The sequence below is a fragment of the Bacillus sp. 196mf genome (genome assembly GCF_003217275.1).
In the GTDB taxonomy this organism is placed as follows: Bacteria; Bacillota; Bacilli; order Bacillales; family Bacillaceae_G; genus Bacillus_A; species Bacillus_A thuringiensis_S.
Genome location: NZ_QJTG01000011.1, coordinates 57,672 through 115,342, shown reverse-complemented (window position 1 = coordinate 115,342; position 57,671 = coordinate 57,672). Strand labels below are relative to the sequence as shown.

Sequence of the window (57,671 nt, the reverse complement as noted above, 5' to 3'; positions counted from 1 at the left end):
ATCCTCAGTTGAAAAAGTTGGTTCATATCCAAGTGTTGTGAAAATACCTGCCATTACTTCCGTATCATGCTCATTCATTTGACAACCATATGTACGAATATAGAACTTTCGGCCTGTACCAAAATTGCGAAACTCTTCAGGTAAGCCAAAATCCCGTTCAATTTTAACTTCTTCTTTCCCGCGCTTTTTCGCATCCTTTAAGGAAGGTGGTTGATATACACTTTCAAAGTATTTACTATAATCTTTCTCTTCTTTTTTCGTAGAGGAATTTGCTTGTTGACTTGCTAATCGTTGTTGCTCGTTCATCGGTAATCTCCTTTCACCCTTAACTATACACACTCTATAGTCCATTTTAATGCGCTTAGACTCACCTCAAAAATGGTTAGATAGCTTGGAGATAACTTGTCCTTTGAAACTTGAGTAATCAATCTAATCATTCATAAGAATGAAGTCTTCCCCACGCAAATAGACATTCCCTTTTTATCATTTCTTGTTGTCCTACCCAAAAGCATATTGCTTTATCCCTATAAACATTACCATAGTATGACGTGTTTCGCCAATTTTAACAATTCAGAGGCCCTTTATTATCTTACATTTCATAAGCAATGAACTAGCCATTTTCATACAACGATTTACATATTATTTTACCATTCTGAATTTTCTAAGTAAATAAAACTACCCTATATTTTTTGCACATAAAAAAGGTTGCCAAATCGGCAACCTCCTCTTCTTACATTACATAAATTCAGCAACAAGCTCATCAAACATTTTCTGATCCATATTTAAATCAGATTTCACTAAAGGCTCTTCACTATAGCCTTTAACAAGTTCTTGATATGATGGTTGCTTAGTATTTTGATAAATTAAACCTGTTACTAAACCGTTATTTTCCATTAACGTTTGCATAGCCATCATGCGATTAGATGGATCATATCCCTCTACTGTGCTTAGTTTCGTTAAATTCTCTTTAAACCAATCGTAAGTATTTACTTTATTGTAAGTAACACATGGGCTAAATACGTTAATTAATGAAAATCCTTTATGGTTAATACCAGCTTCAATAATTTGTGTTAATTCTTTTAAATCACTCGAAAAGCTTTGCGCCACAAATGTCGCACCAGCTGTTAAAGCCATTTCCATTACATTTAGTGATGGTTCAATTGAACCTTGTGGTGTGCTTTTCGTTTTAAATCCAGCTTCACTACGTGGTGAAGTTTGCCCTTTTGTTAATCCGTAAATTTGGTTATCCATTACGATGTACGTAATGTCGATATTACGACGAATAGAATGGATTGTATGTCCCATACCAATCGCAAATCCATCACCGTCACCACCTGAAGCGATCACTGTTAAATCACGATTTGCCATTTTCACACCTTGTGCAATCGGAAGGGCACGACCATGAATACTATGCACACCATATGAATTAATATAACCTGAAATACGGCCTGAACAGCCGATACCAGAAATAACAGCAAGTTCATCTGGATTTAAGCCAACGTTAGCTGCTGCACGTTGAATTGCAGCTTGCACTGAGAAGTCTCCGCAACCTGGGCACCAGTTTGGCTTTACACTGTTACGAAAGTCCTTAAATGTTGCCATTTAATACAACCCCTTTTTTGCATTCGTTGTAAATCTCTTTCGGCAAGAATGGGTTTCCATCATATTTTAAAAGACTAGAAATTTTCTCACCATTACCAAGATTCATTTTCATAATGTTAGCAAGTTGACCTGTTGCATTGTTTTCTACTACTACAACACGCTTCGCCTTTTTCACAAGTGGATCGATTTCAGCTGTTGGGAACGGGTGAATTAAACGCACATGAGCATGGTTTACTTTCATACCCTCTTGTTCTAAACGCGTCATTGCCTCTTCGATCGCACCACGAGTTGAGTTAAATCCAACAAGCAATACATCTGCTTCTTCATGCTTAACATTTTTATAAACAGGGGTATTAAACTTCAAGTTCTCCATTTTACGGAAACGTTTGTCCATTTGATCTTTACGGTTTATTGCTGATTCCGATGGCTTTCCAGTTTCATCATGTTCTACACCTGTAACATGGTGAACACCATTTTTCATACCAGGTAAAACACGCGGCGAAACGCCGTCTTCAGTTACTTCATAACGCTTGAAGTATGCTTTATTTTCACGTTCTGGTAATTCTGCTTCTAAATCAAGCTTACCACGACGGATTTCCACTTTATCTAATTTAAGTGGTTCTACTGTTTGTTTTCCTAACGAAAGCTGTAAATCTGTTAAGAAAATAACAGGAACTTGATATTCTTCAGATAAGTTAAATGCTTCTACAATGTCATAGAAAGCTTCTTCAACTGTACTTGGCGCCATTACGATTTTTGGAATTTCACCATGCGTACCGTAAATCATCGCCATTAAGTCAGACTGTTCTTGTTTCGTTGGTAATCCCGTACTTGGACCACCACGTTGTGTATCAACAATTACTAATGGGGTTTCTGTAATACCTGCTAAACCGATTGCTTCCATCATTAATGACAGACCAGGACCAGCAGATGCAGTTAATGTACGAACACCAGCATAGTTTGCGCCGATTGCCATTGTACAAGCTGCAATTTCATCCTCAGTTTGGATTACTGTTCCGCCGACTTTCGGTAATTTTTTAATTAAGTATTCCATAATTTCTGATGCAGGTGTGATTGGGTATGCTGACATAAAACGAGCACCACCAGCTACCGCACCAAATGCGATTGCATCGTTTCCAATCATAAACATGCGTTTTTTACCATCAGCTTTTTCAAGCTGCATCATGTTTACTTTCTCACCTAGTAATTCTTTCATATATTGAGAGCCACGTTTAATTGCGTCCATATTCTTTTGAACGACTTGCTCTCCTTTACGACCAAAGATTTCTTCAACAACATCTAAATAAGCTGTTTCGTCTAATCCTAATACTGCACTTGATGCTCCAACAGCAACCATGTTTTTCATTAACGATGTGCCTAATTCTGAAGCAATATCTGTAAACGGTATCACATATAGATTTACATCTGTATTGTCGGGTATTGTTGGATTAAATTTCGCATCCGCAACTACAATTCCACCTGGACGTAGTTCGTGGAAGTTAAAATCAATTGTTTCTTGGTCAAAAGCAATTAAAATATCTAAATCATCTGAGATCGCGCGTACTTCTGTTGTACTTACACGAATTTTATTATTTGTATGGCCGCCTTTTATACGTGATGAGAAGTGGCGGTAACCGTATAGGTAATATCCTAATCGGTTTAATGCAATACAGAAGATTTCTCCTGTACTTTCAATTCCTTCACCTTGTTGGCCTCCAACTTTCCATGAAAGTTGACTAATCATCTCCTACACCCCTTTTGGCTGCATTCATTGTAGTGTATTTTTTTACAGTAATAGTTTAGCATTTTTTATGCAAATAAACTACAACGGACGCAAATTATGCCTCTTCTGATTTCCCTGAATCTTTAGTATAAAGCTATTTTGTTTTTCATTCTAGTATTAGGTCTTAAAAAAAGCAATAAAATCAAATGAATTAATTTTAATTTTTCTGAATTTTAAACCACAAACTTAAAAACTCATATGTTCAACAAAATTATCATATAAAAATCTTTCTACAGTAGATGCAGCATAGTATTTATAAAGCTCATTCATGACATTTTCATAATCTCCATAGGCAGATACATTGACAACCGTATCTACAATCCCATCAAAATCTGAACCAAACCCTATATTGTTTTCTCCACCTAGCGAGCAAATATATTCGATATGTTTTATGATATCAGTTATATTTACTTGCCTTTCACTTGTTAGAAACTGCGGTACAAAAGTGACACCGATCATGCCATTTTTCTTTATAAGAGCTTTAAGTTGTTCATCGTTTAAATTACGTGGGTGCTCGCAAAGTTTCATACAATTTGAGTGGGAAGCAATAGGATTTTTTGCAATCTCTATAACATCCCAAAAACTTCTTTCATTTAGATGAGACACATCAGTCCATACATGTAGCGCATTCAGTTCTTGTACAACCTGTTTACCAAAATTCGTTAAACCCGCCCCACGTGTCTCTAGCGCACCATCAGCTAAGAAATTGGCATAATTCCATGTTAGTCCAAAAGAACGTACTCCTAGGCGATACAACAACCGTAATTTCATTGCTTCTTTTCCAATTGCTTCGCATCCTTCTAGTGTTAATATCGCTCCAACCTCGTCCTGTTTTAACATGTTAATATCATCTTTTGTCTGAATAAACTTTACACCTGGTAGGGATAAAATTTCATTATAAAAAATATCTACCATTTGTAATGCTGCTTCAAATCGGTTTTCATATGCCACTGTTTCTGGTACATATATAGCAAAACATTGTATACTTCCTTTTCTTCTCTTTAACTGTTCAAATGTAATATGTAATTGTGAATCATCGTTAAAATTCCTTTTCCCTTGTGCACTCCATAACTGAAGAAGCACGTCACAATGAGCATCAAAAATTTTCATTTTCATTCCTCCATTATAAAAACAACCTGTTTGCATACTGCAAACAGGTTGTTTAAAACTTAACGAGGTTCTACAATTAATTTTATTGCTGTACGCTCTTCGCCATCAATCATAATATCTGTAAACGCTGGGATACAAATCAGGTCCAAACCACTAGGCGCTACAAATCCTCTTGCGATTGCTACTGCCTTTACCGCTTGGTTCAATGCACCTGCACCAATAGCTTGAATTTCTGCTGTTCCGCGTTCGCGAATAACACCTGCAAGTGCACCAGCTACAGAATTAGGGACCGACGTTGCTTTAACTTTTAATATTTCCATTCCGCGTTTCCTCCTCGTTTCTTTAAAAAGTATTAGCAATTATTTCACTTTAACTTATATTCACGAGGAATGGCGCGTATTCCTGCTAAATTTTCGTAATTTTTCTAAAAAATTAAAATATAATAACTTATCTAAAATTTAACGGAAATTTACTCAAAAAATGGTTGATCGTCATTAATTAAAATACGCTCAATTTTCTTTGCTTTTCCTGTATTTGGATCCACATCAATTAACACTGCACTTAATTGCGTTCTACCACTTGTTACTTCAAATCGTACTGGTAAGTTCGTTAAAAACTTCTTCAATACCGCTTCTCGGTCCATACCTAATATTCCATCATATGGCCCTGTCATCCCAACATCTGTAATATATGCCGTTCCGCTTGGTAAAATACGGTTATCCGCTGTAGGGACATGCGTATGCGTACCTACTACTGCTGTAGCACGTCCATCTACATACCAACCTAGCGCTTGTTTTTCACTTGTAGTCTCCGCATGGAAATCAACAAAGATAATATTCGTACGTTTTTTCGCAATATTAATTAATTCATCCACTTTACGGAATGGACAATCAATCGGAGGAAGGAAAGTACGTCCTTGTAAGTTAATAACTGCAACTTCTGTTCCATTACAGTTCACAAAGATAAGTCCTTTTCCTGGAGTTCCTTCTGGGAAGTTAGCTGGTCTTGCAAGATATTTTGCATCATCGATGAATTCAAATACTTCACGATTATCCCAAGCATGGTTTCCAAGTGTAACTGCTTGCGCCCCACACTCTAAAAAGTTTCGATATATTTTTTCTGTAATCCCACGGCCACCTGCTGCGTTTTCTCCATTAATGATTGTTACTGTAGGTGTATATTTTTTCTTTAATGCCGGTACGTATTGTTGAATCATACCTCTACCAGGAGATCCTACTACATCCCCAACAAATAATATTCTCATATGTCTTACCCTTTCTATGTACTGCATTTTTTATTGCTATAGCATTAAGGAAATTCCTTATAATATGTTTATTATAAGTTTGTTTCACTTTTACGCTATATAACTAACTGTCTTTATTTTATCCAATTCCAACACAAAAAAATAAAGTGGTGTTTCACCACTTTATTTTGCGTATTCCACTGCACGTGTTTCACGAATAACAGTTACTTTAATATGTCCTGGGTAATCCAGTTCATTTTCAATACGTTTTCGGATATCACGAGCTAAACGATGAGCTTCTAAATCATCGATTGTATCTGGTTTTACCAAAATACGAACTTCACGTCCTGCTTGAATTGCAAATGATTTTTCAACGCCTTCATAAGACTCTGAAATCTCTTCTAACTTTTCAAGACGACGAATGTAGTTTTCAAGCGTTTCACTACGAGCTCCCGGTCTTGCAGCTGATAAAGCATCTGCTGCTGCAACTAAAACTGCAATGATAGAAGTTGGTTCTGTGTCACCATGGTGAGATGCGATACTGTTTATAACTACAGGATGCTCTTTATATTTCGTTGCGAGTTCAACACCAATTTCAACGTGGCTACCTTCTACTTCATGGTCAATCGCTTTTCCGATATCATGTAATAGACCAGCACGTCTTGCTAGTTTTTCATCCTCGCCAAGCTCTGCTGCCATAAGTCCAGTTAAATATGCAACTTCCATAGAGTGTTTTAAGACGTTTTGTCCATAACTTGTACGGTATTTTAAACGACCTAAAATTTTAATTAAATCTGGGTGTAATCCATGAACACCCACTTCAAACGTTGTTTGCTCTCCGACTTCGCGAATATACTCGTCCACTTCACGTCTTGATTTTTCGACCATCTCTTCAATACGCGCTGGGTGAATACGTCCGTCCTGTACTAGTTTATCAAGAGCGATACGAGCTGTTTCACGACGAATTGGATCGAATCCAGAAAGGATTACCGCCTCTGGTGTATCATCGATAATTAAGTCAATACCCGTTAACGTTTCTAACGTACGAATATTACGACCTTCACGCCCGATAATACGTCCCTTCATTTCGTCATTTGGAAGATTTACAACCGAAACGGTTGTTTCAGCAACATGATCAGCTGCACATCTTTGCATTGCAAGAGATAAAATCTCTTTTGCTTTCTTATCCGCTTCTTCTTTCGCGCGAACTTCACTTTCTTTTACCATAACAGCGATTTCATGAGAAACTTCATTTTCTACTTTACCAAGAATAATTGCTTTCGCTTGTTCGCGTGTCAGATTGGAAATGCGCTCTAATTCTGTTTGTTGCTTTTGAACTAACTCTCCCACTTTGCTTTCCAACTCTTCAATCTGTTGTTGTCTCGCTACAAGAGAATCCTCTTTCTTTTCTAACTGCTGCTCGCGTTTATCGAGCGTTTCGTCTTTACGATCAAGGTTCTCTTCTTTTTGCATTAAACGATTTTCTTGTTTTTGTAATTCGCTTCTACGGTCACGAATTTCTAATTCAGCTTCTGTACGAAGTGTATGAATTTCATCCTTTGCTTCTAAAAGCGCTTCTTTCTTAAGTGCTTCAGCCTCACGATTCGCTTCGTCTAGAATACGTTTCGCTTCATTAGCCGCACCATTAATCTTCGCTTCAGCAATAGACTTTCGAACAAAAAAGCCAACAACTGCACCGACTGTTGTTGCAAGCAAAATGGAGATGAGTATCCAAACTGTACTACTCATGATTTCACCTCCCCTTGCTATGAATGAAAAAAGACTGTCGGCATGTACATTAAATTACAACATACAGCAAAGACCGTCGTCCCGCTTTTTTAAGGGACTTTCTTCATTTCACAATTAAAATGTCATATTATTATTTCGGTAAGTTTTAAACCTTACTCCGAATATTACTTCTCTTCTTGAGAAGAGTATATCGTATATAAGAAAAAATATACATTCTCATTGTATCTATCGTAATTTTCATTGTCAAGCGTTGTCTACTTTTACTTTCTTTACCTTCAGTCCTGAATGTTATCTGAATTTAAAAAATTGATAGCTTATTATCCTGGAAAACCTTAGTAAATACCATTTTATTCCCTTAAAACATATGAATATTCCTCTTTACACATCCCATTTGAGTCAAAAAAATATTTTAACCACTACGATAGATACCCCTTTAATAGAAGGTAAAAAAATAAAAGACACGGGACCCGTGTCTTTTATTTTTTAATCTTGAAGAGTTGAATCTTCCGTGTCTTCCACACCAGAATCTTCACCAATTCCGTGATGATCACGAACAAAGAAGGCAATTTCCTCTCTTAAGTCCGTATTCTCTTTTAAGAATTGCTTCGAATTTTCACGACCTTGTCCTAAACGTTCTTCATTATAAGAATACCAAGCACCGCTCTTTTGAACGATATCAAGCTCAGAAGCCATATCCAAGATTTCACCTTCTCTTGAAATACCTTCTCCGTACATAATATCAACTTCAGCAACACGGAATGGTGGCGCTACTTTATTTTTCACTACTTTTACTTTTGTTTTATTACCAACGATGTCGTTACCTTGCTTTAATTGCTCCGCACGACGCACTTCAAGACGGACAGTTGAATAGAATTTCAACGCACGACCACCTGGAGTTGTTTCTGGGTTTCCGAACATAACCCCAACTTTTTCACGAATTTGGTTAATAAAGATTGCAATTGTTTTTGATTTGTTGATTGCTCCTGAAAGCTTACGAAGTGCTTGTGACATTAAACGTGCTTGTAAACCTACGTGTGAGTCACCCATGTCTCCTTCAATCTCTGCTTTCGGTACAAGAGCTGCTACAGAGTCAATTACGATAATGTCAACCGCACCACTTCGTACAAGTGCTTCTGCGATTTCTAATCCTTGCTCCCCTGTATCAGGCTGTGATAATAGTAATTCATCTATGTTAACGCCTAATTTTTGTGCATATACAGGATCCATTGCGTGCTCCGCATCGATGAATGCTGCTTGTCCACCTTGACGTTGTACTTCTGCAATTGCATGTAATGAAACTGTCGTTTTACCTGAACTTTCAGGTCCGTAAATTTCGATAATACGGCCACGTGGGTATCCGCCTACCCCTAGCGCCACATCAAGTGCTAAAGAACCACTTGAAATTGTAGAAATTCTACGTTCCGCTTGTTCTCCTAATTTCATAATTGAACCTTTACCGAATTGCTTCTCTATTTGTTTTAACGCCATATCTAATGCCGCTTGACGATCACTCATTCAAAATTCCTCCTTAACTGAATTGCTAATCTTATTATACCTATTTTCAATTCAATTTGCCAACAAAAATCGAACATTTATTCGATTTTTTTATTTTCCATCACACAAATACGGAATTTAACTATAAAAAAAGCTAGAAGAAACTTATATCTCTTCTAGCTTTTTATATAAATGATAAAATCCATATTTTGCTGATCGTTCTCTAATTTGTTGACGACTTCCACTTAAATTAAGAGGAAAGACTGCAGTTTGTTCACCTTTAATCGCTAATCCAACAAATACTGTTCCTGGCTCTTTCTGTTCTGAAGCATCTGGCCCTGCTACCCCAGTGAAACTAATTCCGATATCCGCTTTTAATAAATCCTTAACATTTTCAGCAAGATAACGAGCACATTCCTTACTAACTGCACCATCAGTATGCAACACTTCTTCAGGCACACGTAAAACATGTTGCTTCACATCATTATGATAACAAATGACACCGCCCTTAAATACAGAAGAAACACCAGCATTTTCAGTTACTTGATTTCCAAAAAGACCACCTGTTAAACTTTCTGCACATGCTAAAGTTAACCCTTTTCTCTTCAATAACTCGATTGCCTTATAATGCAAAAATTCTTGGTCATATCCGTAGAAAAATTCTCCTACTCTTTCTAAAATCAAATCTTCCACATGTTGAATTAGTTTCTCCGCTTCGCTAACATTTTGATGCTTAGCGGTTAAACGTAATGTCACTTCTCCATCATTTGCTAGCGGGGCAATTGTTGGGTTTGTTTGTCCATCAATTAAATCTTGAACTTTCACCTCTAATTGGGACTCCCCAATACCGAAGAAACGAAGCACACGTGAATAAATGTTTTCTCCTGTTGTAAAATTACGTAAAAAAGGCTCTACGTAACTTACATACATTGGTTTCATTTCTTTTGGCGGCCCTGGTAATAAAATATAAACTTTTCCGTTCTTATTTACCCCCATACCCGGCGCCATACCGTGGTCATTTGCAAATACTGTTGCTCCATTTAAAACGAGCGCTTGCTTTTTATTATTCTCCGTAAATTCACGGCCTGTACGCTTAAAGTAATTACTTATTAAGTCTAATGCCTTTTCATCATACACAAGCTTTTCATCTAAACTAGTCGCTATCGTTTCTTTCGTTAAATCATCTTTTGTCGGTCCTAATCCACCTGTAAAAATAAGGATATCAGCACGTTCTTCCGCAGCTTCAATCGCCTTTTGCAGTCGCTTATTATTATCACCAACAACAGTATGATAGTACACGTTAATTCCAATTGAAGCCAACTTTTCAGATAAAAACTGGGCATTTGTATTTGCAATTTGTCCAAGTAATAATTCAGTTCCAACCGCAATAATCTCAGCATTCATCCCAATTCCCCCATAAACTTCTATTTTGAGTTTACAAAAGCAGCTCTATTTTTCCAGAAATAATCCCATCCTGAAATAACAGTAAAGATTAATGCAATCCATATGAAGATATCCGCAACTGGAATATGGATTAAATTTAAAGGTACATCGTGTAATAAATATGCTGCAATCGCAATAATTTGTGTCCATGTCTTAATTTTCCCTAGCTGATTTGCCGCAACTACTTCCCCTGTTCCAGCAAGTACAAGACGTAAACCTGTTACAGCAAACTCACGACTGATAATTACAATAACAATCCAAGCCGGTACATATCGCATCTCTACCAATGTAATAAGTGCTGCTGAAACCAGTAATTTATCAGCTAACGGATCAAGAAACTTTCCTAAGTTCGTTACAAGATTATACTTCCTTGCGTAATGTCCATCAATCCAATCTGTAGCTGAAGCAACGATAAAGATAAGTGCCCCCACTAAATGTTGAATTGGTAAATCAACATCACCAATTGTGTATGAACCCCAATTAAAGGGCGCTAACATAATTACCATGAAAATTGGAATTAAGAAGATTCTAGATATTGTAATTTTATTTGGTAAATTCACAGCTATTCCTCCATCATATCAAAAACATTTGTTCATTGAAAAAAGTCATCGAAGCGATGACTGTTATTGTGCAGGTTGCCCTATCCCTTGGTTTTTTATCACCAATCTTTGGTGAAGTTCTTTTTCTGGGTCCAATGGGAAAGCAACCACTTGGCCATTCAGTTTAACTTCAACATTCGTTGCATTTCCAATATTAAGTCGTACTTCTTTTAATGTTGATACATCACGTTTTTCTGTTTGACCACCTTGTACTGTAGTGTTTAAAATTTCGTTACCCGCATCATCTTTAACATCTACATAGCTTGTACCCTTCGCTATGATTTCCAATTCTAACGTTTTATTATTATGAATTTCCAAAGTAGATACCTTACCAGTTGTTCCAACTACTTTCACTTCTTGCTGTCCCGTTGGTGGTGCTGGTTGCTCTTCTTTCTTTGGTTCTTCTTTCTTTGGTTCCTCTTTTTTTGGTTCTTCCGCTTTCGCTTCATCTTTCTTCGTATCTAACGGAGAATCTTTTGCTTTTTGAACTTCAATTTTCTCACTTTGAGCACTCGGAACTTTTTCATCATCTTTTCCAGTTAACGCTTGAAACACAAACCAGATTACCACTCCAACTGCGATTACTAACAACGCAACTAAGATTTTCGGCATGTGATCTGCAATTGGCCATGATGAAGATTTTTGCATTGTTTCTTGTGTTTTTTGTCCCGTTGATACTTGTGGAACTTCACGCTTCTCAGATTGTGGTATCGTACTCTGATGTTCTACAAGCAGTTCCTCTCCATTTAATCCAACCGCATCTGCGTATTGTTTAATGAATGCACGCGCATAAAAAGCTCCTGGCAATACATCATAATTGCCTTCTTCAATTGCCACTAAGTGGCGTTTTTGAATTTTTGTAATCTCATGCAGCTGATCAATAGTCAAGCCTTTCGCTTCTCTTGCTTCTTTCAGCTTTTGTCCCAATTCCGTCACTACTAACACCTCAATATTTCTTTAAAAGTCAAACATAGAGAAATTATTTTGCGTACCTTGCTCAATTTCATCTACTAAATTATATTGAATTTCTTCATCATAATCGTTACGCAACTCGATAATATAATCAAAATCATCCAATGTGTATTCTGACTGACTCACAAATACATCAGGATGTTCCACAACTTTCGTTGCAGGCAATCTCATAATTTCACGAACGAGCTGCCAATGTCTTTCGTTAGCACGCTTCGTTGACACAATTCCATCTAGGATGAAAATATTGTCATCGCTATACTCATCTTCAATTAATTGACTGCGAACAGTTTGCTTAATAAGAGTAGATGATACAAATAACCACCTTTTATTTGCACAAACACTTGCAGCAACAATGGATTCTGTTTTTCCGACACGAGGCATTCCGCGTATCCCAATTAGTTTATGGCCTTCTTTTTTCATAATTTCTGCCATAAAGTCTACAAGTAAGCCTAATTCATCACGCACAAATCGAAATGTTTTCTTATCATCTGCATCTCGTTGTATGTACCTACCATGCCTAACCGCTAGCTTATCTCTTAGCTTGGGCGGACGATATTTCGTTACCGTTATGTTATCCATCGTATTTAAAATTGATTCAAGTCTAGAGATTTGCTCTTGATTATCACACATAAGAAGTAACCCACGTCGTGCATTATCTACACCATTAATTGTGACAATATTAATGCCGAGCATACCGATTAACGAAGAAACGTCACCAAGCAAGCCAGGTCGGTTTTTATGTATTTCATATTCAAAATACCATTCAATCATCCAAGATCACTCCCCTTGCTTACTTTACACCTACGTACTATATTATATGATTTCACCTTAATAGGGAAGCTAAATGTATAATCTATCCTGTGTAATTATTATACAAAAAAAGTAGAGAGGAGAATCTCCTCTCTACTTTTACTTATGTTGTACAAACTTAACCATTAAGTTTGCAATGGTATGTTGCTCCTGTTCATCAGCAACTTTCCAAAGCTCAGCTAATAATTTCTCTTGGTCATTGCGTCCTTCTACTTCATTAGCAAGGTAGTCGCCAACACGAAATGCCATATCTGATACCGCACCGCCGTCTAAACCTTTTCCTTGCGCTTGCTCTAAACGATCTCCTAAAAAGCTCTTCCACTGATCAAAATTATCTAATACTGACATAATTAAGCACCTCACTATTGAGTAATAAAATCATGCTTAATTTGTGCAACTATTCATTTTTTATGTAAGAAATTTTTAGCAGTGCCAACCACCATTCACTCCGATGATTTGTCCAGTTATGTAAGATGCTCCTGGTGATACGAGGAATGCAACTGTTTTTGCTACTTCTTCTGGTAACCCTATTCTACCTAATGGTATATCTTCAGCAATTCCCATTTTATCTTCTTCAGAAAAAACACTTAACATTTCCGTTTCAATTGCTCCTGGTGCTACCGCATTCACACGTAATCCACTTAAAGACACTTCTTTCGCCAAAGCTTTCACATATGAATTTTGCGCCCCTTTTACCATTGAATAAAGCACTTCACAAGAAGCCCCTATTTGTCCCCATATAGATGAAACAATTACAATATTACCACTTCTCCTCCCAATCATAGGCGGAAGTGCCATTGAAAGTAATTTATATACGTTCTTCACTTGAAGTTCTACCATATAATCCAATTCATCGTTTGTTACATCTGTTACTAGTCCAAAAATACTCTTCCCAGCTGCATATACAATAACATCAATAGGATGTTCAATTTGTCTCCACAATTGCTCTGCTCCATCACTAGAAGCCAAATTCGCTTGCACAGGGATAACTTCCCCCCATGCTTTCTGCAATTCCAATACCTTTCCTTCACTGTTATTGTAATGAACATAAACTGTATATCCATCTTGAATTAATTGTTTCGAAATAGCAGAGCCAATCCCTCCGCTCCCTCCAGTTACTAACGCATACTTTTTCATAAATTCCCTCTCTTATCTCTACAAGTTCACTTTTCACACAACTAAATAATACCCTCATCTTACAATTTTTCAATGATAAGATGAGGGTATCTTTAAAATGTTATTTTTTCGGTAACACCTGACAAACACTCATTTTTTCTTCTGATAACAATAATTTTGCTACTTCTTGTAAGTCTTGAACGGTTAGCCCTTCTAATACAGTCAATGCATCAAATAGACTAGATTCATTAAACGCATATCGTGTAAATTGATTTGCAATATATTCTGGTGAATTCAACGAGCGTAAAAAACCACCAATTTTCTTTTTCTTCACTCGTTCTAATGCCGCCGCATCTAATTGATCATAATCTGTTTTTAATAAAATATCTTTTAAACGATCTGCCAATTCATCAGGTTGTTTCGTATCACCGCCAACCATTGCAAAACCGAAGTTATTTTCTTCTGTATAGTCATACGAGAATGAATCATCAATAAGCCCTTCATTATATAAAGCTTCGTAATGAACAGAACTTTTTCCAAATAAATAATCTAAAAGTAACGTAAGCGCAATTTCTTGTTTTAAAAGCGCTTGCCCTTTTTCTTTTAAATTAGTCGCTTTAATACCAACTAAACATTTCGGTGTTTGCACAGGCATTGAAATAATTTTTTTCTTTTCATTTACCTCATTTGGTTCCTCTTCAAATGAACGCACAATTTCTGGCTGGTTTTTATAATCTTTTTTTGCTTGATTTTCACGTACTAAATCCATTGTTTTCTCTGGATCAATTGCACCCACAACAAATAATAACATATTGCTCGGATGATAAAATGTTTCATAACATTCATATAATAAATCTTTCGTAATTTTACTAATAGATTCGATTGTCCCTGCAATATCAATTTTAATTGGGTGTTTTACAAACAAGCTATCAATTAACCCAAAGTACAAACGCCAATCTGGGTTATCTTGATACATTTGAATTTCTTGCCCAATAATCCCCTTCTCTTTTTCAACTGTTTTTTCAGAGAAATAAGGCTCTTGCACAAAGTTTAGTAATGTATTTAAATTTTGTTCTACGTTTGAAGTACATGAAAAAAGGTAAGCTGTTCGTGTGAAGGATGTAAAAGCATTTGCCGATGCTCCTTGTTTACTAAACAATTGGAAAGCATCGTGATCTTCTTTTTCAAATAATTTATGCTCAAGAAAATGTGCAATCCCATCAGGTACACGAATCATTTCTTCTTTCCCTAATGGTACAAATGTATTATCTACTGAACCATATTTCGTTGTAAACGTCGCAAATGTTTTATTAAATCCTTGTTTCGGTAAAACATATACATCTAATCCATTAGGAAGTTTTTCATAATAGAGTGTTTCTTTTAATTGCTCATAAATAATTTTCTCCATTTACTCTCCCTCCGTTCCTTGTAAAAAGTAAATTGTATCTAGTTCAATATTTTTAGCAACTTTTACAATTTCTTCTTTTGTAACACTTTCTATACCTGTAAGCCATTCTTTAACTGGACGTGTACGATCTGAAATAATACCATGATATAGCATTTCTACAAATCCACGCGGTGTATCAATCGCCTCTAATATTTGATTTTGGATGACACTTTTTGTTTGATGTATTTCTTCTTCAGAAAACTCTCCGTTTTGCATCGCAAGCATTTGTTCTTTAATAATCTCAACTGCTTTTTCATAATTTTTCGCTTCAATTCCTGACATAACAAATAATAAACCTTTATGACTTTCAAAGCGCGATGCTGCATAGTACGCTAAACTATTTTTTTCACGCACATTTACGAATAACTTCGAATGAGAAAAACCACCAAACAATCCATTGAACAATTGCAATGCAAAATAATCTTCATCTTTATATGTGACAAATGTACGATAACCGATGTGTAATTTACTTTGTTTTAATTCTTGTTTTTCAACAACTTCTTTTTCTTCATTATTTCGTCTATGAAGGAGTACATTTCTTTCTCTCACTGGACGAGCTGAAATAGAAAAATACTTACTTACAAGATCAACGGCGTTTTCTGAAATATCACCAATAATATATAGATCCATCTCATCTTCCGCTAACACCTTTTGATAATATTGATACAGACTTTCATTTGTAATAGAAGCAACACTCTCTTTTTTTCCATTTGCACTTAAACGATACGGTTCTACTTTGCACATTTCTTCAATTAAACGCTCGTTTGCATAACGCATTTTATCGTCATAAGTAGCTTCAATTCTCTGTAACAGTGCTCTTTTTTCACTTTCTACGATAGAAGGTAGGAAACCGTTCCCCTCCGTCGCTGGATGTAACACAATATCCGACAACATAGAAAGCGCTTTTTCAAATAACGGTGGTGCATCATGTAAATATACTTCATTTGCAATGTCTACATAAATGGAGATAATATGGTCTTCCCCTTTTTTACTTACATCTACTGCTAAAGAAGACCCGTATAATTCTTCTAAATATTGACGAAGACGAATTACAGAAGGTAATTTTTCTGTCGCACTTTGCAATACGTATGGCAATAGGGCACGCTCTGTCACCGTCTCCTCATTTAAAGGCGCTTTAAAACGAAATACAAAGGTATTCGTTTTATATTTATCAGTCGGAATAATATGTACGCGCAAACCACCTAACTCATGTAGTTGTTGTTCCATTAGTTTCATTTATAGCCCTCCTTTACGTATATAGGAATATTCCTCTTCAATATACAGTTTTTAGAAATAAAAAATCAACTTTTCTCCCTTATTATGCTTACATATGATTCTTTCTAAAAACTTTAATATGTAAGGAACATAGTAAAATTCCGTATTAAATATATTCTATGTAAAAAAGCCCACACTAATGTGCGAGCTTTTTTATACTTATAAAATACTTATCGTTTTCCTTTTTCATAAGGAGTTCCTAATGCTTTCGGAGCTTCAGAACGACCCACAAAACCAACAAGCGCTAATATTGTGAATACATATGGTAATATCGTTAATAAAACACTTGGAATTTGATCTAATACAGGAATTGTTCCGCCCGTTACACTAAGAGATTGTGCAAAACCAAAGAATAGAGCTGCACCTAGTGCGCCTAGTGGATTCCACTTTCCAAAAATCATAGCAGCTAAAGCTAAGAAACCTTGTCCTGTAATAGTTGCCCCTGAGAAGTTATTAGAAATTGACATTGCAAAAATCGCTCCACCAATTCCAGCAAACACTCCTGAAATACAGACTCCAATATAGCGCATTTTATATACGTTAATCCCCATCGTATCCGCTGCCATTGGGTGTTCACCAACAGCACGTAGACGAAGACCGAACGGTGTTTTATAAATAACATACCAAACAACGAATGCTAAAATAATGGCAATATACGACGTTATTGGTACGTTCGAGAAAAATATTTTCCCTAAAACCGGAATATCCGAAAGGCCTGGAATATCAATCTTTTCAATACGATACTGAATAAAGTCAGTCTGCCCTTTATCAAAAATCTTCTTAATTGCAAATACCGTTAAACCAAGAGATAAGAAGTTAATTGCTACACCACTTACAACTTGATCTGCTCGGAATGTAATAGAAGCTACCGCATGAAGTAATGCAAATAATCCACTACCAATTGCCGCAAATAATAACGCAATCCACGGAGTCATCGTTCCCCAAGTATCACCCATTAATAAGTTTGTAACAACTCCAATAAATGCACCAAATAGCATTAGTCCTTCTAATCCGATATTTACAACACCCGATCGTTCACTAAATACACCACCTAGTGCTGTGAAAATGATAGGTGCCGATGTATATAACGTACCCGTCACAAGAATGGCTAATATATCTAAAAAGCTCATTTATTTCCCCTCCTTGCTCATGCGTGTAAGCGCCCATCTTAACACATAACTACATGCAACAAAGAAGATGATACATGCAATAATTACATTAATAAGCTCTGATGGTACATCTGCCTCAAAGTTCATTTGAGGGGAAGCACTTTTCAAACCACCAAATAATAAAGCTGAAAGGATTATCCCAAACGGATTATTCCCTCCAAGTAATGCTACAGCAATCCCATCAAATCCTACTCCTGTAAACGAAGACATCGCTGTCATACTCTGGAATGTTCCTAATCCTTCCATCGCTCCACCAATCCCCGCAAATGCACCAGCAATTGTCATGGAGAATACTACATTACGAGAAACTTTCATACCTGCATATTGAGAAGCATGCTGATTAAATCCTACCGACTTTAATTCGTAGCCTAAAGTTGTTCGATCTAATAAGAACCACATTAAAATAGCAATTAATATTGCTACAATAATTCCCCAGTGAAGACGCGAACCATCAGTAATAGAAGCAAGCCAGTCTGAAGATAGTGATGCACTCTCTTTAATGTCATACGTTTTATCATTACCTTCATGTAAAAAGCGCTTAATGATGTCATATGTTACATATAATGCGATATAGTTCATCATAATTGTTACAATAACCTCATTAACTTGAAACTTTCCTTTTAAATATCCAGGAATGAAGCCCCAAATTCCTCCTACCAATGCTGCGAATAAAATAGATAATGGAATATGAAGGAAAGCTGGTAGTGAAACTGCATAACCGAACCAAACCGCTGCAAGCCAACCAACTAGCAATTGCCCCTCTACCCCGATATTAAATAAACCTGTACGAAATGCAAACGCCACTGATAAACCAGCAAGAATAAGCGGTATCATTGTACGAAGCGTTTCACCAATCGCACTTGCGCTGCCGAACATCCCTGTCCAAAGTGCACTATAACCCACAATTGGATCATAACCACTAACTAGCATTACAATCGCTCCGACAAGTAAGCCAAAAATAACGGATAGTACTGGGACTAAAATATTTATCGTTCGTTCTGTTAAAAGTTTTTTAGCCATTTGTACCCACCTGCTCCTTCTTTGTTCCTCCAGCCATTAACAATCCAAGCTGTTGTTCATTCGTTTCTTTCGCATCAACTATTGCTACAATTTTCCCTTCATAAATAACAGCAATTCGATCGCTAACATTTAAGATTTCATCTAACTCTAGTGATAAAAGTAATACACCTTTCCCTTTATCCCTTTGCTCTATTAATCTCTTATGAATAAATTCAATTGCTCCTACATCTAAACCACGTGTTGGCTGTGCTGCGATTAATAAATCCGGATCACGGTCTACTTCACGTGCAATAATTGCTTTTTGTTGATTTCCCCCAGATAGAGCGCGTGCTAACGTTTGCTCACTAGGTGTACGTACATCAAACTGTTCAATAAGAGCCTTTGCTTTTTCTGTAATTTTGCTGAAATTTAAAATCCCTTTCTTTGAAAACGGATTCTTATAGTACGTTTGCAGAACTATATTATCTCTAACAGAAAAATCAAGGACGAGTCCGTGTTTATGACGATCTTCTGGAATATGACCAATTCCTTCTTCTGTTATTCTTCTAACAGGCCAATTTGTTATTTCTTTCCCTTTAATTGCAATAGAACCTGACTCAACTTTTCGTAAACCAGTAATTGCTTCTATTAATTCACTTTGTCCGTTTCCATCAATCCCTGCAATCCCAACAATTTCCCCCGCACGAACAGTTAAGTCAAGGCCTTTTACAGCAGGTAGTTGACGTGCATCGTGAACAACAAGGTTTGCAATTGAAAGTACCTCTTCTTTTGGTTTCGCGTCTATTTTTTCTGTTTTAAAATTCACTTGACGTCCGACCATTAATTCTGCAAGTTTATTTTCATCCGTATTTGCAACGTCAACCGTTCCAATTCCTTTTCCTTTACGAATAATCGTACAACGATCGCAAACTTCCATAATTTCTTTCAACTTATGTGTAATAAGAACAATAGATTTTCCTTCTTGCACAAGCTTTTTCATAATTTGAATTAGCTCATGAATTTCTTGCGGTGTTAACACAGCTGTCGGTTCATCAAATATTAAAATTTCTGCACCGCGGTAAAGAGTTTTTAATATCTCAACACGCTGTTGCATACCAACTGAAATATCCTGTATTTTCGCATATGGATCTACAGCTAAACCGTATTGTTCAGACAGTTTTTGAATTTCTTTAGCAGCTTCCTCAACAGCAATTTTCCCTTTTTTCTTCGGTTCATTTCCGAGAATAATATTTTCTGTAACTGTAAAATTATGAACAAGCATAAAGTGCTGATGAACCATTCCAATACCAAGGTCATTTGCCACATTCGGATTGGTAATGTTTACAGACTTTCCTTTAATTTTAATTTCACCTTGTTCTGGTTGGTACAAACCAAATAGTACATTCATCAATGTGGATTTCCCTGCACCATTTTCTCCAAGTAAAGCATGTATCTCACCCTGCTTTACTTGCAGCGTAATATCATCATTCGCTACAATGCCTGGGAATACTTTCGTAATGTTATTCATCTCAATTACGTATTCCATTGTGTTCCTCCTTTTAACAGGGAACATTCCCTATTACACTATTAACTTATTAAGCAATTCGGAAGTTTTATACATACAAAGGTTAGTTCTATGAACTAACCTTTGCTATTTCTCTATTTATTTTTTTAGAGAAGCTTCATATTCTTTATACTCTTTATCTGTAGCTGGTACTTTAATTTCACCGTCTGTAATTTTCTTTTCAAGCTCTTCTACTTTTGTTAAAATTTCAGGGTTAACTTTTTTCACGTTGTCAGTTGTTTTTGCAATACCAACACCGTCATCTTTTAAACCAAACGCTTCTACTTTACCGCCTTTTAACTTACCGTCTTTCGCTTCTTGTGCTACTTTTTCAACAGCGATATCTACACGTTTTACCATTGAAGTTAATGTTACGTTTTCAGGCATACCTTCTTGGTTTTGGTCACGGTCAACACCGATTACCCAAACATTTTCACCTTTTTTCTTACGGTTTTTCGCTTCAGTGAATACACCGTTACCTGTACCACCAGCAGCATGGTAAATTACGTCTACGCCTTGACCGTACATTGCTGATGCAAGAACTGTACCTTTTTCAGGTTTATCGAATGCTTCTGCATATTCAGATACGATTTCAATGTTTGGATTTACTGCTTTTGCACCCGCTTTAAATCCATTTTCGAATTTACTAATTAAATCACTCTTCATCCCACCAACAAATCCTACTTTATTTGATTTTGTTGACATAGCTGCTACCGCACCTACAAGGAATGATCCTTCATGATCTTTAAATGTAATGCTCGTTACGTTTGGTGCATCTACTACAGTATCAACGATTGCAAATTGTTGTTTTGGAGATTCTTTTGCTACTTCTTTAATTGCACCTTCTAATTTATAACCAATTCCGAAAGATAAATCATACTTATCTTTTGAAAATTTCTTTAAGTTTGGAATATAATCCGCTTCTTTTTCAGACTGTAGGTAACGATAATTTGTCTTTTCCTTTAATCCATTATCTTTACCAAACTTTTTTAGTCCTTCCCAAGAAGATTGGTTGAACGATTTGTCATCAACGCCCCCAACATCCGTTACCATACCAACCTTGAAGTCTTTCGTGTCTTTCTTGTCACTGCTTGCCTTATCCGAGTTACCACATGCACCTAAAACTGTACTTGCTACTAATGTTAATGATAATAAAAGACCTGCTTTTTTCTTCATACTAGAAACCCCTCCAAAAATGATATATATTTATTTATTCTTTCGCTGCTGTCCCTTACTTCTTGCTGTCACCTCCCTAAAAAGGAACTTACCTACATACGCTTTCTTAATACGTGGAAGCTAAACTTATCAGCTCTAAAGTAATTGATAGAATATAAGATTGGCTCATCATTTTGATCATAGTGCATTTGTTTTAATACAAGCAGTGCTGTTTCAGGCTCACATTCTAAAATTGGTGAGATTTTAGGGTGATAGCCAATTGGCTCAATGTGAGCAACCGCATATGTTATGCGCTTATGCGTGTTATTATGTATCACCGTTAATAATGATTCCTCATTGTAACCCGATAAATCTGGCAATATTTCTTTTGCAAGTTTATCGATACAATATACAACAGGTTCCCCATCTGCTGTACGCACGCGTTCAATCATCACTGCATTAAAACCATCTTCACTATTAAACTTCTCTTTTTCCTCTTCTGTTAAAGTTGTAGTAGATGATGATAAAAAAATCGTTCCTGGTGTTTTCCCCACACTAGAAATCATATCTGTAATACTAGAAAGTTGTTCTATTCCAGAAGAAAATAATGGCTTTGCATTTACAAATGTCCCTACACCATGTCTACGAATGACAACATTTTCTTCTTCTAAAATACGTAACGCTTCCCTTAAAGTCGCTCTACTTACGCCAAGTTCTTTCGCTAAATCAAACTCTGATGGTAACTTTTGTCGTTCTTTATAAGCCCCATCTTTAATTTTTTCTTTGATGTGATCAATCACCCGTAAATATAGGTGACGACTATCGGATTTTACTGACATAAGACTCCCCCGCATTTCAATTATTCGACCTCTGATGTAAGACTTCTTTTCTCTTTTTTCAACTTACAACATAGTACAAATGACTAACCACTAAAAATAAGCACAATTGTCGAATAAATAATAATAATTTTTTAAAATGAAATTTTCACTCTTTACTGTATAAAAAAAACTTTGCACCATAAACATTCCTCATTTCGAGAAAAAGTTCGGCACAAAGATCCTTTACATCCTTTGTTACACACTTTTCCCCTCATAGTCTAGCAATTCATGGTTGCCAGGTAGAAACTTATGGACCTTATCTCCAAGATTATATGAGGCAGTGATTCTTTTCGAAGTAATCTTACCACTTGCTCTCATACGTGTCAACAAAATCCAACATTTTTCTGTATTAAATATCGAACATTCACATAAAACACACTCAAAGTATTCGTATTCTATAGGGACCTTATAAATGTAAGCCCTTTCTTTATTGCTGAGTATAGTATATAACAAAAACACTATATAAAAAAGCCTAATTGTAAAAACAATTAGGCTTTTTTTAAGAACTTTTTTCTTGTACATCATTAATGAGTACTTCTCTCGGTTTACTACCTTCATATGGACCTACTACACCATTCATTTCCATTGCATCAATTAGACGAGCAGCTCGCGTATAACCTACTCTAAACCTACGTTGTAGCATAGAAACAGATGCTGTTTGCATTTCCACTACAAGTTGAACCGCTTCATCATATAATTCATCTTCTACTTCCTGCTTCGTATCAGGAACATCTTGCGGAATCATATCTTCTTGATATTGTGCTTTTTGCTGTCCAATAACATATTCTACAACTCTCTCAACTTCATCATCTGATAAAAATGCACCTTGTACACGTACAGGTTTCGATGCACCAATTGGTATAAACAGCATGTCGCCACGACCTAGTAGCTTTTCTGCACCACCACCGTCAAGAATTGTACGAGAATCTGTTTGAGAAGATACAGCGAATGCAATACGTGATGGAATATTTGCTTTAATAACACCCGTAATAACGTCAACTGACGGACGTTGCGTTGCAATAATTAAATGAATACCAGCAGCACGAGCCATTTGCGCTAGACGCATAATCGCATCCTCTACATCAGACGAAGCAACCATCATTAAATCTGCTAACTCGTCCACAATTACTACAATATACGGTAATTCGGGTTGTTTCGCTTCTGATTGACTATTATGTTCTTTTATATAATCATTGTATCCTTCAATGTTACGTGTACCACTATGAGCAAATAATTCATAACGACGTTCCATCTCACTCACAACTTTTTTCAATGCTTGCGATGCTTTTTTCGGATCAGTTACAACTGGCGTTAACAAATGAGGCACACCGTTATATACATTTAACTCTACCATTTTCGGGTCAATCATCATTAATTTTACTTCATGCGGTTTTGCACGCATTAAAATACTAACAATAATACCATTAATACATACACTTTTCCCGCTACCTGTCGCACCAGCTACGAGTAAATGGGGCATTTTATTTAAACGGGCTAATACTGCTTCACCTGTAATATCTCGGCCAAGACCAATTAACAACTTCTCTTCCGGATGATTATTAGCCTTAGAATCAAGAACTTCCCTCAGCGTTACCATCGAAACTTCTGAGTTCGGAACTTCGATCCCTACAGCTGATTTCCCGGGAATTGGCGCCTCAATACGAATGTCCTTTGCAGCTAAAGCAAGGGCTAAATCATCACTTAAACTGACAATTTTGCTTACCTTTACCCCCATATCAGGATACACTTCATATTTTGTAACTGCAGGACCTCTATGCACTTTGGTTACTTTCGCTTTCACTCCGAAACTTTGGAATGTACGTTCTAATTTACGAGCATTCTCATAAATTTCCGCGTTTTCATTTGTAACTTGCTTATTCTTTGGAAATTTTAATATATCAAGTGAAGGAAGCTTGTAATCTTTATTTTCTACATTTGAAAATTGCATAGGAGGTGCTTGCGCTTCACTCTCTAACGATTCAACAATTTTTTCTCCACGCTTTTTCTTTGATTCTTCAATTGGTGGAGTCTCTTCAATAAACGGTGAAGTGATCAAATCTTCTTGCTCTACTTCAATTCGTTTACCCTCTTCTTCATTTACAGGATAATTCTCAGTGAAATTTGAAATAATTGGCGGATCAATTTGGATTTCTTCCATCGGCTCAATAACTTCTTCTTGTTCTGCAGCACGTTTGCTTCTTGTACTTCTTGTTGTTTTTTTCTTTTCTGTTTGTTCAGCCGTTCTTTTGGATCTCCAATCTTTATAATCCCCTTGTATCACTTGAAATTGACTTCTAAGAATTCTACCAACTGGAGCTAACACTTCTCCAATATGTTTATTTGTTATACAGAGTACCCCGAGAATAACTAAAATAATTCCAATGATATAGGCTCCTACTTCGTCGAATAGGAAGTAACATGTCGCGAACATAAGCGCACCAAACATACCACCACCTAAATGAACGCTATCTGGCCCTTTTTTCATTTCAAGAAAGAAGTTATCTTTCGTACTCACAATAACAGAAGTATTTTGCACTGCTCCATCTTTTGTAAGAAGGTTAAATAATGTAATATGACTAAACATTAATATTGCCAATACAATTAAATAAAATCCAATTAACCGTTTATTTAAAAGGTTCGGCCATCCGCGTTTTATAACAAAGGAAACCGATAAAGCTATTACACCTAACACACCAATTATGTACCACTCACCAAAGAAGAAGCGAAAAAATAACACAAACGATTTCCCTACAACGCCTAGCTGTAAAATCGTAATGATCGAAAGTGCAAAAAGAGTTAAACCGACGATTTCATAATACAAAGTTGGCTTTATCGTACGTCTTGCCTTTGCCTTCGTCCCTCTTTGCTTTTGTTTTGCCATTTCTTCACCTCGTGTTCTACATATAAGTAAAGCTCTCCTAAAAACGCTCTATTTATATGTCTGTTTTCTCTATTTTTCAGGTCTTTATATCTTCTATTTTTACACTTCTTGTAAAATGCTAAATAAACAGAAGAAAGCAGCCTACTCATGGCTGCTCAACCGTCTTGTTTTTTATATTATACCATAGCTTCTAAACAAAATCCTTCTTTTTGCTAAAAGGTTATTTTCTGACCTGGCTCAAACTCTAAATAGTGAAGTGGGTCCGTACTTAGCACACGTACAATAGAATAACACCCATGTTCCTCTTCAGAAACCATTAATTCCACACCATTTATATTTACAACTTTTTGACTTTCACATTGTGAATAATCGGCCGGATACACAAGTTGCTCTGGCATAATTGTATATAAAATCATTGTAACATTGTCCCTTCTGCACTACCTTCCGCGCGAACATCGATTAATTCGTTTAATTTTCGAATTGCATTTCCAATACCACCAACATCATCTATAAGACCGTACTTTACTGCATCCCCACCAATTACATTCGTCCCAATATCTCGCGTTAAATTTCCTTTCGCAAACATAAGCTCTTTAAAACGATCTTCTGTTACTTTCGAGTGCTTCGTCACAAAACGAATGACTCTTTCTTGCATCTTATCCAAATACTCAAATGTTTGTGGCACACCTATGACAAGACCTGTTAAACGAATCGGATGAATTGTCATCGTCGCAGTTTCCGCAATAAACGAATAGTCAGTAGAAACAGCAATCGGTACACCAATGGAATGTCCCCCACCTAAAACTAAAGATACTGTTGGCTTTGAAAGTGAAGCTACCATTTCAGAAATTGCTAGTCCAGCTTCAACGTCACCTCCAACCGTATTTAATATTAACAGCAAACCTTCAATTTTTGGATTTTGTTCAATCGCAACAATTTGCGGAATGATATGCTCGTATTTTGTTGTTTTATTTTGCGGCGGTAATTGAACATGACCTTCCACTTGTCCGATAATCGTTAAACAATGAATACGTGATTCATTCATCTGTGGTACATTTGTCTGTCCAAGCTGTTGAATTTTTTCTACTATCGAAGCCTCTTTTCCAGCTTCTTTTGGCTCAGCTTCTTTTTCTTCATTTGTATATCGATCACGTTCTGTCATTTCGCATCCCCTTTCACTCGTATATAACTATTATTTCTTAAGTTATAAATTTCATTCGATAGGGTTAAAAAGAAAAAAAGATCACCCATAAGGGTGATCTTTTTTATACTTCCATAATAATCGGTAAAATCATAGGTTTTCTCTTTGTCTCTTCGTACAAGAACTGTCCTAATAATTCACGAATATTTTGTTTTAACATTGACCATTCAATCGAATATTCTTTAATTGACTGCTCAACAATCATACGTACAATCTCTGTAGATCGTTCAATTAACGCTTCTGATTCACGAACATATACGAAACCACGTGAAATGATTTCTGGACCAGAGATAATTTTCTTTTCATCTTTACCAAGTGTTACAACAACTACTAATATTCCATCTTGAGATAACATCTTTCTATCTCGAAGAACGATATTACCAACGTCACCTACACCTAATCCATCAATTAAAACATTACCAGCTTGTACTTTACCGACTAAGTTCGCTTCATCGTCACCAAAAGCAATTACATCACCTTTTTCTACGATAAAGATATTTTCTCTTGTAATACCTACATCTTCAGCTAAATACGCATGTGCTTTTTGCATACGAAACTCACCATGTACGGGTACAAAGTACTTCGGTTTCATTAAATTTAACATTAATTTTAATTCTTCTTGGCTACCGTGACCTGAAACGTGAACTTTTCTTTCGCCGTAATAAACAACTTCAGCTCCAGCTCTAAATAACAAATCAATAATTTTTGATACAGATATTTCATTACCCGGAATTGGCGAAGCAGCAATGATAACAGTATCACCTTTACGAATTGAAATTTGTTTATGTGCTTGTTTTGCCATTCTAGATAGAGCAGCCATCGGTTCACCTTGACTACCTGTCGTTAAAATAGCTACCTTTTTCTCTGGGAAGTTGTCTACTTCTTGTAATGAAATAACCATACCTTCTGGAACATCTAAATAACCAAGACGTCTTGCAATGTCTACTACTTTCACCATACTACGTCCTACTACCGCTACTTTTCGCCCTGTTTCGGCAGCTGCATCAAATACTTGTTGAATACGATGTACATTCGATGCAAATGAAGCAACGATAATACGACCTTCTGCACCGTAGAACACTTTAGAAATTTCTACACCAACTTCTTTTTCTGAACCTGTATACCCTGGACGCTCTGCATTTGTACTATCAGATAATAGGCAAAGTACACCTTCATTTCCGATTTGCGCCATTTTCCCAAGATCTGCTCCACTATTTCCAATTGGAGTTTGATCGAATTTAAAGTCTCCCGTATATACGATTGCACCTTTTGATGTATGGAAACAAACGCCAACAGAATCCGGAATACTATGTGTCGTTCCGAAGAATGACACTGTTGTAGTGTTAAACTCTACTGTTGAATTTGAATCGATTGTTTTTAGGTCTACACGGCCTAACATGCCCGCTTCACCAAGTTTTTCTTGTATAAGTCCTACTGTTAATTTCGTTGCATAGACTGGAATAGATAATTTACGAAGCACATACACAATTCCACCAATATGATCTTCATGACCGTGAGTAATAAATAAACCTTTTACTCGCTCTTGATTTTCCACTAAATATGTAATATCAGGAATAACGATATCAATTCCAAACATTTCATCTCCCGGGAACATTAACCCCGCATCTACGATAAAGATTTCAGAATCAATTTCAACACAGTACATGTTTTTCCCGATTTCACCTACTCCACCAAGAGCAAATACTTTAACAGACTCATTCTCTTTTCTCTTCATGTTGTTGCCTGGTTTAAAAATCTTGCAAACACTGATTTCACTAAAATTGCAGAGACACCAGGGGAAACTCTACAACCACCATATTTTCACCGTCCAAGACGAATGTCCTTACCGTTATGCGATATCATGTCCTTGTTTATTTTTTAAACCAGGTTTCACCTCTCTTTCATTATATAAATCAAATATCTTATTCGATATGATATGAAAATTTAATTAAATTATAATTTTTCCCAATTTTGCTAAGCATACCCGTACTAAGCTACTTAGCCATATTATACCTGATACAAGAAATAGAACACAAGTTAAATCGTGCGAAAGAAAGAGGAAAAGAACGGAATGACAACAAAAGTATCGAACGTATTTCCTTTATATTTACTCCGATTTTATACTCCATATTATTTTGAAGAACTAGCCATACATACGCTAAATTCATTTCATAATAGGGAGTTTCAAGATTTATTTTTCTAGAATCCAACAAAAACACTTACAAAATGGAGTTTTTTTATGAATTACGTCACATTTGAGGGGATTTCTCTAAAAACAGACACCGTAGTTTATTACGTTTATGCCATAATATCTATCATTTTTTGACTCAGTTAAAGGGGTACGATTATTTTCTTATACACATAATGAAGAAGCGATTAATATTCTTATAAGAACACATATAAGTAAGAAAAAGAGGAAAAGATTTGCATATAATAAAAAATGACCTAGTCCTACACTAGGTCATTTTTTATTAACGAGGGATAGATTGCATTACAGATTGTAACGTTACTCTTTCTTCTTCTGTTAATGGAAGAAGTGGTAAACGTACAGAACCTACATCTAATCCAACCATTTGTAACGCTGTTTTTACTGGAGTTGGACTTGGCGCCATAAATAATGAATCAGTTACTCTTACAAGTAATTGATGTAATTTTTGTGCCTTCTTAAATTCTCCTGCTTGAAATGCTGTAATCATTTCTTGCATTTCGTTTCCGATAACATGAGAGGCTACCGAAACGATACCTTTCGCTCCAACTGCCATAGCCGGTAACGTTAAACCGTCATCACCGCTGTATACCGCAAAGTCGTCCGCTGTTTTTTCAATGATTTCTGTCATTGTCAACACATCGCCGCCGGCATCTTTAATAGCAACAATGTTTTCTATTTCTGATAAACGAACAACTGTATCAACGGAGATTTGTACAATAGATCGTCCTGGAACGTTATATAGCATAACCGGAAGCGGCGTACTTTCAGCAATTGCTTTAAAATGCTGATACATTCCTTCTTGACTCGGCTTATTATAATACGGTGCTACTAGCATTACTGCATCCACACCAACTTCTGTTGCCTTTTTAGTTAAGTCAATAGAAGCATGCGTATTATTGCTACCTGTTCCAGCGATTACGGGCACTCTTTTATCGACAACAGATACGACATGGCGATATAACGCTACCTTCTCTTCTGAAGTTAATGTAGGAGATTCTCCTGTCGTTCCTCCTACCACGATTGCTGTTGTACCGTTATCAATTAAATAATTTACCAATTTCGTTGTCTTTGCAAAATCGATATTCCCGTTTATATCAAACGGTGTTACCATCGCGGTTGCAATTGTCCCAAAATCTATCATGGTCTCACTCCTTATTGTTCCAGTTGCTTTTCTTTTGAAAGCTCAAACGCACTATGTAATGCATTTACAGCCTCCACTAAATCAGTTTCTTTTACAAGAACCCAAATTGTTGTATGACTATCTGCCGATTGCAGGATTTGAATACCTTTTTCCGCTAAAGCTGTAACGATTTTCGCAGTAACCCCTGGGTATCCTGCCATTCCAGCTCCAACGATAGATACTTTCGCACAATGCTCTGTCACAATTGGCTCATATCCAAGGTTCTTTAATAATTTAACTGCATGACTTGATACATTATCACTCACCGTATATGCTACACCAGTAGGTGAAATATTAATTAAATCGACACTTATTCCTTCGTTCGCCATCTCTTTAAACACATGTTGTTGCAAATCATATGCCGTTTCTTTTGCAAGCACTTTAATTTGCGTTACGTTTGATACGTGGGCGATACCTGTAACAGGACGTTCTTCTACATCACGACCTCTTGTAGCACCGTCATATGCTGAAATAAGCGTACCTTCACTATCAGAATACGTAGAACGTACACGAAGTGGCACTTTTGCATGCATCGCAATTTCAACTGCACGTGGATGAACGACTTTCGCACCTTGATAAGCCATGTTACAAATTTCGTTATACGTTACAGTTTGAAGATGACGTGCATCTTTTACAATACGAGGATCCGCAGTCATAACACCTTCTACATCAGTGAATATATCGATGTATTCAGCATGAAGTGCAACACCTAATGCTGAAGCTGAAGTATCACTACCTCCGCGTCCAAGTGTTGTCGTATCACCTTTTTTCGTTTGCCCTTGGAATCCTGTAACGACGATTACATCTACATTTTCTAACTCTTCATGTATACGATCGCAATTCATTTCAATAATCTTTGCATTCGTAAAGTCATCATTCGTTACAAAACCAGCTTGTGCACCATTTAATGCTGCTGCTTTTATACCGTTCTCATTCAACATATTAGAGAAAACAATTGCAGAGATTAACTCTCCGCACGATAATAATAAATCTTGCTCACGTTTAGAAATAGTAGATTCCTCTTGATTTACAAGACTTAATAACGTATCCGTTGCATATGGTTCACCTTTACGACCCATAGCAGATACGACAGTAACTACTTTATAACCAGCAGCTAATGATTTCTTTATATGATGAAGCGCATGCTTACGTCCATTGTCATCACGTACTGATGTGCCACCAAATTTTTGAACAATTATTTTCATATTTTGCACCTTCTCTTAGCCGTTTACACTAATTGTAATTTTACTAAGCGCTCTGCAATTTGAACAGAATTCCATGCAGCGCCTTTTAATAAGTTATCAGATACGACCCAAAGATGGAATCCTTTATCGTTATTTAAATCTTTACGGATTCTTCCAACGAATACTTCGTTTTTACCTACTGCAGTAGCTGGCATTGGATATAACTGCTCTTCTGGATTATCTTGCAGAACAATACCTTCCGCATTTGCAAGTAAGCTCTTTAATTCTGCTACTGTTACGCCTTCTTTTTCTACTTCGATGTAAACAGACTCAGAGTGTCCTGATACAACTGGTAAACGTACACATGTTGCCGCTACTTCTAATTCAGGCATATGCATAATTTTTTTTGTTTCGTTAATCATTTTCATTTCTTCAAATGTAAATCCATTATCTTGGAACTTATCAATCTGTGGAATCGCATTAAAAGCAATTGGGAAATGCTTCTTATCACCTGATACAGGAAGAACATTTGCCTTAACTTCTTCGCCATTTAAGATTGCTTGTGATTGTTCATGAAGTTCTTCAATAGCTGCCGCACCAGCACCTGATACAGCTTGATATGTGGAAACGATTACTCGTTTTAAACCATATTGCTGACGAACTGGCTCAAGAGCTACTACCATTTGAATTGTAGAACAGTTTGGATTTGCAATAATACCATTATGTTCTTTTAAGTCGTTTTCATTTACTTCAGGTACAACAAGTGGCACGTTTTCTGTCATACGGAATGCACTTGTATTATCAACAACAATCGCACCGCGTTTTGCTGCTTCTGGCGCTAATTGTTTCGATACAGATCCACCAGCACTAAATAGTGCGATATCTACTCCTTCAAAGCTTTCAGGAGTTGCCTCTTGAACTGTAAATTCTTCGCCTTTAAATACAAGTTTCTTACCTGCAGATCGTTTAGATGAAAGTAACGTTAATTTCCCGATTGGAAATTCTCGTTTCTCTAAAGTATTTAACATTTGTTCACCAACTGCGCCGGTTGCTCCAACTACAGCGACATGAAAAGTTTTTTGCTTTTCCATCACTATGCCCCTTTCTAGATACCAATCCTTCTATAACTTAGAATCAGAAGGAGTATACAATACCCCTTCTAATCTTAATAACGTTAATTTTATCATATTCTACAGTAAGAATGATGGTTTCATCAAAAATTGTCCGTTTTTTTTCGTTTTTTAATTCATATATCTGAATTTTTCTACGACCACCGGTTGCAATTGCTTTCCTTGCAGCGCTTCTAATACTGTATCTTCCAGTAACTCCATACGAGCTACCATTGAGTTCGGTTTTTTCTCTGGCGCATCTTGACCGAATGGGACGAAATAGATATTTTTTGTGGCCATTAGGCGCATGAGATTTACCCCATTTAATCCTAAAGCATCATTCGTCGAAACTGCCAATACGACAGGCTTGCCATTTCTTAGCGTCGCTTTTGCTGCCATTAGTACTGGAGAATCTGTCATTGCATTTGCAAATTTACTCATAGAATTTCCTGTTAAAGGAGCGATTACCATGCAGTCTAATGGAATTTTAGGTCCAAGTGGCTCTGCTCCAACAATTGAATTAATTGCTTTAAAACCTGTTATTTCTTCAATTTTCTTAATCCACTCTGCTCCTTCTCCAAATCTAGTATTTGTTGATTGAACAGTGTATGAAACAACGGGACGTACTTCTGCCCCTTCAGCAATTAATTTTTCTAAGTGCGGCATAACTTCCTCATACGTACAATGTGAACCCGTAAATCCGAAACCAATTCGTTTCCCCTTCAAACTCATTTCTTTTCCTCCTCCTTTGCAATTGCATCTGCTGCTAATAACTGAGAAAGAACATTTGCTAAAATTTGCCCAGCCGTTTTGGGAGCAACAATACCTGGTAATCCAGGTGCTAGCAACGCTTTGACTCCTCTTTTTTCCGCATATCTAAAGTCAGTACCGCCTGGTTTAGAGGCTAAATCAATCACTAACGTATGAGCTGGCATTTTTGCAATAACATTCGCTGTTACAACGAGGTGCGGAATTGTATTGATTACAATATCGATATTTCCTACTTCTTTCTCTATGTCTTGCATATGAAAAGGAGAAAACACCATTTCTGTAATACGTGCAATATGTTCAGATCGTCTTGCTCCAACTTTGACATGGGCTCCTAATGATTGAAATGCTCTCGCAACACTCATTCCTGTTCTACCAAATCCTAGAACCATTACATTGGACCCATGAATTGTATAGTCGGTATGTTGAATTACCATCATTAATGTACCTTCTACAGTTGGAATAGAATTGTATATTGCCACATCATCACGATCAAATAATTTAACAAGTTTTCGGTTCGTAGTAGATACGAGATTTTCCAAGTAAGGTGTACCAATACCCGAATATATAGTAAAGTGTTCTGGTGTATTTTCAATTTGTTCTTTCGTTATTGAAACTTTTTCATTTGAAAAAATAGTATCTACTTCTCCTTTAGCATTTGTACCTGCAACCGGCAAAATAATTGCGTCTACAGAAGTGAAATCTAAATTTTGTATACTTTCTTTTGCTGCCCCTGTGAAACCATGATCTAACTGATCAAACCCTATCAAAGAAAGTTTCGCATCCAATTCAACTAGCTTACGAATTACTTCTAGCTGCCTTGCATCTCCTCCTATGACAGCAATATGCATCTCAGTCAACATTCCCTAATTCACCTTCTTTTTCTGTCATTTATAAGAAAAGTGCCTACTTTTTCTTTTTCCTCCACATCATATGTAATGTACGAGTTTATGGTGATTGAAAATCCAAATGCACATATGATTTATCAGGTTTCTATGTAGATACAAAAAAAGATGACCAAAATGGCCATCCTTCACTCCGAATTTGAACGATCTATACTATCACAAAGAAGCATATCATGTCCGACTTTCTTTATTTGATTCCATGCCACCCTTACTTCTTGTGGTTCCTTTTTAAAACCTCCCCACTTCCCTACAGGTATTATAAGTGTTTGTATTCGTCCGTCTTTCTCATTAATCTCTAAATCCATATAACCTAAGACTCCCATTTTTTCCGCTTTTTCTATATCTACAACCTCTTTACCACTTAATTCACTTAATCGCATACATACTCCACTCCCTACTGAATTTTTCATTTGCATTGTCTATAATTAGTACCTATTCTATATGTATAAAAAAAATAACCTTCTCTCATTTAAAAAGAGAGAAGGTTATTATCAGATACATCATAAAAATCGATTATAGTTTTATTCCTTTTGGAAGTTTTCCGTCTGGACTAATAAGTGCCGCAGAGAATTCATCAGTAAACATGTTGCGAATTAATCCGTCCACATTTTCTTTTGTTACAGTGTTTACACTTTCAATAATCTCATCAAGTGAACGATGTTTACGAAGAAGCAATTCATTTTTACCGTTACGACTCATACGGCTATTTGTACTTTCTAAACTTAACATTAAGTTTCCTTTTAATTGCTCTTTACTATTCATAAGCTCTTTTTCTGTAATACCTGTATTTTTCAATGTCTCTAATGTTTCTTGCATTGTTTCATACAGTGTATCTAATTGTTGGCTACCTGTTCCACCGTAAAGTGTTAACATACCTGTATCTTCATAAGAAGAGTGGTAAGAAAATACCGAGTAAGCTAATCCACGTTGCTCACGTACTTCTTGGAATAAACGGCTACTCATGCTACCGCCTAAAACATTATTTAATACAATTAAGTTATAAATATCTTCGTGTCCCATTTGTAAGCCTTTATATCCTAGACATAAATGAGCTTGTTCCGTTTCCTTTTTACGGGCTACCTTATTGAAATGGAAAATTGGGCTATGTACTTGTTCACGGTTTGTTGTTCCTTCATAACTACCGAAATATTGCTCCACTGTTTGTAAAAATGCTTCATCAATATTTCCTGCAACTGATACAACTACATTTTCAGGTGTGTAATGATCTTTTATATATTGACGTAACGTATCACCTGTAAACGTATTAAGCGTTTCTTCTGTTCCTAAAATAGGATATCCAAGTGGATGCGTTTCATATGTTGCTTTCGTTAACATATCATGCACAATATCATCTGGCGCATCTTCGTACATTTTAATTTCTTCACATACGACATTCTTCTCTTTTTTCAGTTCTTCCTCATCAAATGTTGAATTAAAGAACATATCTGCTAAAACATCTAAAGCATATTTAGCATGCTCATCTAATACTTTTGCATAGTAACAAGTATATTCTTTTGAAGTAAATGCATTCACTTGACCACCAATGCTATCAAATGATTCTGCAATCTCTCGTGCACTACGTGTTTCTGTCCCTTTAAAGAACATATGCTCTAAAAAGTGAGAAATCCCATTATTTTTTTCATTTTCATTTCTTGATCCCGCATGGATCCAAATACCAATTGCAACCGATCTTACAGTTGGTATATTCTCCATAACTATTCTTACACCATTTTTACAAGTATATTTTTTAATCAAAAACTTTCCTCCTACTGCCAGTTTCTCTAAATAAAACGCTATTATTTAATGATAACAAGTTTAAGGATGAATGTCATGCAAATGTATTTAATCCACACGTTTTTCATCCAGTAATTCAGTTATATTCCCCACTTTATATCCTTGTTCCTTCAATTTTATAATCATTGTTTCTAAAGCCTCTTCTGTAGACGAAGTAGGATGCATTAATATGATAGCACCTGGATGTATTTTTCTCATTACTCTCTGCAATAGTACATCCGGCTCAGGTCGCTTCCAATCAATCGTATCTACAGTCCACATAATCGTTCCCATTTGAAAATCATCTGCAATCTTTACGACTTCATCTCGAAAGCTTCCACTCGGCGGGGCAAACCATCTTACTTTTTGATTCGTTGCTACTTCTATCATTCGATTTGTTTTTTGTAACTGATCTCGTATTTCATCTGACGATAACGTTTTCATATTAGGGTGTGTGTATGAGTGATTTCCAACTTCTTGTTTTGCATCGACAATCATTTTTGCAAACCGCAAATTTTCTTTCACCCAACGTCCTTCTAAAAAGAAAGTGGCCTTCACATCATGCTTTTTCAAGATTTCTAATATGCGAGGCAAATACTCATTTCCCCATGCCACATTTATTGTTAATCCTACCATCTTTTTATTTGGATGCCCTCTATAAATTGGAGCTGGTGATAAATCTTCCAAATGAACACTCGGTGAGACTTCTTTGAATTCAAGATATTTTTGATCAAATTCCTTTAGCTTCTTCATATTATTATACGATGCTTCAATATCCACTTGTCTTCCATTATATCCAGGTGTTGCCTTCCATATTTTATCAATCATCGCATTTTGAGGTGCAATCTCATACTGTTTTGCATGCTTTTGAATTTCTTCATGCAAGTTATCTTGTGCAAAAACAGAATAAGAGCCTAAACTGACATATAAAGAAAATATACATATGTATGCCAATATACGAACTTTCATATAAACCCTCCCAAATTAACTATATAAAAACATTTTCTTCTTATCTTTGTTAATTTGAGCGTTATAATGAAAACTATACCTATACCGACATAAAAATATATGAACATCATGTTTTTTACATAACAAAAAAAGCCAGTTTAACTGGCTTTTACTTATTGCTGCTCTTGTTTGTTTTCTTCTTTAGCAGCTTCTTTTTCTTGCTCTTCTTTTAGCAATACTTTTCTAGATAGATTTACGCGACCTTGCTTGTCAATCTCGATAACTTTAACTGTAATTACATCACCGATTTTCACAACGTCTTCTACTTTACCTACACGCTCAAGTGCAAGTTCAGAAATATGAACTAATCCATCTTTACCGCTGAATAATTCAACGAAAGCACCAAATTTCTCAACACGTTTCACTTTTCCTTCGTAGATCTCACCTACTTGTACTTCGCGAACGATATCTTCGATAATCTTCTTAGCTTTGTCGTTCATTTCTTGATTTATTGATGAAATGAATACTGTACCATCTTGCTCGATGTCAATTTTAACGCCAGTTTCTTCAATAATTTTATTGATTTGTTTACCGCTTGGTCCAATAACGTCACGGATTTTATCTGGGTTGATTGTCATTGTAATAATCTTTGGAGCGTAAGCTGATAATTCAGTACGTGGCTCTGCAATAACAGATAACATATGATTTAGAATGTGCACACGACCAATTTTCGCTTGTTGTAATGCCTCTTCTAAAATCTCACGTGATAAACCATCGATTTTAATGTCCATTTGCAGCGCAGTTACACCTTGTGCTGTACCTGCTACTTTAAAGTCCATATCACCTAAATGATCTTCCATACCTTGAATATCAGATAAAATTGTGTAATGCTCACCAGATTTAACCAGACCCATTGCAATACCTGCAACTGGAGCTTTAAGTGGAACACCCGCATCCATCATTGCTAAAGTACTACCACAAATACTTGCTTGTGAAGTAGAACCATTTGATTCTAATACTTCAGATACAAGGCGTACTGTGTATGGGAAATCTTTTTCAGATGGAATTACAGGCTCAAGTGCGCGCTCTCCTAGTGCACCGTGACCAATTTCACGACGACCTGGTCCACGCATCGGTCTTGTTTCACCAACACTAAATGATGGGAAATTGTAATGGTGCATAAAGCGTTTTGATTCTTCTACACCAAGACCATCTAAAATTTGCACATCGCCTAATGCACCTAATGTACAAATACTTAATGCTTGTGTTTGTCCACGTGTGAATAAACCAGAACCGTGTGTACGAGATAAAATACCAACCTCTGATGCTAAAGGACGGATTTCGTCACCTTTACGGCCATCTGGGCGAATTTTTTCAACTGTAATAAGACGACGTACTTCTTCTTTTACAATTTTATATAAAATCTCATTTACTTGTCCTAATGTATCAGCGTCAGCTTCCACAGCTTCGTAATGCTCGATTACACGCTTTTTCACTTCGTTAATTGCATCTTCACGTGCATGTTTCTCATGTACTTGAATTGCAGAATGCATATCCTTCTCAGCCATTTCACGTACAGCTTGATTAAGATCAGCGTCAACTTCATAAAGTTTCACTTCTGATTTCTCTTTACCTACAGCTTGTACAATCTCTTCTTGGAATGCAATTAAACGTTTAATTTCATCATGACCAAACATAATTGCTTCTAACATTGTTTCTTCAGGCACTTGATCTGCTCCTGCTTCAACCATGTTAATCGCATCTTTCGTACCAGCTACAACTAAGTGGATATCACTTTGTTCTTGCTGTTCTACTGTTGGATTAATAACGAATTCGCCATTAATACGACCAACTGTCGCACCAGCGATTGGACCTTCAAATGGAATATCTGAAATCGATAACGCTAATGAAGAACCAAGCATAGCTGCCATTTCAGAAGAACAATCCTGATCAACACTCATTACAATGCTGACAACTTGTACTTCGTTACGGAAACCATCTGCGAATAGCGGACGAATTGGACGGTCGATTAAACGACTTGCCAAAATTGCTTTTTCACTTGGACGACCTTCACGCTTAATAAAACCGCCAGGAATTTTTCCGACTGCATATAAACGCTCTTCATAGTTTACTGTAAGTGGGAAAAAATCTACATTTTTAGCTTCTTTTGATGCAGTTGCTGTAGATAGAACCGCTGTATCGCCATATCTTACTAATACTGCTCCGTTCGCTTGTTTGGCAAGCTGACCAGTTTCAACTGTTAGCTGGCGACCAGCTAAATCTATCGAGAAGACTTGCTTTTCTTGACTCATTTAAGTACCCCTCTCAATTTAAAGTATTCAATTCTTCTATGTAAATGGATAGTATATCACAATATTCTACCTCTAGTATTGCCTAAAATTAAGTAAGCTATAAAGCGTAGAAGATATATTTTTACCTAACAAAAAAGCGGGAATATTCCCGCTTCTTTGACTATCGACGTAAGCCAAGCTTTGTGATTAATTCACGGTAACGTGTGATATCGCTATTACGAAGGTAAGTTAGTAAATTACGACGTTTACCAACCATCTTTAATAGACCACGACGTGAATGATGATCTTTCTTGTGAGTACGTAAGTGCTCGTTTAGAGTGTTAATTTGCTCCGTTAGGACAGCAATTTGAACCTCTGGAGAACCAGTATCAGTCTCATGAGTTCTAAATTGTGCAATGATTTCATTTTTACGCTCTTGTGTTAAAGCCATCCTATTTCACCTCCTATTAATTAAACCCCCAATTACCTAGCAAGCGTCGGTGAGTCGCAATGCCAAGCAATGGTTGTCATAAAGTACATAACATAGAATACTACTTTTCATTTGAAAAAGCAAGTATATTCTTTTCGCTCGCAAAATATTCTTGTGCTGTTTTCTTATCTTTTGCGATTTGTTCAACTAACTCATCAATGCCATTGAATTTCTTCTCTTCTCTTATACGCATATGCCACTCTACTGTAACATTTTGATCGTATATATCTTTGTTAAATTCAAATAAGTGCACTTCAATTGATAATTGGCGCCCATCTTCTTTAAAAGTCGGTTTATATCCAATATTACATACACCATCGTACCATTCATCGTGAACTTTTAATCTCACTGCATAAACACCTACAGGTGGCAATAAATACTCATCACTTAAACCTACATTAGCTGTTGGAAAACCAATTTGACGCCCACGTTTGTCGCCGTGTATAACTGTTCCCGCTACAGTATAGGCTCTACCTAAAATAGATGGAATTTGTTCCATTTCGCCATTTCGAATTAACTTTCGTAATGCTGTAGAACTTACTTTCTCTTCTTGAAATTCAACTTTTTCAATCACAGTTTGTGTAAACTCCCCTCTTGCATGAAATGGTAAAGTCTCCATCTTTCCTTTTCCTAAACGTCCATATGAATAATCAAACCCTGCTACTACATGCTTTACATTTAAACCAATAATATAATCATCTACAAATTGTTGTGGTAATAACCCTGCAAATGATTCATCAAATTTAATCACATATAATATATCGATTCCTAAGCTTTCGACTATTTTTTCTTTATCACGCATTGGTGTAATATACTCCACATGCGCATCCTTTTTCCCTAAAACAACAGATGGATGAGGATGAAATGTCATAACTGCACTTTTATATCCTCGGTCGTCCGCTATTTTTTTCGCAGTTCGAATTACACATTGATGTCCTAAATGAATGCCATCAAAAAATCCTAATGCCATTACAGTAGGTGGTAATTCTAATTTATTTTGTTCATGTGGATGAGTTAAATGAATAAGTTTCACGCTTGAATTCACCTTTTTCTGTAATAATCCTTCCAATAATTCATTATAGCTTTAGTTCTTGATTATTCACAAGTACTTTCATCGGCTTTAACATGCCAGGATGTTTCGGATGATGTTCATAAATTGCTAAGCAACGATCATTTTTATCAAACACTGTAATAAATGGTGCTGTTATTTCTAATTCATTCTTTAAGAACATACCATTCTTGATTTTCTCTGCTTGCTTTTCATCTACAACCATTTTTGGAAACTTACTTAATGCTTCATCAATTGAAATGAAGATAGACTCTACTGTTCCATTTTGCACGTTTTCTTCAATTTCTTCAAATGATATGCAATCTTCTAATAAAAATTCACCAGATGCCGTTCTTACAAGGTGAGACATATGTGATGGGAAACCAAGTTTCTCCCCGATCATTACCGCTAACGTTCTTACATATGTTCCTTTACTACACGTTACACGGAAACGGAATGAAATATTTTCTCCTTCAAAAACTTCACGGTCATCAAGTAATACGAATTCATGAATCGTAATTGTACGAACTGGACGTTCCACCTCTTGTCCTGCTCTTGCATATTCATATAATTTTTTCCCGTTTACTTTTACAGCTGAGAACATTGGTGGCATTTGTTCAATCGTGCCTGTTAATTCCGCTAGTATCTCTTCTACTTCTTTACGTGTAATAACACGGTTTACATCTTGTTTCTCCACAACTTCACCAGAAGCATCTTCTGTTGTTGTTGAAAACCCTAATGTTACTTCACCTTCATATGTTTTCGTTTCACTTGTTAAAAATTGTGCAATCTTCGTTGCTCTCCCCACACAAAGTGGTAATACTCCCGTTACATCTGGGTCTAATGTTCCCGTATGACCAATTCTCTTTTCTCGCAATATCTTTCTTAATTTAAATACACAATCATGTGATGTCATGCCTTTTGGCTTATGTAATAATACTACACCTTCCATATATGTTCACCTCATCATAATTCTTTCGTAGTAAATATCCAAAACTTATTTTGCATTGAAAAAATGGATAGACAAATGTCTATCCATTATTCTTCACGTTTACCGTCTTTATTAATTTCATGTAAAAGTGTATCAATTCGATGACCATATCCGATAGACTCATCAAACTCAAAGGTAATTTCCGGTGTTTTACGAAGACGAATACGTTGGCCAATTTCTGAACGAATAAAGCCTTTTGCCTTCGCTAAACCTTTTAACGTATTTTCTTTCTGTTCTTCGTCACCTAAAACAGAAATATATACTTTGGCAATTTGCAAATCACCACTCACTTGTACATCTGTTACTGTAACAAATCCGATACGTGGGTCTTTAATTTTACGACTAATGATGTCGCCTAATTCTTTTTTCATTTGCTCGCCTACACGGTTTGCACGTAATTTCATAACTCTTCACCTCATTCAATACCATTCCAATTGTGTTATCGTACGTTCAATTTCAGGAAATGAATCGATGTACTCCAGTACACGATTCATTTCTTTTTCACAGATAACACGATTTGAGGATACGGAAACAATCGCAATTTCTGTACGTTGCCATACATCTTGATGCCCAACTTCAGAAACAGCTACATTATAGCGCTGTTTCACACGAGTTAGCACTCGTTGCAAAATTGCCCGTTTCTCTTTTAAAGAATGCACATCGTAAATCATACACTCGAATGAGAGTGAAGCGACAATCATCGCTTCACTTCTTCCATAACGTATGCTTCAATGATGTCCCCTTCTTTAAGGTCATTATATCTCTCAATTGTAATACCACACTCATAGTTTTGTGCAACTTCTTTTACGTCGTCTTTGAAACGTTTTAACGTATCAAGTTGTCCTTCAAAAATTACGATACCATCGCGGATAATACGAACGCCACTATCGCGTGTAATTTTACCGTCAATTACGTAACAACCTGCGATTGTTCCAACTTTTGTTACCTTGAATGTTTGACGAACTTCCGCTTGACCGATTACTTTTTCTTCGAATTCTGGATCCAGCATACCTTGCATTGCTAATTCAATTTCTTCGATTACTTTGTAGATAATGCGGTGTAAGCGAACATCAACGTTCTCTAATTCAGCTGTACGCTTCGCGTTCACATCCGGACGTACGTTAAATCCAATTACAATTGCATTAGATGCAGAAGCTAAAATGATATCAGATTCTGTAATCGCACCTACACCAGTGTGAATGATTTTAACTTTTACGCCTTCAACATCAATTTTACGAAGTGACGCTGCCATCGCTTCAACAGAACCTTGTACGTCTGCTTTTACGATTAAGTTGATTTCTTTTACATCGCTCTCTTGGATTTGTTGGAATAAATCTTCAAGGCTTAATTTAGATTTCTCACCACGTTGTGCAACTAACGCTTCTTGTGCACGTGATTCACCGATTTGACGAGCTTTCTTCTCATCAGCGAATGCCATGAAACGATCTCCAGCCTGTGGTACTTCATTTAAACCTGTAATTTCAACAGGAGTTGATGGACCAGCAACTTTTACACGACGACCAATATCACTTACCATTGCACGAACACGTCCGAATGAAGTTCCAACAACGATTGGATCTCCAACTCGAAGTGTACCGTTTTGAACTAATAATGTCGCGATAGTTCCTTTACCTTTATCAAGCTGTGCTTCAATTACAGTACCCGTTGCATAACGATTTGGGTTTGCTTTATATTCTTCTACTTCACTTACAAGAAGAATCATCTCTAGCAAGTTGTCAATTCCCTCGCCTTGGATTGCAGAAATTGGTACGAAAATTGTATCTCCGCCCCAAGCTTCTGGAACTAATTCATATTCTGTTAATTCTTGCATTACACGATCAGGATTCGCCGCTGGTTTATCCATTTTATTCACAGCAACAATAATTGGTACTCCAGCTGCTTTTGCATGGCTAATCGCTTCAACTGTTTGAGGCATAACACCGTCATCAGCTGCAACAACAAGGATTGTAATATCAGTTACTTGCGCACCACGAGCACGCATCGTTGTAAATGCCGCGTGACCAGGCGTATCTAAGAATGTAATTTTCTTATCATTTACTTCAACTTGGTATGCACCAATATGCTGAGTAATTCCACCCGCTTCGCCAGCAGTTACTTTTGAATTACGAATTGAGTCAAGTAATGTTGTTTTACCATGGTCAACGTGTCCCATAATCGTAACAACAGCTGGACGCTCTTTTAAGTTTTCTTCATCATCTTGCTCATCAATGAATGTTTCAAACTCAGTTTCACTTACAACTACTTCTTCTTCTACTTCAATACCGTAATCAGTAGCAATTAACTCAATTGTATCTTTATCCAGGTCTTGGTTAATTGTTGCCATAATTCCAAGCATGAAGAGCTTTTTAATAATTTCAGATGGCTCTTTACTTAACTTTTTAGCAAGTTCACCTACTGTAAGGCTTCCAGAGAAAGTAATTTTATCTGGTGTTTCTACTATTTGCGTTTGTTGTCTTCCAGCAAAGTTATCTTGACGTTTGTCTTCATTTCCTTTGCCTTTTTTCTTTTTCTTATTGCTGTTCTTTTTACTGCGAACAACTTTCTCTTCTACTTCAAACTCATCTGCAACAGAAGGTTTTTCCGCTCCAGTGTTATATTCATTATCTAATTTATTTACTACTTCATCTTCTAACATTGTCATATGATTCGAAACCTCGATATTCATCTCTTTAAGTTTTGTCATAAGATCTTTACTTGAGATATTATTTTTTTTTGCATATTCATGTACTCGAATTTTACTCATACCTTCACCCCCGGTAATTTGTATCGAGCATGCTACGTAGCTTTTTCGCAAAGCCTTCATCTAACACAGCTACAACGACTCGCTCGTCTCTCCCAATCGCATGCCCTAATTGTTGTCGATTTTCGACTTTTTTCATTGGTACGTTGTAGTACGTCGTTTTATCCGTGATACGTTTAGTAGTGTTCGCTGACGCATCTTCAGAAAGCAATACGAGCTTTGCTTTACCACTTCGTACTTCTTTTAAAACGAGTTCTTCACCCGAAATGATTTTTCGAGCGCGATTTGCTAGTCCTAAAAACGATTTCCAATCGGACACTTATTTCGACTCCTTCTCAACAAGCTCAAGAAGCTCTTCGTACAGAGAACTGTCGATTTTCGCTTTTAGATGATGTTCCAAAATGTTTTTCTTTTGGGCTTGCATAATGCATTCTTTATCTTTTGACAAATATGCACCTCGTCCTGATTTTTTTCCAGATAAATCAATAGACACTTCGCCCTCTTTGGAACGAACAATGCGAACGAGCTCTCGTTTTGATTTCATCTCTTGCGTCGCGATACATTTTCGTAACGGAACTTTTCGATTGCTCATACTCATCACCTCTATTCGATTTCGTCTTCAACTGAATCGAATCCGAATGCGATTACGCTATCTTCTTCTGTTACAATTCCAAGTTGTTTCGCATCAGACTCACTTTTAATATCAATTTTCCAGCCTGTTAATTTAGCTGCAAGACGCGCATTTTGTCCACGCTTACCGATAGCTAATGATAGCTGGTGGTCTGGAACAACAACAGTTGTTGCTTTTTCATCTTCATCTACAAGTACTTTAACAACTTGTGATGGGCTTAAAGCATTTGCAACATATTCAACTGGATCATTTGACCAGCGAACGATGTCAATCTTTTCACCTTTTAGTTCATCTACAACACGTTGTACACGTTGTCCTTTCGGTCCTACGCAAGAACCAACTGGATCAACATCAATGTTTTCTGCATGCACAGAGATTTTAGAACGATCTCCTGCTTCGCGCGCTACAGAGCGAATTTCTACAGTTCCATCATAAATTTCTGGAACTTCCATTTCGAATAAACGTTTTAAAAGACCAGGATGTGTACGTGATACGTAAATTTGTGGTCCTTTTGTTGTCTTTTCTACTTTTGTAATAAATACGCGAATACGATCATGTGGCTTATATTGCTCATTTGGCATTTGCTCACTTACAGGTAATAAAGCTTCTACTTTACCTAAGCTTACGTAGATGAAACGAGCATCTTGGCGTTGTACAATACCAACCATAATGTCTTCTTCACGATCACTAAATTCTGAGTAAATAACACCACGTTCTGCTTCACGAACTCGTTGTGTTACAACTTGTTTTGCAGTTTGCGCTGCAATACGACCAAAATCTTTTGGCGTTACTTCAATTTCTAGTACGTCGCCATCTTGGTAGTTTGGATTAATTTGTCTTGCCTCTTCTACAGAGATTTCAAGACGTGGATCAAACACATTATCAACAACGTCCTTACGTGCTAAAACTTGAATTGTTCCCACTTCTGGGTTAAAGCTCACACGAACGTTTTGTGCTTGGTTAAAATTGCGTTTATAAGCAGAGATTAACGCTGCTTCAATCGCATCAATAATAATATCTTTACTAATACCTTTTTCTGACTCTAATACGAGCAAAGCATCTAACAACTCAGTGCTCATGAAGATCCCCCTTCTTACTAAAACGTAACAGCAAGTCGCGCATTTGCAACTTTATCCATTGGAATTTGGATTTCTTTTTTACGTGTTTTAATTGTTAATAGTAGTGTAATTGTAGTACCGTCGTAGGAAAGTAACTTTCCTTCAAACATCTTTTCGCCATCAATCGGCTCATATGTTTTAATTGCCACTTGTTTTCCTACCGCTTGCTGGAAGTCTTTCTCTTTCTTTAATGGGCGTTCTGCTCCAGGAGATGATACATCCAAAAAGTAAAGGTGAGGAATTGGATCCTCTTTATCTAAAGCTTCGCTTAAACGTTCACTTACCGCACCGCATTCTTCAATGTCGACTCCCTTTTCAGAATCGATGAATACGCGTAAGAACCAGTCTTGTCCTTCTTTCACATACTCTACATCTACAAGTTCAAGATTTAACTCTTCAACGATTGGCTGCGCAAATGCTTCTACAACTTCTGTGACTTTCTTATCCATAAACAGCCTCCTTCCTGCCGCCATGTACCATTTACAAGAAAAGATCCCGTTCATAAAGACGGTCTATCTTATTCTTTCTCGTTAGCTAACAAAAGCCCCTGCCGTTAAGCAGGGAATATCTGTCTTAGTATTACCAAATTTAAGAAGTAAAACTTGTAACAAAATATGTATATACGACAGAAATGTCTTTACTATCTACATGAATAAAATGTAGATAGTAACACGAAAGAGTGGGTTTCCCCACTCTCTTTTTCACAAAATATACATGACATGGTTATCTCGGTTTATAGTATACCATAGCAAATATTGATTTGCAAAGACTTTTCCTACCTATTAGAACAGTGATAATTGGTTTTGATCCGGCAAATCTCCTAAACAACCTTGGCTATCTAAATACTCAATAATTGTTTTCGAAACCTTACTTCGTTGCTGTAAGTCTTCTTTTGATAAGAAGTCTCCATTTTTGCGCGCTTCCACAATACTTAAGGCTGCGTTCGTACCAAGACCAGGCACTGCATTAAACGGAGGGATTAATGAGTCTCCATCAATAATAAATTCCGTTGCATGCGAACGGTATAAATCAACCTTTTGGAATGAGTATCCACGCTCGCACATTTCAAGCGTCATTTCTAGTACCGTTAATAAACTTTTCTCTTTCGGCGCTGCATCCAATCCTTTTTGAGCTATTTCATCAATTTTCACACGTATGGATGCTGAACCTTTCGCCATCGCCTCTACATCAAAATCATCTGCACGGACTGTAAAATATGCCGCATAGAATAAAAGTGCAAAATGTACTTTAAAGTATGCGATACGCACAGCCATAAGTACGTAAGCAGCCGCATGGGCTTTAGGGAACATATATTTAATCTTCTTACATGAATCAATATACCAACCTGGTACATTATTACCTTTCATGTCATCTTCCCATTCTTCCGGTACACCTTTACCTTTACGAACCGACTCCATGATTTTGAAGGCTAATGATGGATCTAAACCTTGATAGATTAAATATACCATGATGTCATCACGACAACCGATAACTTCACTCAGCGTACATGTACCGTTATAAATTAACTCATTTGCATTACCCAGCCATACGTCAGTACCATGTGACAGCCCAGAAATTTGGACCAATTCTGAGAATGTCGTTGGTTTTGTCTCTTCTAACATCTGTCTTACGAATTTCGTACCGAATTCTGGGATACCAAGTGTACCTGTTTTACAGTTAATTTGTTCTTCCGTTACCCCTAACGTTTCTGGACCAGAGAAAATTTTCATTACCTCTGGATCATCCGTTGGGATTGTTTTCGGATCAATACCACTTAAATCTTGTAACATACGAATAACGGTCGGATCATCGTGTCCTAGTATATCAAGTTTCAATAAATTATCATGAATCGAGTGGAAGTCAAAATGCGTTGTTCTCCACTCAGCACCAATTGAATCAGCAGGAAACTGTATTGGGGAGAAATCAAAAATATCCATGTAATCTGGCACAACGATTATACCACCTGGATGCTGTCCAGTTGTACGTTTTACCCCTGTACATCCCGCTACTAAGCGGTCAATCTCTGCATTCCGAATTGTTAAATTGTGATCATTTGCATAACCTTTTACATATCCATAAGCTGTTTTTTCCGCAACTGTACCAATCGTTCCAGCACGGTATACATAATCTTCACCGAACAGTACTTTCGTATAGTTATGAGCACGTGGTTGGTATTCCCCGGAGAAGTTCAAATCGATATCGGGTACCTTATCTCCTTTGAATCCAAGGAACGTTTCGAATGGGATATCATGTCCATCTTTTACATATGCCACATTACATGTCGGACAATCTTTATCTGGTAAGTCGAAACCAGAGCCTACCGAACCATCATTAAAGAATTCAGATTGCTTGCATTTTGGACAGACATAGTGTGGTGGTAATGGGTTTACTTCTGTAATTTCCATCATCGTTGCAACGAACGATGAACCTACTGAACCACGCGAACCTACTAGATATCCGTCGACTAACGATTTTTTCACAAGCTTATGTGAGATTAAATAAATAACGGCAAACCCATGTCCAATAATACTTTTCAATTCTTTTTCTAAGCGAGCCTCTACAATTTCTGGTAGTTCTTCACCATATATACTGCGTGCCATTTTATAACTCATATCACGTGTTTCATCATCGGCACCCTCAATTTTCGGTGTATATAGATCATCTTTTACCGGACGAACATCACCAATTAATGACGCAACTTTTTGTGTATTCGTTACAACAACTTCTTTCGCTTTGTCCTCACCTAAAAATGAAAAACACTCTAGCATTTCATCAGTTGTACGGAAATGTACTGGCGGTAATGAATGTCGATTTAACGGATTTGCCCCGCCCTGTGAACTAACTAAAATTTTACGATACATTGCATCTTCTGGATCTAAGTAATGCACGTTCCCTGTAGCGACAACTGGTTTATCTAACGTCTCACCTAGTTTTACTAAGTTAGAGATAATTGTTTTTAATTGTCCTTCATCTCGAACGAGTTCACGCTCTACTAAATGACGCAACACCTCTGGAGGCATTACTTCAATGTAATCATAGAACTGTGCAATTTCTTCTACCTCTTCAGGAGCTTTTTGCATCATTGCCTCAAATACTTCACCTTTATCACAAGCCGTTCCTACTAAAATTCCTTCACGGTATTTTTTTAATAGTGACCTCGGTACTCGTGGTACACGGTAAAAGTAATTAAGGTGAGAATATGAAACAAGTTTATATAAATTTTTCAACCCAACATCTGATGTGGCAAGTAACGTCATATGACTTGGACGGCCACGCTTATACGCATCCCCTTGTCCCATGCTATCATTTAATTGATCGTGATATTCAAATCCCTTTTCAATTACATCTTTCAACATTTTCACAAGTAAATATCCCGTCGCTTCTGTATCATAAATCGCACGGTGATGTTGCGTTAATTCAATATCAAGTTTTTTACACATCGTATTTAATCGATGATTTTTCATTTCTGGGAATAAGAATCGTGCAAGTTCTAACGTATCAATAACGGGGTTATTCGTTTTTTCTAACCCAGCCTTTTTAAAACCTACGTTAATAAAGCCCATATCAAAGCTTGCATTATGGGCAACAAGTGTATGGTCACCCATCCATTCCTCAAACTTTTTAAACACTTCGTCCACTTCTGGTGCATCAGTTAACATATCATCTGTAATACCTGTTAATTCAATAATCGTCGCTGATAATGGTTGATGTGGATTTGCGAAAGATTCAAAGCGATCAATGATTTCGCCACCCTTTACTTTTACGGCAGCCAACTCAATGACTGTGTCGTATACAGCTGATAAACCTGTCGTCTCAACGTCGAAAACAACATACGTTTCCTCTGCAAGTAAACGATGCGCCTCGTTATACGCTATCGGTACACCATCATTAACTAAATTCGCTTCTACACCGTATATAACTTTAACTCCAGCTTTTTTCCCCGCAGAATATGCCTCCGGGAACGACTGAGCCACAGCATGGTCTGTAACCGCAATAGCTTCATGTCCCCATTTACCAGCTTGGGCAACAAGTCTAGAAACAGGAGTAACAGCATCCATTTGGCTCATCGGAGTGTGAAGATGAAGTTCTACACGCTTTTCGCCTTCTGGCGCTTTATCTTTACGAGACGGCCCTGTTATTTCATTAATATCATTTGCAATCATTACTAAATCTCGAACGAATGTATCGTTTTGAACAGAACCACGCGCTTTCACCCACATTCCTTTTTTCAAGGATTGCAGCATTGGAATATCTTCTTTGTCACGCGAGAACATTTTGATCATAATAGAATCCGTATAATCCGTTATTTTTAAAGTTAATAACGTACGCCCACTACGAAGCTCTTTTGTTTCTACATGGAAGACATATCCTTGAACCGTTTTTCTTCTTTCTTCATCTTGAATTTCTCGCATCGGTGTAATCTCTTCATCCGGCTTAATAAGATACCCGAGTGTAATCGGTCCTTCATGCACAACGCTGCTTTCTTCAGCTTGCTTCTTCGCCATTTCTTCCATAGCTTGTATAACACGCTCGCGGTCTTCTTGCTGCGTTTGCTCACGAAACTTTTGCATTTCTTCTGCATTTTGCTGTATATGTGTGTCTAACTGGAAACGCGGGAATCCAAAAGCTTCGTATTGATCCCCCACTGGTTTCGCAACGTTTTTCTTTAAAGCAGTAGACTCCAGCTCATTATTTACATTTATTAACAACTTCACTCCATTCACCTGCGGAAGTTGCTTCTTTAAGTACGCGAACATGGGTGAAAATGTAATTCGTTCCGTACAAAGTGGCCAATACGCCCTTACTTCTTCTTCTGTAAATTGTTTATTCTCTGTTTCTAATGCAAATGTTGTTCTTGCAATATGAGAAAATGATTGCTTAAGCTTTGTTTCTAGCAATTCATATAATTCTGTAGGCAAAATACGTGGCACTTGTAAATCAAAATGCCAACTTTTATTCGCTTTATCAATAACGAGCCTTTCAATACCACCGCCTTGTAAATATTGATTTATAAGGTCGTCTGGTATTTGCAACTGCTGGAGCAAAATTTGAAATCGCTCTTGTTGTTCATTTGTTAAAGACATAAGCACTCTCCTTCCATTTGCTATTATAAATTGAAACGTACTACAAAGAAAGATTTCTTCCTTCTTCTTTTACAAAATACGTTTACAAAGAAAGAGAAGGTACCCCATTACGAGGTACCTCTTCTTATTTTAAAATATTTGCAATATATGTTTGAAGTTCTTCTACTTTTACTTCTTCAGACTCACCTGTAGCACGTACTTTCACTTCTACAATACCTTCGTCTGCTTTTTTACCAACTGTAACGCGAACTGGAAGACCGAATAAATCTGCATCTGCAAACTTAACACCTACACGTTCTGCACGATCGTCTAATAACACTTCATAGCCTTGTTCTTGTAATGAGTTGTAGATATTTTCACCCATTTCACGTTGTGCATCAGATTTCATATTTACTGGAATTACATGCACATGGAATGGTGCTACAGCTTTTGGCCAAACTAAGCCGTTCTCATCGTTAAACTGCTCTGCAATTGCTGCCACTGTACGAGATACACCGATACCGTAACAACCCATAATAAGTGGTTGTGTTTTTCCGTTCTCATCTAGGAATGTCGCGTTCATTGCTTCACTATAACGAGTTCCTAATTTGAATACATGACCAACTTCAATTCCGCGTGCGAAAAGAATTGTTCCGTTTCCATCTGGAGATTGGTCTCCTTCTTGAATGAAGCGTAAATCTGTATATTGACTTACTTTAAAGTCACGTTCTGGATTTACATTTACATAATGAAATCCTTCTTCGTTCGCTCCTGAACATCCGTTAACAATTGATGCTACAGCGTGATCAGCAATAATTTCAATATCACCTGTTACACCAATCGGCCCTAATGAACCAATTTCACAATTTAATAATTCTTTTACTTCTTCATGAGAAGCAAGCTCAACAACTGAAGCGCCGTATACATTTTTCACTTTCACATCGTTTACTTCGTGATCACCACGAACAAGTACAACTACTAATTTCTCATCTACTTTAAATACCATAGACTTAATGCACTTGTCAGCTGCAATGTTTAAGAATGCAGATACTTCTTCAATTGCTTTTTGGTCTGGTGTTGCTACTTTTTCAAGAGCTTTTTCTGCTTCGTCACTCTTCGTATACGTATCTACAACAGGAGCCATTTCGATGTTTGCTGCATAATCAGATGTGTCAGAGTATGCAATTGTATCTTCACCAACATCAGATAATACCATAAATTCATGTGTATCTTTTCCGCCCATTGCTCCAGAATCAGCAATAACTGCACGGAAATTCAAGCCACAACGAGCAAAAATGTTAGAGTATGCTTTATATAAGCGATCGTATACTTCATCTAAGCTCTCTTGTGTAGCATGGAAAGAGTATGCATCTTTCATTAGAAACTCTCTTCCACGTAATAAACCGAAACGAGGTCTTTGCTCATCACGGAATTTTGTTTGAATTTGGTATAATGTTAACGGTAATTTTTTATATGATTTCACTTCATCACGCACAAGATCCGTAATTACTTCCTCATGTGTCGCTCCTAATGCGAATTCACGAGCGTTACGATCTTTCATACGCATTAATTCAGATCCGTATGAATACCAACGACCTGATTCTTGCCATAATTCTGCAGCTTGCATAGCTGGCATTAATAATTCTACAGCTCCTGCACGCTCCATTTCTTCTCGAACGATACGTTCTACTTTGTGTAATACTTTTAATCCAAATGGTAGAAAACTATAAATACCAGAAGCATTTTGACGCATAAAACCTGCGCGAAGTAATAATTGATGACTCTTAATTTCAGCATCAGCTGGAACTTCACGTAATGTAGGACTGAATACCATACTTTGTTTCATTTATTTGCACCTCTTCATTTTACTCTTACACGCAGTAAAACCCCTCACCTCGAATTAGGTGAGGGATTTTATTCTACGAGCTCTATTTCATTATTAGTTTCATTCTATTTTACAAGAAAAACTTACGAATGTCATTCCATGTTACAACTAACATTAATAACATTAATAATGCAAAACCAATAAAATGAACCATTCCTTCTTTTTGACGGTCAATTGGTTTCCCTCGTAACGCTTCAATTAAGAAGAAGAATAAACGGCCACCATCTAAAGCAGGAACTGGTAATAAATTAAATAAACCAAGATTAATGCTTAGAACTGCCGCTAAACTTAGTACACGCGTAAATCCATAATCTACAACTTGATCTGTTAGATTATAAATTCCTACTGGACCTGACAACTCATTAATAGAAAATTGACCAGTTACTAATTTCACAAGAGATTCAAAAATTAGTTTCGTCCATTGGTACGTTTGTTCAAATCCTGATTTAATAGAACCCATTACTGTTTTCTCTACAGGAGAATAAACACCAATTCTACCAACTTCGTCTTTTCCTTCTTTATCAAGTGTTGGCGTTACTTTCACATTAAACTGTTCATTATCACGCTTTACTTGTAACGTAATTTCTTTATTCGGGTTTTCACGTACAATAGTAACAACATCTTTCCATGTACTTGTGTTTTTCCCATCAATCGCTTGAATTGTATCATTCTCTTTCAGGCCAGCTTGCTGTGCTGCACTATTATCCATCACTTTTCCGACCATTGGTTTGTCAATAGGAACCCCTTGTACAAATCCAAGAATCACAAAAATAACAAATGCTAAAATGAAGTTCATTGCAGGACCCGCAAAGATTGTTAAAGCGCGTTGACCCAATTTTTTAGAGCCAAATTGCCTGTTATATGGAGCAATTTGAATTTCTTCTCCAGCAGTAATGATGCGAGCCTTTTCATTCACTCGGAATGTTTGAAGCTCTTCCTCATACTCTTCATAGCCTGAAATCGTTAGATTATGCTCTAAATCAGCTTGTTCGACTTCAATAACACGAACATTTGGATATTTTTCATATCCATCAAAAACTAATTTCACAGCTTCGTCTTTTTCATTTAGCACAAGGCCAACCTTTTTCCCTGGCTTTAACTCAACTGTGTCTGCATCCTCGCCAGCCATTCTTACATAGCCACCCAGAGGCAGTAATCGAATCGTATACACCGTTTCATTCTTTTCAAATGAGAATATTTTCGGACCAAAACCAATCGCAAACTCGCGGCATAAAATGCCTGCTCTTTTCGCGAAGTATAGATGCCCTAGCTCATGGAAAAATACGAGTGCACCGAAAATTAATATAAAGGCAATCGCTGTATTCAATTCCATAACCACCTTTGCTAAATTTGTTCCATCACAAACCGTCTTGTGGCTGCATCAATTTCCAGAATTTCCTCTAAGCTCGGACGTGCAATGACATTGTGATGGTTCATTGCTTTTTCAATGAGGTCTTCCACTGTTAAGAAACCAATTCTCTTTTGTAAAAAAGCTTCAACAGCTACTTCATTTGCTGCGTTCATTACAGCTGGCATACTTCCACCAGCTTTTCCAGCTTCATACGCAAAACGTAAACAACGGAATCGTTCTTGGTCCATTTTCTCAAAATGCAACGTCCCTATTTCCCATAAGTTTAACTGTTTTGTGTCTGAAAGAGGCAATCTATCAGGATATGTAAGTGCGTATTGAATTGGTACTCGCATATCAGGTGAACCAAGCTGCGCCATTACACTACGATCTTCAAATTCAACCATAGAATGGATAATACTTTCTTTATGTAAAACAACATCGATTTGCTCATAAGGGATACCAAAAAGCCAATGTGCTTCAATTACTTCTAGTCCCTTATTCATCATTGTAGCAGAATCAATTGTAATTTTCGAACCCATTGACCAGTTTGGATGTCGAAGCGCATCTTCTACGGTCACATGATGCAATTCATCTCTCGTTTTATCACGGAAACTTCCACCAGAAGCCGTTATAATAAGACGAGAAATTCTTTTTTCATTTTCACCATTCAAGCATTGAAAAATAGCCGAATGTTCACTATCTACTGGAAGTAACGAAACATTATGTTTTCGCGCTGCTTCCATTACAAGATGTCCTGCAGTTACTAACGTTTCTTTATTTGCAATTCCAATTGTTTTTTTCGCCTCAATCGCACGAAGTGTCGGTAACAACCCTACGCTACCTACAACAGCATTTACTACAATCTCCGCATCTGGATGTAATGCTACTTCTAAAAGTCCTTCACTACCATATACAATTTTTGTATTACCAGAAACAGTTTGTAATTTTAAAACATCTTCCTCTCTTTGCACAGAGACGATTTGCGGAGAAAATTCTTGAATTACCTTTACTGCGTAGTCAATATTTTTCCCTACAGAAAAAGCAACGAGACGGAATTGGTCTGGGTGCGAGCGTAATACATCTAAAGTTTGTGTACCAATTGATCCGCTTGCACCTAATAAACTAATGTTTTTCATGACTCCAACCCCTCGTTCATTTATTAATTGTATTGTAATAAGAAGTAGAGAATTGGTAAAACGAATAACCAACTATCTGTTCGATCTAATATACCACCATGCCCAGGTAAAATTGTACCTGAATCCTTTACGCCATAATGACGTTTAAAAGCAGATTGTACTAAATCACCAATTTGTCCAAAAATAGAAATGATAATTGTCAGCACAATTAAAATTACTACATTCGATTCGACTGGGAAGAACACGTTGTAAACAAGTGCCACAATAATTCCACAAACGATGCCGCCTAATGAACCTTCAATCGTTTTATTTGGACTAATTTCTGGCCACAATTTTCTCTTGCCCAATGCTTTTCCTACGAAATATGCGCCTGAATCAGTAGCCCATATAACAAATAATGCACAAAACACATATTTAATTCCTAATATTCTCGTTTCATTTAAATATAAGAATCCCATTGCCACATATGTCGTTGCCATTAGTAAAAATGAAGCATTATCAAAAGTAAATGTATTCTTAGAAAGGACTGTATATGATAAAAGTAATAAAACAATCACAAATGTGATTTCCAATTTACCTAATCCAATCCATGTAAACAGTTCTGATGCACTACTTGGAATTAAAAGAATCCACAATAATACTGCAGCTAAAACTGTCGGTACTGAAATAAGCGTAAGCTTATTCATACGAATTAATTCATATAAACCTATAGAAGCAAGTGCATACACTAAAACCGTAAAAGGCACGCCACCGTATATTACGATGGGAATGAATAGCGCGGCAGCAACCACTCCAGTAATAATTCTCTGTTTCACTACCAAACCCTCTCTTTCTACACGCCTCCGAATCTGCGCCCTCTATGTTGAAAGTCAGTAATCGCATTTAGCAAATGTTCTTCTTTGAAGTCTGGCCAATACACATCTGTAAACCAAAACTCCGAATATGCAATTTGCCATAACATGAAATTACTAATACGTAGCTCTCCGCTTGTTCGGATTAATAACTCTGGATCGGGTAAAGAACTCGTCATTAAGTAGGAGGAAAGCATTTCTTCACTTACCTCTTCAGAACGAATTTTTCCTTCCTCATTATCTTTCATCATATGTTGCACAGCAGAAACGATTTCATCTCGACTTCCATAGTTTAACGCGAAATTAAGAATTAATCCCGTATTCTCTTTCGTATCTTCCATGGCTTTCTCCATCGCTCTGCGTGTATGCGTAGGAAGACGATCTTTTTGCCCTATTACTCGGACTTGTACGTTTTCTTCAATCAATTCTGGTAAAAATGTACCTAGAAATTCTTCTGGAAGCTTCATTAAATAATCAACTTCCTTTTTCGGTCTTTTCCAGTTCTCAGTTGAAAAAGCATAAAGAGTTAACACTTTCACATTAAGTTTACTTGCAAATTTTGTAATTTTCTTTACAACTTGCATACCTTCATGATGTCCCGCAATACGAGGCATTGCTCTCCTCTTTGCCCATCTTCCATTCCCATCCATAATGATGGCAATATGTTCTGGGATATATCCTTTTTTCACTTCTTCAACGAGATGATCAAACGATGTGTCCTTTTTACCTTTAAAAAAAGGAAAGTTTTTAAACATCATTCATACCCTCCAACAAGCAGACGTATGCCTAAAAGTGTAAAAAGACCCCCTTAAGAAGAGGGTCATATTTGCGAAGTTATCGCTATTACACTTCCATGATTTCTTTTTCTTTGTTTTTTGCGATTTCGTCAACTTTTGCAATATATTTATCTGTTTCTTTTTGGATATCTTCAGTATATCCTCTTAAATCATCTTCTGTAATCTCGCCAGCTTTTTCAAGCTTCTTAAGATCATCATTTCCATCACGACGTACGTTACGAACAGCTACTTTTGCTTCTTCAGCATATTTTTTCACAACTTTAACAAGATCACGACGACGCTCTTCTGTTAATGCAGGGAATGCAATACGAATTACAGTTCCATCATTAGAAGGGTTTAAGCCTAAATCTGCTTTTAAAATTGCTTTTTCGATATCACCGATAGAAGTTTTATCATAAGGTTGAATTACAAGTAAACGTGCTTCTGGAACTGTAATGTTCGCTAATTGCACAACTGGTGTTGGTGCACCATAGTAATCAACTTGTACCTTATCTAATACAGACGAGCTTGCACGACCAGCGCGAACTGTTGCTAATTCACGAGAATAAGCAGCAACTGCTTTTTCCATTTTTTCATTTGAAGACTTCAATACTTGTTGTCCCATATTTATTTCCCCCTTACAACTGTTCCAATATTTTCGCCTAAAACGGCACGTTTAATATTACCTTTTTCCATAACTGAGAATACAATTA

At 36.7% G+C, this 57,671-nt stretch carries 52 protein-coding genes and 1 riboswitch (2 of these 53 cut by a window edge); all 52 genes read right to left on the bottom strand.

Annotated features, from left to right (window positions below):
• Positions 1–306 carry the beginning of a tRNA (N6-isopentenyl adenosine(37)-C2)-methylthiotransferase MiaB gene (gene miaB / locus ATL10_RS16935; protein ID WP_001005393.1) on the bottom strand. The gene continues 1,224 nt to the left of window position 1, outside the view, so only the first 306 of its 1,530 coding nucleotides appear in the window; its start codon is at positions 304–306; the stop codon falls past the left edge of the window.
• Between the two features lie 429 nt (positions 307–735).
• Positions 736–1,602, bottom strand: coding sequence for a 2-oxoacid:ferredoxin oxidoreductase subunit beta (locus tag ATL10_RS16930; protein WP_000190155.1), 867 nt, complete (start codon positions 1,600–1,602; stop codon positions 736–738).
• Positions 1,589–3,346 carry a 2-oxoacid:acceptor oxidoreductase subunit alpha gene (locus ATL10_RS16925; protein ID WP_000625417.1) on the bottom strand — a complete coding sequence of 586 codons (1,758 nt, stop codon included), beginning with the start codon at positions 3,344–3,346 and terminating at the stop codon, positions 1,589–1,591. Before ATL10_RS16925 ends, ATL10_RS16930 begins: the two co-directional genes overlap by 14 nt.
• Before the next feature lie 225 nt (positions 3,347–3,571).
• Positions 3,572–4,495, bottom strand: coding sequence for a dipeptidase (locus tag ATL10_RS16920; protein ID WP_098365725.1), 924 nt, complete (start codon positions 4,493–4,495; stop codon positions 3,572–3,574).
• 59 nt (positions 4,496–4,554) lie between these two features.
• The gene (gene spoVS, locus ATL10_RS16915) at positions 4,555–4,815 is read right to left on the bottom strand and encodes a stage V sporulation protein SpoVS (RefSeq protein WP_000404341.1); all 261 of its coding nucleotides are present in this window, start codon (positions 4,813–4,815) and stop codon (positions 4,555–4,557) included.
• A gap of 149 nt (positions 4,816–4,964) precedes the next feature.
• Positions 4,965–5,759, bottom strand: a complete 795-nt coding sequence (locus tag ATL10_RS16910) for a TIGR00282 family metallophosphoesterase (RefSeq protein ID WP_001221097.1) — start codon at positions 5,757–5,759, stop codon at positions 4,965–4,967.
• Positions 5,760–5,921: 162 nt separating this feature from the next.
• Positions 5,922–7,487 (bottom strand): ribonuclease Y, encoded by a 1,566-nt coding sequence (gene rny / locus ATL10_RS16905; protein ID WP_000099769.1) that lies wholly within the window; start codon positions 7,485–7,487, stop codon positions 5,922–5,924.
• A 483-nt stretch (positions 7,488–7,970) separates the two neighbouring features.
• Positions 7,971–9,002: a recombinase RecA gene (gene recA / locus ATL10_RS16900; RefSeq protein ID WP_001283854.1), complete on the bottom strand. Its 1,032-nt coding sequence runs from the start codon at positions 9,000–9,002 to the stop codon at positions 7,971–7,973.
• A 144-nt stretch (positions 9,003–9,146) separates the two neighbouring features.
• Positions 9,147–10,385 carry a competence/damage-inducible protein A gene (locus ATL10_RS16895; protein ID WP_065229238.1) on the bottom strand — a complete coding sequence of 413 codons (1,239 nt, stop codon included), beginning with the start codon at positions 10,383–10,385 and terminating at the stop codon, positions 9,147–9,149.
• A gap of 20 nt (positions 10,386–10,405) precedes the next feature.
• A complete protein-coding gene (gene pgsA, locus ATL10_RS16890) occupies positions 10,406–10,984 on the bottom strand; it encodes a CDP-diacylglycerol--glycerol-3-phosphate 3-phosphatidyltransferase (RefSeq protein ID WP_001052977.1) in 579 nt (192 codons plus the stop codon).
• 63 nt (positions 10,985–11,047) lie between these two features.
• On the bottom strand, positions 11,048–11,959 hold the full coding sequence (locus ATL10_RS16885; RefSeq protein WP_000137474.1) for a helix-turn-helix domain-containing protein: 912 nt from the start codon (positions 11,957–11,959) through the stop codon (positions 11,048–11,050).
• A gap of 21 nt (positions 11,960–11,980) precedes the next feature.
• Positions 11,981–12,766 carry a DUF3388 domain-containing protein gene (locus ATL10_RS16880; RefSeq protein WP_000574107.1) on the bottom strand — a complete coding sequence of 262 codons (786 nt, stop codon included), beginning with the start codon at positions 12,764–12,766 and terminating at the stop codon, positions 11,981–11,983.
• 138 nt (positions 12,767–12,904) lie between these two features.
• The gene (locus ATL10_RS16875) at positions 12,905–13,153 is read right to left on the bottom strand and encodes a DUF3243 domain-containing protein (protein ID WP_000114444.1); all 249 of its coding nucleotides are present in this window, start codon (positions 13,151–13,153) and stop codon (positions 12,905–12,907) included.
• Between the two features lie 75 nt (positions 13,154–13,228).
• Entirely contained in the window at positions 13,229–13,942 is a 714-nt protein-coding gene (gene ymfI / locus ATL10_RS16870; RefSeq protein WP_000759626.1) for an elongation factor P 5-aminopentanone reductase, read from the bottom strand.
• 100 nt (positions 13,943–14,042) lie between these two features.
• Positions 14,043–15,329, bottom strand: a complete 1,287-nt coding sequence (yfmH, locus tag ATL10_RS16865; protein ID WP_000411277.1) for an EF-P 5-aminopentanol modification-associated protein YfmH — start codon at positions 15,327–15,329, stop codon at positions 14,043–14,045.
• Positions 15,330–16,604 carry an EF-P 5-aminopentanol modification-associated protein YfmF gene (gene yfmF, locus ATL10_RS16860; protein WP_086388052.1) on the bottom strand — a complete coding sequence of 425 codons (1,275 nt, stop codon included), beginning with the start codon at positions 16,602–16,604 and terminating at the stop codon, positions 15,330–15,332.
• A gap of 209 nt (positions 16,605–16,813) precedes the next feature.
• Positions 16,814–17,773, bottom strand: a complete 960-nt coding sequence (locus ATL10_RS16855) for an ABC transporter permease (protein ID WP_000008857.1) — start codon at positions 17,771–17,773, stop codon at positions 16,814–16,816.
• Positions 17,774–18,832: an ABC transporter permease gene (locus ATL10_RS16850; RefSeq protein ID WP_001085255.1), complete on the bottom strand. Its 1,059-nt coding sequence runs from the start codon at positions 18,830–18,832 to the stop codon at positions 17,774–17,776. It lies immediately after the preceding gene.
• Positions 18,825–20,357: an ABC transporter ATP-binding protein gene (locus ATL10_RS16845; protein WP_000456925.1), complete on the bottom strand. Its 1,533-nt coding sequence runs from the start codon at positions 20,355–20,357 to the stop codon at positions 18,825–18,827. Before ATL10_RS16845 ends, ATL10_RS16850 begins: the two co-directional genes overlap by 8 nt.
• Positions 20,358–20,474: 117 nt before the next feature.
• A complete protein-coding gene (locus ATL10_RS16840) occupies positions 20,475–21,551 on the bottom strand; it encodes a BMP family lipoprotein (RefSeq protein ID WP_000725773.1) in 1,077 nt (358 codons plus the stop codon).
• Positions 21,552–21,643: 92 nt separating this feature from the next.
• Positions 21,644–22,369, bottom strand: coding sequence for a GntR family transcriptional regulator (locus ATL10_RS16835; protein ID WP_000114182.1), 726 nt, complete (start codon positions 22,367–22,369; stop codon positions 21,644–21,646).
• 233 nt (positions 22,370–22,602) lie between these two features.
• Positions 22,603–22,704: riboswitch (purine riboswitch) on the bottom strand.
• A gap of 203 nt (positions 22,705–22,907) precedes the next feature.
• On the bottom strand, positions 22,908–25,289 hold the full coding sequence (locus tag ATL10_RS16825; protein WP_090977222.1) for a DNA translocase FtsK: 2,382 nt from the start codon (positions 25,287–25,289) through the stop codon (positions 22,908–22,910).
• A 212-nt stretch (positions 25,290–25,501) separates the two neighbouring features.
• A complete protein-coding gene (locus tag ATL10_RS16820) occupies positions 25,502–25,705 on the bottom strand; it encodes a YlzJ-like family protein (protein WP_000605020.1) in 204 nt (67 codons plus the stop codon).
• Entirely contained in the window at positions 25,702–26,451 is a 750-nt protein-coding gene (gene tepA / locus ATL10_RS16815; RefSeq protein WP_000139807.1) for a translocation-enhancing protein TepA, read from the bottom strand. The genes ATL10_RS16820 and tepA overlap by 4 nt, the downstream gene beginning before the upstream one ends.
• Positions 26,452–26,554: 103 nt before the next feature.
• A complete protein-coding gene (locus tag ATL10_RS16810) occupies positions 26,555–28,225 on the bottom strand; it encodes a ribonuclease J (protein WP_000823089.1) in 1,671 nt (556 codons plus the stop codon).
• Between the two features lie 736 nt (positions 28,226–28,961).
• Complete coding sequence (gene dapA, locus ATL10_RS16805) at positions 28,962–29,840, bottom strand: 4-hydroxy-tetrahydrodipicolinate synthase (protein ID WP_000564763.1); 879 nt, start codon at positions 29,838–29,840, stop codon at positions 28,962–28,964.
• A gap of 11 nt (positions 29,841–29,851) precedes the next feature.
• Positions 29,852–31,084, bottom strand: a complete 1,233-nt coding sequence (dapG, locus tag ATL10_RS16800; RefSeq protein ID WP_000692450.1) for an aspartate kinase — start codon at positions 31,082–31,084, stop codon at positions 29,852–29,854.
• 23 nt (positions 31,085–31,107) lie between these two features.
• Positions 31,108–32,154: an aspartate-semialdehyde dehydrogenase gene (asd, locus tag ATL10_RS16795; protein WP_000414846.1), complete on the bottom strand. Its 1,047-nt coding sequence runs from the start codon at positions 32,152–32,154 to the stop codon at positions 31,108–31,110.
• A 150-nt stretch (positions 32,155–32,304) separates the two neighbouring features.
• A complete protein-coding gene (gene dpaB / locus ATL10_RS16790) occupies positions 32,305–32,904 on the bottom strand; it encodes a dipicolinate synthase subunit B (protein ID WP_000053596.1) in 600 nt (199 codons plus the stop codon).
• Positions 32,901–33,803 carry a dipicolinic acid synthetase subunit A gene (gene dpaA, locus ATL10_RS16785; RefSeq protein WP_090977199.1) on the bottom strand — a complete coding sequence of 301 codons (903 nt, stop codon included), beginning with the start codon at positions 33,801–33,803 and terminating at the stop codon, positions 32,901–32,903. Before dpaA ends, dpaB begins: the two co-directional genes overlap by 4 nt.
• A 170-nt stretch (positions 33,804–33,973) precedes the next feature.
• Positions 33,974–34,225 carry a YlmC/YmxH family sporulation protein gene (locus tag ATL10_RS16780; protein ID WP_090977198.1) on the bottom strand — a complete coding sequence of 84 codons (252 nt, stop codon included), beginning with the start codon at positions 34,223–34,225 and terminating at the stop codon, positions 33,974–33,976.
• 133 nt (positions 34,226–34,358) lie between these two features.
• Complete coding sequence (locus tag ATL10_RS16775) at positions 34,359–35,600, bottom strand: M16 family metallopeptidase (protein WP_000593001.1); 1,242 nt, start codon at positions 35,598–35,600, stop codon at positions 34,359–34,361.
• Positions 35,601–35,687: 87 nt separating this feature from the next.
• The gene (locus ATL10_RS16770; protein ID WP_090977196.1) at positions 35,688–36,587 is read right to left on the bottom strand and encodes a polysaccharide deacetylase family protein; all 900 of its coding nucleotides are present in this window, start codon (positions 36,585–36,587) and stop codon (positions 35,688–35,690) included.
• A 152-nt stretch (positions 36,588–36,739) separates the two neighbouring features.
• Positions 36,740–38,878, bottom strand: a complete 2,139-nt coding sequence (gene pnp / locus ATL10_RS16765) for a polyribonucleotide nucleotidyltransferase (RefSeq protein WP_097924678.1) — start codon at positions 38,876–38,878, stop codon at positions 36,740–36,742.
• A 160-nt stretch (positions 38,879–39,038) separates the two neighbouring features.
• A complete protein-coding gene (rpsO, locus tag ATL10_RS16760) occupies positions 39,039–39,308 on the bottom strand; it encodes a 30S ribosomal protein S15 (protein WP_001229392.1) in 270 nt (89 codons plus the stop codon).
• A 100-nt stretch (positions 39,309–39,408) separates the two neighbouring features.
• Positions 39,409–40,380, bottom strand: a complete 972-nt coding sequence (ribF, locus tag ATL10_RS16755; RefSeq protein ID WP_098507929.1) for a bifunctional riboflavin kinase/FAD synthetase — start codon at positions 40,378–40,380, stop codon at positions 39,409–39,411.
• Between the two features lie 43 nt (positions 40,381–40,423).
• On the bottom strand, positions 40,424–41,347 hold the full coding sequence (gene truB / locus ATL10_RS16750; RefSeq protein WP_110497168.1) for a tRNA pseudouridine(55) synthase TruB: 924 nt from the start codon (positions 41,345–41,347) through the stop codon (positions 40,424–40,426).
• A gap of 86 nt (positions 41,348–41,433) precedes the next feature.
• A complete protein-coding gene (rbfA, locus tag ATL10_RS16745; protein ID WP_000776437.1) occupies positions 41,434–41,790 on the bottom strand; it encodes a 30S ribosome-binding factor RbfA in 357 nt (118 codons plus the stop codon).
• A gap of 15 nt (positions 41,791–41,805) precedes the next feature.
• Positions 41,806–42,087 carry a DUF503 domain-containing protein gene (locus ATL10_RS16740; RefSeq protein WP_000634349.1) on the bottom strand — a complete coding sequence of 94 codons (282 nt, stop codon included), beginning with the start codon at positions 42,085–42,087 and terminating at the stop codon, positions 41,806–41,808.
• Entirely contained in the window at positions 42,084–44,150 is a 2,067-nt protein-coding gene (gene infB, locus ATL10_RS16735) for a translation initiation factor IF-2 (RefSeq protein ID WP_000036347.1), read from the bottom strand. Before infB ends, ATL10_RS16740 begins: the two co-directional genes overlap by 4 nt.
• A gap of 4 nt (positions 44,151–44,154) precedes the next feature.
• Entirely contained in the window at positions 44,155–44,466 is a 312-nt protein-coding gene (locus tag ATL10_RS16730; RefSeq protein ID WP_001286522.1) for a YlxQ family RNA-binding protein, read from the bottom strand.
• Positions 44,467–44,739 carry an RNase P modulator RnpM gene (rnpM, locus tag ATL10_RS16725; RefSeq protein ID WP_000071125.1) on the bottom strand — a complete coding sequence of 91 codons (273 nt, stop codon included), beginning with the start codon at positions 44,737–44,739 and terminating at the stop codon, positions 44,467–44,469.
• An 11-nt stretch (positions 44,740–44,750) separates the two neighbouring features.
• The gene (nusA, locus tag ATL10_RS16720; protein WP_000102598.1) at positions 44,751–45,857 is read right to left on the bottom strand and encodes a transcription termination factor NusA; all 1,107 of its coding nucleotides are present in this window, start codon (positions 45,855–45,857) and stop codon (positions 44,751–44,753) included.
• A gap of 17 nt (positions 45,858–45,874) precedes the next feature.
• Complete coding sequence (rimP, locus tag ATL10_RS16715) at positions 45,875–46,345, bottom strand: ribosome maturation factor RimP (RefSeq protein WP_000359095.1); 471 nt, start codon at positions 46,343–46,345, stop codon at positions 45,875–45,877.
• 333 nt (positions 46,346–46,678) lie between these two features.
• Positions 46,679–50,980: a PolC-type DNA polymerase III gene (locus ATL10_RS16710; protein WP_053563760.1), complete on the bottom strand. Its 4,302-nt coding sequence runs from the start codon at positions 50,978–50,980 to the stop codon at positions 46,679–46,681.
• A gap of 124 nt (positions 50,981–51,104) precedes the next feature.
• The gene (locus ATL10_RS16700; RefSeq protein ID WP_090977191.1) at positions 51,105–52,805 is read right to left on the bottom strand and encodes a proline--tRNA ligase; all 1,701 of its coding nucleotides are present in this window, start codon (positions 52,803–52,805) and stop codon (positions 51,105–51,107) included.
• A 109-nt stretch (positions 52,806–52,914) separates the two neighbouring features.
• Positions 52,915–54,171, bottom strand: a complete 1,257-nt coding sequence (gene rseP / locus ATL10_RS16695; RefSeq protein WP_001090233.1) for an RIP metalloprotease RseP — start codon at positions 54,169–54,171, stop codon at positions 52,915–52,917.
• 17 nt (positions 54,172–54,188) lie between these two features.
• Positions 54,189–55,331, bottom strand: coding sequence for a 1-deoxy-D-xylulose-5-phosphate reductoisomerase (dxr, locus tag ATL10_RS16690; protein WP_000790379.1), 1,143 nt, complete (start codon positions 55,329–55,331; stop codon positions 54,189–54,191).
• A gap of 23 nt (positions 55,332–55,354) precedes the next feature.
• The gene (gene cdsA / locus ATL10_RS16685; protein WP_000813592.1) at positions 55,355–56,146 is read right to left on the bottom strand and encodes a phosphatidate cytidylyltransferase; all 792 of its coding nucleotides are present in this window, start codon (positions 56,144–56,146) and stop codon (positions 55,355–55,357) included.
• Between the two features lie 17 nt (positions 56,147–56,163).
• On the bottom strand, positions 56,164–56,940 hold the full coding sequence (uppS, locus tag ATL10_RS16680) for an isoprenyl transferase (protein WP_000971296.1): 777 nt from the start codon (positions 56,938–56,940) through the stop codon (positions 56,164–56,166).
• A gap of 85 nt (positions 56,941–57,025) precedes the next feature.
• Positions 57,026–57,583, bottom strand: coding sequence for a ribosome recycling factor (gene frr / locus ATL10_RS16675; RefSeq protein ID WP_000531505.1), 558 nt, complete (start codon positions 57,581–57,583; stop codon positions 57,026–57,028).
• A 2-nt stretch (positions 57,584–57,585) separates the two neighbouring features.
• Positions 57,586–57,671, bottom strand: the end of a protein-coding gene (gene pyrH / locus ATL10_RS16670) for a UMP kinase (RefSeq protein WP_000042669.1). It continues 637 nt past the right edge of the window; the window shows 86 of its 723 coding nt (coding positions 638–723); its start codon lies beyond the right edge, outside the window; it ends in the stop codon at positions 57,586–57,588.

Bases quoted from the DNA above. Each gene is read 5' to 3' on its own strand.
- ATL10_RS16930 (WP_000190155.1), bottom strand. From the start codon at position 1,602: ATGGCAACATTTAAGGACTTTCGTAACAGTGTAAAGCCAAACTGGTGC.
- ATL10_RS16925 (WP_000625417.1), bottom strand. From the start codon at position 3,346: ATGATTAGTCAACTTTCATGGAAAGTTGGAGGCCAACAAGGTGAAGGA.
- ATL10_RS16920 (WP_098365725.1), bottom strand. From the start codon at position 4,495: ATGAAAATTTTTGATGCTCATTGTGACGTGCTTCTTCAGTTATGGAGT.
- spoVS (WP_000404341.1), bottom strand. From the start codon at position 4,815: ATGGAAATATTAAAAGTTAAAGCAACGTCGGTCCCTAATTCTGTAGCT.
- ATL10_RS16910 (WP_001221097.1), bottom strand. From the start codon at position 5,759: ATGAGAATATTATTTGTTGGGGATGTAGTAGGATCTCCTGGTAGAGGT.
- rny (WP_000099769.1), bottom strand. From the start codon at position 7,487: ATGAGTAGTACAGTTTGGATACTCATCTCCATTTTGCTTGCAACAACA.
- recA (WP_001283854.1), bottom strand. From the start codon at position 9,002: ATGAGTGATCGTCAAGCGGCATTAGATATGGCGTTAAAACAAATAGAG.
- ATL10_RS16895 (WP_065229238.1), bottom strand. From the start codon at position 10,385: ATGAATGCTGAGATTATTGCGGTTGGAACTGAATTATTACTTGGACAA.
- ATL10_RS16880 (WP_000574107.1), bottom strand. From the start codon at position 12,766: ATGATTGAATGGTATTTTGAATATGAAATACATAAAAACCGACCTGGC.
- ATL10_RS16875 (WP_000114444.1), bottom strand. From the start codon at position 13,153: ATGTCAGTATTAGATAATTTTGATCAGTGGAAGAGCTTTTTAGGAGAT.
- ymfI (WP_000759626.1), bottom strand. From the start codon at position 13,942: ATGAAAAAGTATGCGTTAGTAACTGGAGGGAGCGGAGGGATTGGCTCT.
- yfmH (WP_000411277.1), bottom strand. From the start codon at position 15,329: ATGGAGAAAATTATTTATGAGCAATTAAAAGAAACACTCTATTATGAA.
- yfmF (WP_086388052.1), bottom strand. From the start codon at position 16,604: ATGAAACTAATGGAACAACAACTACATGAGTTAGGTGGTTTGCGCGTA.
- ATL10_RS16855 (WP_000008857.1), bottom strand. From the start codon at position 17,773: ATGAGCTTTTTAGATATATTAGCCATTCTTGTGACGGGTACGTTATAT.
- ATL10_RS16850 (WP_001085255.1), bottom strand. From the start codon at position 18,832: ATGGCTAAAAAACTTTTAACAGAACGAACGATAAATATTTTAGTCCCA.
- ATL10_RS16845 (WP_000456925.1), bottom strand. From the start codon at position 20,357: ATGGAATACGTAATTGAGATGAATAACATTACGAAAGTATTCCCAGGC.
- ATL10_RS16840 (WP_000725773.1), bottom strand. From the start codon at position 21,551: ATGAAGAAAAAAGCAGGTCTTTTATTATCATTAACATTAGTAGCAAGT.
- ATL10_RS16835 (WP_000114182.1), bottom strand. From the start codon at position 22,369: ATGTCAGTAAAATCCGATAGTCGTCACCTATATTTACGGGTGATTGAT.
- ATL10_RS16825 (WP_090977222.1), bottom strand. From the start codon at position 25,289: ATGGCAAAACAAAAGCAAAGAGGGACGAAGGCAAAGGCAAGACGTACG.
- ATL10_RS16820 (WP_000605020.1), bottom strand. From the start codon at position 25,705: ATGATTTTATATACAATTATGCCAGAGCAACTTGTGTATCCGGCCGAT.
- tepA (WP_000139807.1), bottom strand. From the start codon at position 26,451: ATGACAGAACGTGATCGATATACAAATGAAGAAAAAGAAGCTGAGCCA.
- ATL10_RS16810 (WP_000823089.1), bottom strand. From the start codon at position 28,225: ATGAAGAGAAAAGAGAATGAGTCTGTTAAAGTATTTGCTCTTGGTGGA.
- dapA (WP_000564763.1), bottom strand. From the start codon at position 29,840: ATGATAGATTTTGGGACAATTGCAACCGCGATGGTAACACCGTTTGAT.
- dapG (WP_000692450.1), bottom strand. From the start codon at position 31,084: ATGAAAATAATTGTTCAAAAATTTGGTGGCACATCAGTACGTGATGAC.
- asd (WP_000414846.1), bottom strand. From the start codon at position 32,154: ATGGAAAAGCAAAAAACTTTTCATGTCGCTGTAGTTGGAGCAACCGGC.
- dpaB (WP_000053596.1), bottom strand. From the start codon at position 32,904: ATGAGTTTGAAGGGGAAACGAATTGGTTTCGGATTTACGGGTTCACAT.
- dpaA (WP_090977199.1), bottom strand. From the start codon at position 33,803: ATGTTGACTGAGATGCATATTGCTGTCATAGGAGGAGATGCAAGGCAG.
- ATL10_RS16780 (WP_090977198.1), bottom strand. From the start codon at position 34,225: ATGCGATTAAGTGAATTAAGTGGTAAAGAGGTTGTAGATATAGAAAAA.
- ATL10_RS16770 (WP_090977196.1), bottom strand. From the start codon at position 36,587: ATGAAAGTTCGTATATTGGCATACATATGTATATTTTCTTTATATGTC.
- pnp (WP_097924678.1), bottom strand. From the start codon at position 38,878: ATGAGTCAAGAAAAGCAAGTCTTCTCGATAGATTTAGCTGGTCGCCAG.
- rpsO (WP_001229392.1), bottom strand. From the start codon at position 39,308: ATGGCTTTAACACAAGAGCGTAAAAATGAAATCATTGCACAATTTAGA.
- truB (WP_110497168.1), bottom strand. From the start codon at position 41,347: ATGGAAGGTGTAGTATTATTACATAAGCCAAAAGGCATGACATCACAT.
- rbfA (WP_000776437.1), bottom strand. From the start codon at position 41,790: ATGAAATTACGTGCAAACCGTGTAGGCGAGCAAATGAAAAAAGAATTA.
- ATL10_RS16740 (WP_000634349.1), bottom strand. From the start codon at position 42,087: ATGATTGTCGCTTCACTCTCATTCGAGTGTATGATTTACGATGTGCAT.
- infB (WP_000036347.1), bottom strand. From the start codon at position 44,150: ATGAGTAAAATTCGAGTACATGAATATGCAAAAAAAAATAATATCTCA.
- rnpM (WP_000071125.1), bottom strand. From the start codon at position 44,739: ATGAGCAATCGAAAAGTTCCGTTACGAAAATGTATCGCGACGCAAGAG.
- nusA (WP_000102598.1), bottom strand. From the start codon at position 45,857: ATGAGCACTGAGTTGTTAGATGCTTTGCTCGTATTAGAGTCAGAAAAA.
- rimP (WP_000359095.1), bottom strand. From the start codon at position 46,345: ATGGATAAGAAAGTCACAGAAGTTGTAGAAGCATTTGCGCAGCCAATC.
- ATL10_RS16710 (WP_053563760.1), bottom strand. From the start codon at position 50,980: ATGTCTTTAACAAATGAACAACAAGAGCGATTTCAAATTTTGCTCCAG.
- ATL10_RS16700 (WP_090977191.1), bottom strand. From the start codon at position 52,805: ATGAAACAAAGTATGGTATTCAGTCCTACATTACGTGAAGTTCCAGCT.
- dxr (WP_000790379.1), bottom strand. From the start codon at position 55,331: ATGAAAAACATTAGTTTATTAGGTGCAAGCGGATCAATTGGTACACAA.
- uppS (WP_000971296.1), bottom strand. From the start codon at position 56,940: ATGATGTTTAAAAACTTTCCTTTTTTTAAAGGTAAAAAGGACACATCG.
- frr (WP_000531505.1), bottom strand. From the start codon at position 57,583: ATGGGACAACAAGTATTGAAGTCTTCAAATGAAAAAATGGAAAAAGCA.